Origin of the sequence: Plectonema radiosum NIES-515 (assembly GCF_025753815.1) — a bacterium.
Lineage (GTDB): Bacteria > Cyanobacteriota > Cyanobacteriia > Cyanobacteriales > Nostocaceae > Hassallia > Hassallia radiosum_A.
This window is the reverse complement of the sequence record NZ_JAOWRF010000033.1, coordinates 1-49872: the sequence shown is the minus strand read 5'-3', so window position 1 is coordinate 49872 and position 49872 is coordinate 1. Positions and strand designations below refer to the sequence as shown.

The following is a 49872-nucleotide window of genomic DNA, read 5'->3' as shown; positions in this document are numbered from 1 at the left end:
TAGGGGTTAGGGGTTAGGGGTTTGGAGTTAGGAGTTAGGGGTTAGGGGTTAGGGGTTAGCGCTCTTTTATTACTCTCGCCAGATTAAATTTGAAACCCTATTTTCAGGTTAGTCCGCGTAGGCGGACTTTGTTTGTGTAGCCGCGATTTTAATCGTCGGGGCTTCATAATTATTATTCTCTCTCCAGAGTCATAAAAGAGGGTTAGGAGTTAGGGGTTAGGAGTTAGGAGTTAGGAGTTAGGAGTTAGGAGTTTGGAGTTAGGAGTTAGGGGTTTGGAGTTAGGGGTTTGGAGTTTGGAGTTAGAGGGTTATTTTTTCAGCAATAACCACTGTCCACTAACAACTAACCACTATCGACTAACCACTAACCAAATCCTCTACAGCACTGGCTTGATTTGGCAATGCGGCTGTTAAAACTTCGCTGCCTTCTGTTGTAACTAAAATATCATCTTCAATGCGGATTCCGCGTACATCGGCAAATTGAGAGAAACGCTCCCAATTGACGATGTTATGATACTTTGAGCGCAGGTTAGCATCATTTAAAATCGCAGGGACTTGATAAAAGCCAGGTTCGATTGTAACTAACATTCCGGGACGGAGGGGACGATTTAAACGTAGGTAGCTTAAACCAAAGCGATCGCTTCTTTCTCTTTCCTCTTCATACCCTGCCAAATCCCCCAAGTCTTCCATATCATGCACATCCAAACCCAGCAAATGACCGATTCCGTGGGGGAAAAACAGTGCGTGAGCATCCATTTCTACTAAGTCTTGCGGATTTCCTTTGAAAATGCCTAAATTTACCAAACCTGACGCAATGACGCTGCAAGCTAGTAAATGAATATCTTTATACTCTACACCAGGACGGATTTTGGCAATGCACGCATCATGAGCTGCCAATACGACATCATAAATATCTCTCTGGGTAGATGAAAATTTTCCAGATACAGCCCAAGTGCGAGTGACATCAGCAGCCCAACCCATTTCAGTTTCCGCACCGACATCAGCAAGTAGTAAATCACCAGGTTGCAAAGAATGGTGATAGCGATCGCTATGCAAAACTTCGCCATGAACGGTGACAATACTGTTGTAGGAAGTAGTCATGTTATGTGCCACGATCGCTGCTTCCATCGCTGCCCGGACTTCTGCTTCTATTTTGGCGCTAGTTGTAGCACGCATACCAGCTTTATGCGCTTCGATGGTGACAGCAGCCGCTTTTCTTAACTCGCTTAATGCTGCTTCGTCGTGGGTGAGACGTACTGTAACAATTGCTTTGGCTAACTCTAAGTCAATTCCGGCTGGCTGAATTTGCGGTAATACTAATCTACCCAAGAGTTGCGACTGCTGAGTCCAAGTGGCAGCATCTTGCACGGCAATTGTTGCCGCACCTTCTACTGATAATTCTAATTCCACCATTGGTTTAGCAACATCCGCGCCAATTTTTTCGGCGATTTCTTCTCTAATTGGCGTTTCTCCATGCCATAAAGCGCTACTCGGTTTAGGATCGTCCATGAATAGTTCTAACTTTCCAGCTTCTAAGCGAATTACCGCGTTTGGTAAGGGAAGTCCCGCAAAATAGAGGAAATGACTGCTAGCGCGAAAAGGAAAGACATTTGCTGGAAAGTTACGCGGACTGTTGTTTCCTGACCAGAGAATTACCGGAAAATCAATTAGGCTGGCTAGTTTTTGTCTTCGCTGCCGTAGAGTATCCACAAGGGAGTTAGAAGTGTTTTGTATCAGCATTGGGCATTGGGCAATGGGCAATGGGCATGGGGCATGGGGCATTGGGCATTAGACATCGACCGAATTTAATGATGCGTTATCTGAACCCCAACAGACGTAGCACAGAATAGTCTCTACACTCATTTTCACTCCTATGTCTATTGGGCAATGGGCACGCTCGCAATGAGCATTGGTAATAATTCTTTTCCTAACGCTCTTTTATTACTCTCGTCAGATTAAATTTAAAACCCTATTTTCAGGTTAGTCCAAGGTAGGCGGACGAGCGTTTGTGTAGCCGCGATTTTAATCGTCGGGGCTTCTAATCCCCAGTCCCTACTTTTTGTCGTCGTCTTTGTCGTCTTTTTGGTCGTCTTTTTGGTCGTCTTTTTGGTCGTCTTTGTCGTCTTTTTGGTCGTCTTTGTCGTCTTTGTCGTCTTTTTGGTCGTTGTTAGACCGGATAGGCTTTTGGTTAGTCTGATTATTGTACTGAGTATTTTGTTGATTTTGTTGCTGGGTTTCAGTCTGTGGCTTTGGTTCGTCGTTACCGCAGCTGACTAACCCCGCAGAAGTTAGCGCGGTTGTTATGGCAACAAGGATGTTGGCGATCGCTTTTCTCCTCAAGCTTCCGTTTTTATTTAACATTGGCTCAAACTGTTGGAGTTAGAATTACTAACTCTACAGTACTGCGTAATGTTCTTGTTGTTATCTAACTATCGACAAGGATCTCAACGAGTGAATTTGTCACAATAGTTAAACAAACTTATTTCTCAGGTAAAAAATGTCTGTTAAAAATCAAGCTAAATTGGACAATACGCCAACTGGCGATTGGTCGATTGAACAATTGCCAGGATTAGGTCAGGAAGAACTAGTCCAACTCCAAAACTGCGGGATATTTACCACAAAAGCGCTCTTTCAACAAGGAAATAGTTTGCAATCTAAGGTGGCGTTGGCAAATAAATTACAAGTTCATCTTCAGTATGTAAATAAATGGGTAGCTTTGGCGGATTTGGCTCGCATTCCCAGTGTGGGGACGCAATATTGCGGATTATTGCTTCATGCAGGTATAGGTTCGGTGGCACAGTTGGCAGAAACTCCCACGCACAGATTGCATCAACAAGTTTTGCGCTTCCAGGTAGCAACCATGCAGCGACGAGATTTATGTCCGGCGATCGAATTAGTGCAACAATGGCGTCAGCAAGCAAAAACAGTTAGGGGTTATAAATTATGATTAACTTTTGCGTGATTGATTATACTGCAAATGTTTGTTAGGCAAAGTTCAAATTACACTCATATTAAATCCGTTCATTAATAGGCAAACATTTAATCTGCTCAATTAAGCGAGAGTAACGCTGCCAAATCGGCGTTATCCTCTTTGGATCATTTATATCTAACCTATAGATTTTGCAATATAAAATAAACCAACCAAGATACTTCAAATTTTGTTTTTCATGACTATTTAAAACATTAAATTTATTAATAATCTCAGGATGATTAGGAATTTTGTTGTTATCTTTAGAATCTAATCCTTGATGACTCTTTTGAAACTGTTCCTCAACTTTGCGCTTGTAGTCTTCGCCTTCACACTTTATTTTTTGAATTAGCTCTCCATATAAACTCATTATTTTTTTAAACTGTTCTGCAAGGTCGCACTTGTACTCTTTGTCTTTAAGCTTTATTTTTTGAATTAGCTCTCCATATAAAATACTTATGTCATGTTTTTGAGAAGGAGAAGTATCAGGTGAGTAATAGTAATATAAGTTTAAGAAATTGACAATATAAAATAAATTCCAATTTTGTTCATCATCTAATCGAGACATTAAAGATGTTATGGTTTCTTCTGTTAATAATGAGGAAACCACATCTCCTACAAAATTTACTATATTTACTATCGATTTACTTACCTCAACAAATACAATTGTGGATTCTTCTCCGGTTGATGTGGAGCTTGCACCGGGGATGGGAATCCGAGAATTATGAACAATATCACTATTATCCCCACTATCAGCATTATGATTATGCGCCAAGGAGTTGAAATTGGTTGATGGGGTATTTGAGTCTGTTCTGCTGGTAGTGTCTCCACTGGTGGCAACGTTTTCGTTTTTTTTTCCTGTAATTCAACTACTTTTGCAGGTTCTTCTACATTAGTTGCAAAACCTCTCCAGACTCCAGCTTTGTGCAGAATAGTTCTTTTTTCTAAATTTTCTGTCACAACAATTAAAACGCCATCGTTTTTTGTTTCTCCATCCCAATTCACCCATTGTTTAGGTAGGGCATAATTTTGGAGTTCTTCTGCCAATTTATCTAAACTTTCAGACGATTTATGTTCTATTTGATATTCTTGATATGATTCTATATCACTAAAATGATGACTATCAACTGGTTGAATATGCCCAATATATTCGTTAATTTCTTTTAGATTGACTCTAAATTCTTCTAGTCCATAGAATTCTACTGATTTCTCAATCATTTCACTTAATGAAAAATCTTTCTGTAAAATATTCTGGATTGCGCTATAAGCAATCTTTCGTAAGACTACTTCGTTTTCTTCTATATCATCAGCTATCCAAACCATAGAATTGAAAACTTTTCGTCCCAGCCTAATAGAGCGTTGGGGTGATTCAATTCCTGTAATTTCTAATAGAAGCTTTTCGCCATTCTTATCTCTAAATATAAGTAGAGAGGGCTTAACTTCATCAATTAAATCGTTAACAATAGTTATTTGACCATTTTCTTCTCCTATAACTTGATGTTTGATCAAACTAGGAACTTCTACAAGCTGACGTTCTTCACTCTCGATCCGACGCCAGTGAATACCTGTCTTGCCTAGTGCGGAAGTTTTAACATAGATTTCAAAGTTACTCATAACTCAACCATCCTTGTTGCTCGCTAGAAAATAGACTGGGGAACATTGAACCATTTATGCCCTTGAACAACCGCAAACCCATCATTATTTTTACAGCCGATCGCAAATTTATATAAGGCATTATTGAATGCATTAATTTCTTCTTGAGTTGCTTGAACTTTGAGCGAAGTTGTTTCAACATTTGATTGGGTTTCTTGAAAATCAACTTGTTTTTGGTCAAATTGCTCTTTCGCTGTATAGTACCGTGATTCTCTATCATCAAAGATATTGAATATAGCTCTAGCTAACCACCATGTATTATTACGTTCATTTAAGAGTTTTTGTTTTTCATCAAATTCTCTTTTTGCATTGTCTAGCTTACTTTTATCCTTACCAAGCTCACTTGTAAGTGCTTTTAAATTCTCTTGTTCTTTTTTAAGAATTTCTTTTTTGTTTTCTAAGAAAACATTAATGAGAAACAATAAGATATATCGCAGAGGTTGATCGCCATCTTTCGGTTCGTAGGGAGCATTAATAGGAGTTTTATGGTAGTAAAACTTTGTATACCCATCGTTATCAGTCTTGGCATAACTAAAAACTACATTTCCAATAGTTTGGACTGGAGCTATTACTACAGCTACCTTATCAATTAAAGAATCTGATTTAAAAAAATTGAGTAATTCACCATATCCGATTCTGACATGGTATAGTAAGCTTTCTGCATCTCTAGGTGTTTTAGTATAGGTTTCGCACTTGACAGGAGCTAAAATCACTAATCTAGGCGATTTTACATTAGTATAAGCATCTTTTAATAGTTGGGTAATGCGCTGAGAACTATTTTTTTCTTCATGCCATGTGCCGATTTCTGCATTATTTACTTTTCCCGTCTTTTTTTGCATGAGTGCAGTAGCATCAATAGGAATTACTACAGCATCACATTCATTTAGCTGTCTTTTAACATATTGTCTTTGTTCATCTGACGCATTTGGATTAAAGTATTCACCAGAGGGATCGGTGAACCTCAATTTCATAAACTTTTTTCCACTACTACCAAGCTCAAAGCTGAAACCTTGGTCACTCCAAGGGTTGTCTTTAGGCTGCGTAGGAGTAACTTTATTTTCTAATTTTGCATCTATATTTTTCAAGACAGACTTACATTCTTCTATGGCGCGTAATGTATTGTTATCATCTACCCAAGTATCAAGATTAGCTCTATCGAAGGTTTTGCGAAATTCTTCGTGCATGGCTGCTAAAAGACTGGTTTTACCCATTCCTCTGAGAGCAACCATAATGATTTTTAATTCTTCATTTCCATCTGTCATAATTTTTCCTCACTACTATTGAGCTAAATTAAAAGATTCAAGTTGATTAACTAGAGTAACTTGATTAACTGAGTCCAGCCATTCTTTTCTCATCTCTCTATCCCTTTCTTTTTTTCCAAAAATGTCTGACCATATCTTTCCCCGAAGTCCTCGGAGAAAATTTTTCCATTCTTTTTGAATGTCTTTTTGACGAATGATGTTATCAATAAATTCCTCTACCATTGCATGAACCGCTTCATTAGGTTCACACAGCAATTCTTCTATGGCTGGTTTAATCGTATTAATCGCTTTATCATAATCGATTTCCAGAGCCGTTAAAATATCTTCAGCAGTTGTATCTTTAGAAACAGTAAGTGTTTTATCTTGTTGTTCCGAAATTCCTCCTGATTGACCCGTCATAGCACTAATATTAGTAAGTCCGTCTAGGTGTTGACGAATACGTGGAAGAATTAATCCACGATATGATAATTGAAAGCCTGCTATGATTTTAAATCCGGCTTTTAGCTTTGTAAAACGTTCTGGTATGAGTTCAGAGATTTCAGTAAAAAACTCCGAACCTTCGGTATTGCTTATGATGCTTAAACGTCCTTTTTCTTTTAAAACATTAACAACCTGATTTTTTGCTAATTCCACTGTCCGCTTGAGATTTTCATCTAAAGATAAGAAACGATGAGAGATAAATACCCTCAGTTCATCTTGATAATCAGGATAAGTTCGGAATGCACTACTAATCATAATTCGATCATTAATCTCTTGTAGAGCATTTTCTGAAGATAAAATACCTTTATCTTGTTCACAATTTTCAATAGCAGCAATGACACCACTATGTAACTCTTCATTGGGAGTTTGACGCAGATACCAAAGCTGTGTTCTCAGTCCTTGAAGTCCTAATGCAACGTCTTTCCACCAGCCACTATCATTATCTCCGAATAAATCGCTAAAGAGTTCTTCAGTTTCTTGAGAATCGTCTTCTACATTTTGATTGAAGATGGTTTTGGCTTTGTTTAATTCCGCATTGACGATTTTATTAATTTCTTTTAAACGTTCTTGACAAGCAGAAGTGTATTGTTGATCGAGAACGATCATATTATTAGTTAAATAATCCAAAACTTGATCTAAAAGTTTAGTTGCTTCTGTGTCATTACCACAGTTAGCAATCAAAGATTTTTCTACCTTAATATGTTTTTCTTCTACTGTATCCAATAAATCTTGGCAATTTTTCAAATTATCGCCATTATTTGATTCGGCATTAGTTCTATTAAGTACCACAAATGACCATAAGTTAACTGGCAAATCAGCTAAAGCTGAACGAGCCGTATCGTATAATTTAACATCTACATCTGCCCAATAATCCCCGGCAGATTTAGGCATTCTCACAAATAAAACAAAATCAATATCTTTTCCTAATGCTTGAATTAACCTTTCTTCATCTCCAAGTCCGGTATCTCCTAAACCTGGCATATCTACTAAAGCAATTTTCCCAATATCAACATTCGGGAATGTGCAGGTAATTTTTACTTCCTTAACCGCTAAATAGTTAAATAAAATTCGTTGACCATCAAGAGTATCTTGAGAAACATATTCTCGAATCTGATGTTTCTGAATAATTAGAGGGGAAGTTTCTTTGAAGAGATGACGATATTGATCTAGGTGAGTATGATATCGCTTTAAATGTTCATACATTGCCCCTGGTGCTGCATAACCAGGGATATCTTGAGGTAATTGTGGTAAAGGTTTATTGGCAAATTCTTCTAAAGTGATAGGTTTTATGCCTAAACGAAGTTTTTCATAGTAAAGAGTAATCACTTCATCTAAAAACGATCGCTCCGTATGAAACCACACCTCTCCATAAGTATCGACATTGGGGTTATGGTGAATTGTACTCCGAACCCCTGTACAATGTTGGCGATCGCCATCAGGGATTTCGGCTGCACTTAATCTGGTTAAACTTTGCAGGAGACGGCTTTTTCCTTGTCTAGCACGTCCCACTACACCTATATTGAGAGTATCGCGAGAAAAACGGTTTTTTAGCTTAGTTAAGGTTTCTAACTCAGAGGCAATAGTCAACTGAATGTTAGAAAAACTAATCTCTTCAAGTCTCCCAATAACATTCGGATCATCAACTTGTTTTAAAAGGTGATTGCGGTACTCCTCCACTTGATGCAGGGCTGTGGAAAGAGTTTTCAAGTTCCCCTGTACCACTTGAATCCTCTGAGCAAGGGGTTTACGCTTCTCAAGAATGTTAGTAATGAGTGTAGTTCTATCCATCGGATAACCTGCTCAAGTTGTTTGTCTCCAAGTCTACTCTAAAACCATAATTTTTTGTCTTTCCTCATCAACTCCTAACTCCTCACTTCTAACTCCTCACTCTTTGACCAACACACCATTAAGGAATATATCAGCGAGTCCTTCTGCCATTTCTTTCATTTCTTCCGGAGAGGCATCAGGTTCCATCAAGGTATTATTGGAAAAGCCTGCGATCGCAAACATTCCTAAAAAAACTTTGGCAACTAATTTAGCATTAGTTTGGCGATAGATGCCTTTATCCATCGCGGTTTGAAAGAAAGCTTCGGCAACAGAACTCATTTTATCAATGACTTCTAATTGAATGCGATCGCGCAAATCTGGGTGAAACTGCGCTTCCATAAAACAAACTCGCATCAAATCGACATTTTTGTGCATATTCCACATCCGCCGGCGCATCACTTGCGCTACAGCCTTATAACTGCCCATTTCACTCAATTCTGTCAGCAAATCTGTCAAAATCTCCACCCAGCCGTTAGTCGCTACCTCAACCAAAATCGCCTTTTTATTCGGGAAATGACGAAACAAAGTACCTTCAGCTACACCAGCTGCCTGCGCTAAGTCGCGGGTAGTCGTACCGTCAAATCCCTGAGATGCAAACAACCGCAAAGCCGCACTTAAAATCCGGGTACGGGTTTGTGCCTCAGCAGGCGGAGAAGAATTAAAAACTCGCATAATAATAGTTACGGTAATGTTTCCAAAACAGGATTTGTAGCATTATTGTCTAACGTGAAGTATAAAAATCACAGAAACCTTAATACAAGATTAACGCCCTGTTTGATTCAGGCATTGGGCATGGGGTAATTTTGTTGAGAGGTAAGGGAAAAAGGCTAAGAAAGAACAAATATTTTCCCCCCGCTCCCTTGTCCTCCTTGTCCTCCTTGTCCCCCTTGTCCTCCTTGTCCCCCTTGTCCCCCTTCCCAGTCCAAGCGTCCCTTTATTCTCCCTATGAAGCAGCTTAGTTACTTCTCACCAATTGTAGATTTGAGATTTTTTTCAGGCTCAAGCTTGAGAATACCGATTCTTACTCTAGTTGTAACCCTTATTTTGCCAATCTTTTTTTGTTGGGGGTTGTTACCAGAAATTGCTTTAGCCAAAACGCAAACTCCACCACCTCCAACTTCGATTCAACCTTATTTAGATCGAGTAATTAAACAATTAACGGAGTTTCGTCTTGATAATGGCATGAAGTTCATTGTCTTGGAACGCCATCAAGCCCCTGTAGTTTCTTTTCTTACTTACGCTGATGTCGGTGGCGTGGATGAGCCAAATGGAAAAACAGGCGTGGCGCACTTTCTAGAGCATTTGGCATTTAAGGGGACAACGTTTGTTGGTACAAAAGACTACAAGGCTGAGAAACCTTTATTAGACCGTTTGGATCAGTTATCTAGCCAAATTAAAACAGCGAAAGCTACTGGTAAACAAGATGAAGTTGCTAAGTTATCTGCCGAGTTTAAAAATGTTGAAGCACAAGCAGCCAAATTAGTCAAGCAAAACGAGTTGGGGCGAATTGTCGAACAGTCGGGAGGTGTTGGTTTAAATGCAAATACTTCCACAGAAGCGACTCGTTATTTTTACAGCTTTCCTTCTAACAAGTTGGAATTGTGGATGTCTTTGGAGTCTGACAGATTTCTCGATCCTGTATTTCGCGAGTTTTATAAAGAAAAAGATGTAATTTTAGAGGAGCGACGCCTGCGGGTGGAAAACTCTCCCATCGGGTTGATGGTGGAGAAATTTAACGATGCGGCTTTTAAAGTGCATCCTTACAGGCGTCCGGTGATTGGTTATGACGAGGATATCCGCAACCTAACACGGGAAGATGTGCGGAAGTTTTTCGATACGTACTATGTACCGAGCAATTTAACGATCGCTGTTGTTGGAGATGTTAAGCCAAATCAAGTCAAACAACTAGCACAAACTTACTTTGGACGCTTTAAGGCTAAACCGAAACCACGAACCCAAGTACCGGTGGAACCTCCTCAAAAGCAAACGCGGGAAGTTACTTTAGAACTACCTTCGCAACCTTGGTATTTAGAAGGTTATCACCGTCCGGCAATTACTCATCCAGATAATGCAGTTTATGACATTATTGGCAGTTTGTTGAGTAGTGGGCGCACGTCGCGCTTGTATAAGTCTTTGGTAGAACAACAACGTTTGGCGCTGAGTGCTCAAGGTTCCAGCGGATTTCCGGGAGAGAAGTATCCGAATTTGATGTTCTTCTATGCTCTGACGGCTCCTGGTCGCAATGTTGATGAGGTTGCGATCGCTTTAAGAAAGGAAATTGACGCTTTGAAAACTCAGCCTGTTTCCCCTTCTGAGTTGGAGAGAGTCAAGACGCAAGCGCGAGCGGGTTTGTTGCGATCGCTTGATTCTAATATGGGTATGGCGCAACAATTGTTGGAATATGAGGTGAAAACTGGTTCTTGGCGCAATTTGTTTAAGCAGTTGGATCAAATTGCGGCTGTGACTCCTGGGGATATTCAACGGGTGGCAAGGGAAAGTTTTACACCGGAGAATCGCACTGTTGGTAAGTTGTTGTCGAAGAAGGGGTAATTAATAGCCTGCGTAGGCAGGCTTTGTACGTGTAGCCCCAGGCTTCTAGCCTGAGGGAGAAACGAACCGCCAAGGCGCAAAGGGCGCGAAGGAAGAAGATTATGGGTAAGGTTAGGGGTAAGAGGAAGAGGGTAATGGGGAAAAGGCTTTTGTATTCGTTGATGCTTGGTTTTACTCTGTTGCTTGTGGGAATGTTTGATTTTGCTGTGGCAGCGACGGGAGCGAAGCCTTATACTGAGTTGCGGTTTGCACCTTTACCTGAGGTGAAGTTGCCGAAGTACGATCGCTTTGTGCTGCAAAATGGGATGGTTGTATATTTGATAGAGGATCGCGATCTGCCGTTGGTGAGTGGTAGTGCTTTGGTGCGTACTGGCGATCGCTTTGAGCCGAGTGATAAGGTCGGTTTGGCTGACTTGACTGGGGAGGTGATGCGAACTGGAGGAACTCGCAAGCATACTCCGGATCAGCTAAATCAAATGTTGGAACAACGAGCGGCTTCGGTGGAAACTAGTATTGGTGAGACTTCGGCTGGTGCTGGTTTTGAGTCGCTTACTGAAGATTTAGAAATGGTGTTTGGGCTGTTTGCTGAGGTGCTGCGAGAGCCGGTTTTTGCTGCTGATAAGCTGGATCTGTCAAAGACGCAGGAAAGAGGTAGTATTGCTCGACGCAATGATGCTCCTGATGATATTGCTAGTCGGGAATTTAGTAAGTTGATTTATGGTAAGGATAGCCCTTATGCCAGAACGACTGAGTATGCAACGATAGATAAGATTTCGCGTGAGGATTTGAGTCAGTTTTATCAGCAATATTTTTACCCAAATAATATGATTTTGGGGATTATCGGGGATTTTGATTCTAAGAAGATGCGCGAACTTGTTCAAGCTAAGTTTGGTGATTGGAAGGCTAACCCAAATTTGCCTAAACTTCAGTTACCTGTGGTGAAGCAAGCTAAATTAGGTGGGGTGTATTTTGTCAATCAGCCACAACTGACTCAGAGTAGCATTCTCATCGGGCATTTGGGCGGACAGTTCAATAGTCCCGATTATCCGGCGTTGGGTGTGTTGAATGAAGTGTTAAATGGATTTGGTGGACGCTTGTTTAATGAAGTGCGATCGCGTCAAGGTTTAGCTTATTCTGTATACGGTTCTTGGAGTCCCCGCTTTGATTATCCTGGGTTATTCGTTGCTGGGGGACAAACGCGATCAAATGCGACTGTACAGTTTGTCAAAGCTATGCAAACCGAAATCAAGCGCACCCAAACTGAAAAAGTCACTCCCAAGGAATTGGCTTTTGCTTCATCGTCTACACTCAATTCGTTTGTTTTCAATTTTCAAGACCCGAAACAAACTTTATCACGTTTGATGCGCTACGAATATTACGGCTATCCGGCTGATTTTCTGTTTCGCTATCAAAAAGCTGTAGCTGCAACTACAGCTGCGGATGTGCAACGAGTAGCGCAGAAATATCTCAAGCCAGAAAATATGGTGACACTGGTAGTGGGGAATCAAACTGCTATTAACCCTCCACTTACCCAGTTAGCAGCACAGGTGACAGCGATCGATGTGACAATTCCCGGTTCACCACAACCACAAGCGCAGAATTAATTACAGCGTCATATCCGACAAATTGTAGAGACGTAGCACTGCTACGTCTGTTATTAATTTTACAGTGCCTTCACAGTAAATTATTGTGAAGTTCATGGAAAAAATCAATCAGTTTATATAAATTTTACACAATTATATCAAAACTTCCTCTAGTATATTTACGTAAGTATTTTTGTTGAAATGCGTTACTGTTTTTGGGTGCAAAGACGTTTAAATCATTTATCAACAACAAATTTACTTGATAAATTTCCGAAAACTAATTATTGTCACGTAGCACTGCTACGTCTTGTAGGGGTTCTGGATCAAACATATTTAAATTCCGTCGATGGATGATTGAAGGGTGATTCATAGAGAATTTTCCCAGCTAATGCTGCTTGGGAAAATTTGAGCTTTGAGTGCGTAACTACGACGCGCATTGTAACCAACGTCAAAAGTAATCAGAATAAACTTGTATGAAAAAGTACATAATTTTTTGTAAGCGCGTGTTGTTATTAGCTACGCCGGCGATCGCAAGTTCAATGTTAGCAATTTCACCCAGTAAAGCTGCTACCTTTGCTTCTTCTCAAGGACAATTCAACTTTACACAATTTAGTCAAAGCCCTACACTAACTTCAAGTAGCATTGACATAGAAAACCTTGTTATTGGTATCGATAAGGCTACGGCAACGGCATTTGCTGACCCTAAGGCAGCTTTTATCGTTTCTCCACCAACAGCATCAAATTCATCTTTCAGCATAGCGTTGGGTGAAGGTAGAGATTACTTAGCATTAGCAAATAGTCAAGCTACAGTTCTAGGTAACTTCGCTATTGATGCAAATACAAATTTTTCTTTTGACTTTTTAGGTGATTTAGAGTTAAAAACATCTATAGACAATCCACCAGCCGAAAATGCTAGAGCTTTTGGAGATATATTTTTCGCTTTATTCGACACTAATAATAACAGTCTTTTAGACTTTTTTAGCATCACCGGTAATTTAACGACCGAAGGCAATGACGATTTTATTGGTGTTGAAAATAGTGACAATGTTAGCTTCATAAATCGAGGCAGTAATTTTAATTTTGGCGGGAAAGAAGAATTTATCACATCTTCTTTTGCAGGTTCTTTGCAACGTTATTTTCCTAACCAAACAAATTTAACTTTAATCGAAGTCAAGCGAAATCAAGCTAGAGTTTCCGTACCTGAACCTTCAAATAATATAGCTGCTATCTTAGTTGCTGGTGTTATTGGTGTGGCATTGAAACGTAAAAAAAACTAGCTGATGGAGAAATTAAAAATTAAACTTGCGGGGAAAATGCGTTTTGATGTTTTTGATCGTCTTTTTGCTCAAATAACTGCAAGAAGTCTTTTGTATGGGAGTTAGTTAACAATACCTCAGCGATCGCTTGAGAAATCGGAAAGCCAGGACAATGTTCCATCCAGAAAAATTCACCCACAGGATTAATCTCAAGGAATATATGCCGACCGTCAGGTGTTAAAATGATATCAATTGCTCCATAATTTAAACCAAAGTGAGCCATTAGCTCAAGCAGCTTGTTCTGTATATCCTGGGGTAAATCGTAAGGTTGCCAAGCATTGAGTAAGGCAATTCCTTCTCGGCGCCAGTCGTAACGAGATCGTTGCAAACTTTGGGAATCAACCGCTGCGGTAAATACACGTTTACCAACAATCGTTGTCCGTAACTCCAGTGCTTTGGGTACTTTCTCTTGAAATGTCATCGGACACAAATGCAATCCATCCAGATTGTCTAAATCTGCATCTGTAACCGGATTGGTGAATACTACATGCTCTTGTGCTTCGCGATCGTAGATAGCAAAGGAAGAAAGCATTTTTGCAATCATACCCTGCTCGCACTCTTGGTAAAATTGCTTAACTGCTTGGGGATTATTTGTAATCAGCGTGCGTGGTGTATCTAAACCTAGCATTCGTGCTACTTGTAATTGTAGCTGTTTATTATCGGCAAGACGGATATTTGGCAATCGGTCTAAGTGGAATCCCGGTATACTGGCAATCATACCCTGAATGGTGACACGAGACTCCTGCACCGAGGCAAGTCTTAGTTGCGAGTCCATTGTGGTCGGAATTCTTGCAGCGATCGCAATTCGTCGATACCAAACTGCTGATATTTCGCTCAAGTCTAATTTTTTGTCTTCATCAATTAGAATTAGTTGCTGTTTTTCTTTACCGTAGTAAATATTTAGTTGTAGTTGAGTGGGAAATCTGTCTGTATCAAAACGAAAAGCCTTTCCTCCTTGCGCTGCGATCGCTTGCATTACTAGAGGAATGCTCTCGTTATCTTGGCTATGGGTAATTATTAAAACTGTCATCTGAAGTAAACCCCATCAATATTTGAAATTAAATACTTCAGGGAAGCAAAGCCGAAGCGATCGCTTCCGAAATCGGGTAGTCCAAATCTCGCTCTAACATTCCCCATTCCCCTACAGGATTAACTTCTAAAAAGACGTATTCTTCTGCTGGTGTGACGATAAAATCAAAGGCTCCAAAAAGTAGCCCAAACCTTGCCATAAAATCTTTGATCGCAAGTTTGATTCCAATTGGCAATTCATAAGGTTGCCATACACAAGCTTCGTTTTTCGCACAACGCCAATCAAGAGTAGATGTATTATAAACAGATGCATCTAGCGCTCCTACAAAGAAATTACCATTAACAAACACCACCCGCAATTCCCATTGTTTGGGTATTTCTTCTTGAAAAACCATCGGACAATACCGCAGTGTTTCCCCATCAAGCAAGTCTTCTTCTTTAACAGCACTGGTGTAAAAAAAGAAAGGGGAGCCTTTCATACTCATGGAAATAGGAGTTAACAGTTTAGTCACCATTTTACCCTTCACCTCAGAGAAAAACTCCCCCACAGATTCAGCATTGTTGGTGACAAGAGTCTGAGGGATAATAAGACCAACCTCAGACGCTACTCGCAGTTGGTGTAGCTTGTTTTCGGCAACAGCAATTTGCTGTAAATTATCTACCCAACGCGCTTTTCGCAAACTGTCCCAAAAACCATTTAAAGTTGCCAATGACTCCCTAGCACAAGCTGCTTGGAATTGAGGAAGCAATTCTGTATTCATCTGGGGAGCAAAAATCCGACGCATCCAAACTGCTACTACCTGATCGCTATCGATAGAATGTAGATGAGAAGATGCTCGATCGTATTCGAGTCTGTGACTGCTTTTATTGCCCAGTTGCTGTTTCAGTTTCACTTGCAGCGGAAATTTATCAGTGTCCAAGCGAAACGGTTGTGCGCCCCGTTTTGATACAGCTTGTGCTACTCTATCTATTGTGAAAAAATCACCACTGTGGGTAATTAATAAAACAACATCACGCGATAGATGCATAAAAACATTTATTTTTGTAGTGAGCGCTTCAGCGCTCTCAAAATTGAGAACGTTGAGAACTTCAGATTTGACTACAAATCAAAGCTTTAATCTATGGGAAAAGCGTGATCGTCTCCATCTGATGGATACTTTTGTGTCACAGCATATTCATCAGCATCTGATGGGTACTTTCTGGTGACAACTCCTCCACCCCAATCTTCTTTATCGCTGGGGAATTTATTAGTAACAACTCCTCCACCCCAATCTTCTTTATCCCTGGGGAATTTATTAGTGACAACCCCTCCACCATGACCACCTTCTTCGTTGTCGGAGGGGAATTTTAGCGTCACAAATGTAGTACCACCTTGAACTGCTTCCATTTCTTCTTCAGACAAATCTTCGCAGAATTGCCCTTCTAAGTAACGGGCAAAGAATGGTACTGCTTGAGAATTTAAATCTGAGCGATCGTTGTCAGACATGTGGATTGCTCCTTCAAGTAAATTAAATTCAAAAGGTTTTGAACAAAATTAGGTATTGTCGGGTGCATTATCGACATTCATGACGACACCATTTTCAAGGCTTTGGTGCCGTACTCAAAACACCTAACATAACAGACCCTATTGGGTTTGGAAAATCCACACCCGAATAAGCCGAACGTATATTTTTACGCAATCAAACCGCATTGCTATATCTAGCGGTTAGGTAAATCAATCGCGATGACAAAACCACGGGCAATAGCAGTAGCTTGAAAATGACGATTTATAGTTTTTCCTAACACAATATCGCCATCACCTGCGACTGTAACGTTAACTGTAAGATTATCACCATTTGCCACTGCTAATCCTCGACCAAATGCTATAGAAACACCGCTCGGCAAGAGTTTACCTCTAGCATCTGTAAAAATGAAAGTGCTGCTTGGATAGCCTGAAGCTGATGCGGTAGCATCTACAAGCACTCCAGCAGAACCTGAAATCAACTCCTCTTGTAGAACATTGTCTAAATACGACAAATCAGTAATCTGCATCTACTTTTTTGAGCTATTAGGTATTGAATTGGTAATGGATATTTAAGTCAAGTAGAAGAGGAAATGTATGAGGCAAAACTTTTTACAGAGTTTTGACCAACTATCACACCAGATTGATATTTCCCATCTTTACTTGAGGTTAAATATCCTGATTCACCAGTGATTTGATTCTGTAATTTGTCAACTACAATATCTGTCGTGGAATAAAGTGGTTGGCGATCGTATTCTACAAGCAGCGAAGGAGAAAACGATCTCGTTATTAACGAGCGTAAATTTTCATTTTTTATGTTTCCCGCCAAAATATATGCACCACCTTGGACTTCGATTTCTTTCTCTACTACTTCACAAAAGCTCAGGTCTGATATCTGTAATACACTCATGAAGAAACCTCCTTATTTTAGATAGATGACAATTTAAAAATGATTGATATGAGAGGATTTCACAGCACTCCATCCCATAATTTACGACCTCGATTAACTACTTTGCGGAAAAGCAAAGGTGAGTATAAAAATTGCTCTTGTATATTATTCTATCAAAGAAAAATCATTTTGTAAATGCCCTAATGATCTGGCTAGTTTTAATTTGCGTATTCTCACATTTTGCACTAATTTTAATTAGATAAAGAGCCGTTAAAATTGGTGTAAAATTTGAGAATACTTACCCTTATGGTGTCGTTGTTGAATTCAAAGAAAGCGAATTAGACCTATTAGAACTTCTAGGATTAAAACTAGAGTTACTATAACTCAAGGATACAGCAGTATTGTTTCCAGTCCTTGCATAGGCTTCGGCTCTTGCATTAGCTAAACTGATACTCGCTGAGGCACTTGTTTGGGTTTGAATATCGATGCCAGTAATCTGACCGGCAGCAAGTGCCACCGCACCAGCACTAGCATAACCAGGTCCGGTTATTGCAATCGTGCCAGTAAGAGCGACAACATCATCACCTCCGACAACAGTATTTTCCTTAACCGGCTCTAGATAATTTAAGTCCTTGATGATTAAGCGTTTATTCATAACTACGTCAGTAGAATTCGAGGAATAAAGCGAGTATTGCACGAATAAAATAATCCAACATTTCACTGGGGATTAAATGCTTAGTCTTTTTGCTTTTGTCTTACTGTACTAGGGATATGTTATTGTTTATCCGGGAAGTAAATCATTAAAACTCCAGGTTAAAATGCAAACTGTTATTATTTACTATTCATTACTAGAAGAAATCGAAAAAAATCCAGATTGCGAACATTTTTGGGAGTTTTTATCTGACGAAACGTTCATGGAAATGCTTTGACTAATCTCACTTTGACCATCACCAGATGTCTTGACAAAGCTTTTTATTTCAGCAATCACTCTGCCCTCAGGTGATACTATCCGTTTAACTACAAATTCTTCCCGTTCCATAATCGTACTACCTGTGATTATTAATTAAGTCGGAAAAAACAGACTAATGAAAAAGTTACAAACAAAACTGATTGTTATTAACTGCTATTGATTGTTATAATTTGTCCTGAGCTAATTTACGCCTGCTGGTGTTGGGGATTTAACTCTAAGGCTGTTTGATAGCAAGCGATCGCTTCTTTAAATTCACCAAGTTGTTGCAACACTACCCCTAAGTTATAGCGATCTACCAAATCGGGCTGGATGACCATCACCTGTCTATAATCAGCTACAGCCATATAAAGATACCTTGCGCTCTTGCGGGTAAAACGACGAACCGCAATCTGCACATATTCTTCTTTACTCGCAGCGATCGTCTCTTCGATGCTCATCATTTTCAGCATAGCCATTGTATGCCTTCTGTGCATCAAGTCTCCTAGAAATGTGACGACCGGAATATTATGTGCGATCGCTTCTAGGGTTGTGTTGCCTCCAGACCAAGCGATACTATCCAAGAAAACATCTGCGATCGCTGCTGTTCCCGCAAAAACTGTAGATTCCATTTGCGGCAGAAATATGCAGTAATCTTGATAATTAAGCTCAAATTCTTCTTCAAAAGCCCGACTTAAGCGTTGACGAAAGACTTCAGTTACCTGTCCGCTAATATGATGTTCAATAAATACAAAATATGGCTTAGATGCAGATACCACGCTTTTATATCAATTAAGGACTTGAAGAAACATAAGCTAAAGAAGAAGCATAAGCAAAAGTGCTGCCACCAGATGATATTGAAGCAATATGAACTGAACTATTAGCGAGGGAACCATTAGATCCACTAATTGCTAGATTTCTCAAAAAAGTATTGATGCTGGTTGCATCACCAAAGGCACTTGCTGAAAATGCAGAAATTGCGACAGCCTTACCACCATTTAAATGCATGGTGGATGTTTCCGAAACCAACTCTAAGTAATCGAGATCGCAAATATGCATAACTTCTCTATCTTCTAATTTTAAAATCTAAAAAAATAGGTAATGGCAAGACTCTTTAAATAAGATTTGATTGCCATTACCTTTGTCAAAAGCAGTAAATCGCACTTCAAAGAATTACTCTGTTATGAGCAATTCTTTGAGGTTAGGTAAAGCTAGGTTTTATTAGTTTGCGGCAGCAACGAAGACTCCATTTTGACCGGAGTATTGTCCCGCAACTGCTAGCTGATTTAGCGCACCTTGAGTGTTGCTGTTGTAACCTTGAGCTTCGTTGTCCAAGGCAAAGGTAGATGAATTACCTGTTACACTCGATCTGACATTGATGTTTGCATTTTTGTTGAAGACATCGTTGATGTTGGTGTTGGAATTAAAGACAGTGTTGGTGTTTACATTCGCGCTGACGTTTTTGTAGAAGTTATAGCCAGGGTTATAATAATAAGAACCACCGATAACTTCGGTTTCTTGACTTACAGCTTCCAAGTAATTCAAATCTGAAATAATCATGGGTTTCTCCTGGGAATTAAATGTTAGGTTCTGGGATTTTTTGCGGCGAACAACTTATTTCTATTGTTTGCATATTGAGCAAATAACTTCTTTCTGCTGCTCATATTTATAATATAACTTATTTTCTGTCAAAGTCAATACTTTTTTTAGTGTTTTTTGAGAATTTTAAATTATTAAATAACGACAAATTCAATTTAAAATTAGCAACAACAAAATAGGCATTGATAGTTATTTTTTAATGCCTATACGAAAATTATTGATTATTTCTTAGTTCTTTTAAAGCTTATAAGCCTTGAATGACAATGCTTTTAAAGAACCAAAATAAAAAATGATTATATTTATCAATGTACATAAGTATTTGCGGAAAAAATACTTATGTACATAAAATTTGTAATGAAGAACTCGACATTAATAAGTATTTTGAACATTTTAGCTAGTTACTATTAAGTAACAGACTAAATTAAGCCGGCTTGAATAATTCATGCTGTAGTTGCAAATTAGTATCTGAGTCGAGTTGCGTAACGATTTCTAAACTTTCAAGCTGTTGCTTGAGCCAAGCCGAAAACAATTCTGTAATAATTTTCTGGCGTAACTGCTCATCTAATTGCGGTTGAATTATTTCTTCAATCCAAATTAGATACACTCCTTTTTGGGTGGTAATCGGTTTGAGAATTTCCGGTGCAGTTGCAGCAAATACAGCCGCTGCAATTTCTGGACGAAAATCTTTACGATGTCTAAGTCCTTGATATCCACCAGCACGACGAAGTTCTGGTTCTTGAATATATAAACGAGCAATTTCTTGAAAAGTAGCTTCGCCTTCTTCAAGGGCATAAAATAGTTCTAAAGCCAAGTCTCTATCATCAAAAATGATTTCATAAGTGATAGCGGCGATATATTCAAGTTTACGTTCATAAAAAACCCTTTCTACTTGAGTCGAAAAAAGATGATTAGCTAACTTTTGGGAAAGAACCTTGTCGCGAACTAATTCTTCAAACTCATTCAAAGATAGATGATGTTTTCTCAGCCAATTCCAAGTATCTTTAGCTTTGACGAGTTTGTGTTCTAGCCGGAGTTTTTCGCTTTCTTTTTGTATTTCCTCCTCCTCTACTTGAATGCCAGCTTCTTGGGCTGCTTCGGTAATAATTGTTTTAAATGCTATAGCTTCTAGAAAATCATGAATCTGACAGGATAGTTGAAGGCTGCGAATGATGTCTGAATTAGAGATGGTTAGATGTTGAGGCATAATATAATTTCTCCACTTCTTATTAAAAACTAACTTTGAAGCCGAGTCTAGGTCACTTAGGTTCTAACAATGGTTCTATGCAGATGCAGATGCAGATGTAGTTGATAATTCCCGATCAATTTTTTCTGCTAGTTTGTAAGCCATTGAGGTGGGATTTCGGTAGTTACTGGCAGTTTTTCTAAATCCCCATCGTCTGGCTTCAACTTCGGAAACTCCAAACTCTGCGGCTAGTTTGTGGTAAGACCAGCCATATTTTCTCATTAGCTCAATTGGATGCATATAATAACCTTCCTCCTGGTATAGCTATATCTAGATTTCAGGTAAATTCCCGGCACTGGTAAATCTCAGACAGATTTGATATCAATACAGTTCACTTCAGAAATTGGTGGTAAAAAATGGCATGTATGTAGATACGTAGCAATCCTACGTCTCTACGTTTTTTTTCAGTCACAGCAAACAATAAGGGGACTAAATTGATTTTTCCACAGTGCCGTCAAACACTTAGACTTGATACCCGTAAATTGGAAGTATCAACTACATCTCCAAACCGCCTTTTTGGAGCTTCTTAAACGGATCTAAAACGAAGTCAATCACCCGTCGTTGACGAATAATTACTTCAGCATTTGCAGTCTGTCCCGCGCTTAATGGAATACGTTTTTTACCATTTTGGATATACTGTTGGTCTATGGTGATTTCTAAATCAAAGTTTTCTGCATTTCCTTGGGGTGTTTGACTAACTTTAGAGTCGGGAGAAATCCAAGTAAGTTTTCCTTGGACGATGCCATATTCCTGGAAAGGATAGGCATCAAACTTGATTTTGACTGGCATTCCCACCTTCAAGAAACCACTATCTTGACTGGGTATCTGAGCCTTGAGTGCAAAGTTAGTATTTTTGGGTGCAATTTGAGCAATCCTTTGTCCTGGTTGGACGACTGCTCCTGGCTTGGTGGTGGGAAATTCAAAAATCACACCATCAATAGGCGATCGCACGATTCGTTGCTGCATTTGCAGTTCTAATGATGTAACTTGGCTTCCAGCTTGGGCAATTTGCGATTTTAACGTCCCAATTTGTGTATCTAAATCTTTGACTTGTTGCTGATTTCTCAACATAGCCAGTTTACCAGTTTGCAATAGGCTTTGATGGCTATTTTGTTCTTCTTGCAATCGCAGATTTGCTTGCTTAATATCCGACCCCAACTGACTCATTGTGGACTGATAGCGATTTTGTTCTTCAGTTAAACGTAATTCAGCTTGTTTGATGTCAGATTTAGCTTTTTCATAAAGTCGTTTGCTTTCTTGTTCTTCTTTTTTGAGTTGGTCAACTTGGTTTGTCGAAACGGCACCATCGTTAACAAGCTGGCTAAAACGTTCCACTTGTCTTGAATCTATAATCAAACGATTTTGAGCTGATTTCTCGTCATTCTGAGTGGTGCTAATTTGCTGCTGTGCTTGACTGAGTAATGCTTGTTTTTCTAGCTTTTGGAGATTATAAATACTTTGTTTCGCATCCAGATTTTGCTTTGCCTGGTTGACTTGAGATATTTTTTCTAAGCCTTGCGATCGGTTTTGTTGCTCCTGAACACCAAGGGTTAATTCTAATTGTTTTTTGATGACATCGAGTTGCCCTACTTGATTTCGCAAGCCTTGTAATTTTTCTTTGGCTTGTTGCATTTCAGTTTCCAAAATATCAGATTCAAGTTCCAGCAGAACCTGCCCTGCTTTCACGGTGTCACCTTCTTTTACCCTGACAGCTTTGACGCTTCCACCTATAGATGTGTCTAACTTTTGGGTTGCACCTTTTGGTTCTATACGTCCTCTGGCACTTCCTGTTTCATCTACCTTTGAAAGCGTTGCCCAAGGTAACAAGACAAATGCAAAGCCTACCAACACATACAACACACCACGAGTCCAAACTCTGGGTAAGGCATCCAGCAGTTCTTCGGTGCCGTAGTACAAGTCTTGAGCGTTATCTGATGTTTGGGCAGATTCTTTGGAGTGCGTATAACTTTTATACTCATCCCCCTCCTCTTGGGGGAGTGGGGATGAAGAATTAACAGATGCATATGGCATAGTTCTATTTCCCAGAATATATGGGAGAGTTAACCCTAAAATCCTTGGTAGAGACGTTCCGACGGAACGTCTTTACGTGGTAGAGACGTTCGGTTGGAACGTCTTTACTTGGTAGAGACGTTCGGTTGGAACGTCTTTACGTTGTAAGTAATTCACGGAGCATGATATAACACCAAGCGTATTACCTAGACTCAACCTGCTTGAGCTAGTTGTTGTTGATTTAAGTAGTAATAATGACCTTTTTTGGTAATTAATTCGTCGTGAGTGCCGCTTTCTACTAATACGCCCCGATCTAAAACTAAAATCAAATCAGCATTGCGGACAGTAGAAAGGCGATGGGCAATAATTAGACTTGTGCGTCCTTTGAGAATTGTTTTCAGGTTGTTCTGAATAATGCGTTCTGATTCAGAGTCTAGGTGACTGGTGGCTTCATCAAAAAGTAATAAACGCGGATTTCCCAACAAAGCGCGAGCGATCGCTAGGCGTTGGCGTTGTCCGCCAGAAAGCATACCACCAGCTTCACCTATTTGGGATTGATAACCCATTGGCAGGTTCTGAATAAATTCATCAGCTCCTGCAAATCGTGCTGCTTGAATAATTTCTTCTAATGAAGCTTCTGGGTGAGCGATGGAGATGTTTTCACGAATGGTACTACCAAAGAGAAAGGTATCTTGATCGACTACACCAACTTGAGAACGAAGCGATCGCAATGAGATGGTAGCAATATCATGACCGTCAATCAATACTTTGCCATCTGTCGTAGGGTATAAACCTAAAATCAACTTACTTAAGGTTGTTTTTCCTGAACCACTGCGTCCGACAACTGCCACCATTTGATTGGGCTGAATTTCAAAAGTCAGATTTTCCAGCACGTTCGTTTCACTTTCTGGGTGATAGCGGAAGGTGACATTCTGAAAGCGGATATTACCCTCAAGTCTACCCAGTGACTTACGGGGTTTATTATGTAAGTCTTCTTCTGGTTCTGCTTCTAAAACATCATTAATCCGTTCGGTGGAAATAACGATTTCCTGCAATTCATTCCACAGTCCAGACAACCGTTGAAAAGGACTCAAGACGTTACCCACCAACATATTGAAAGCAACTAATTGCCCAACAGTCAGCTCACCTTGAATCACCTGCCATGCACCAAACCACATCAATCCTGTATTCACAAAGGTTTGGATCGTACCACTGAGAATTTGCAAGCGGATGCCGATTATCTGGGCATTAAAGCTTTTTTTGATCAAATTATGCAGCAGTTCTTCCCAATGCCACCGCACCGTCTGTTCAATAGCTAATGAGCGAACTGTGCGAATACCGGTCAGCGATTCTATGAGATAGCTATTTTCTTCGGCACCAGCGTTAAAAATCTCTCTGGAAATGCGGCGTAAAATACTTGTGCTACTCAGGGCTAAGATAAAAAATGGCGGCACAGTAAACAACACTAATAATGCCATCCGCCAGCTATAACTGAACATCAGAGCTAGATAGACAACCAATGTCATCATATCCAGGATGATTGAGAGTGTCTGCCCAGTTAGAAAACGCTGAATTTTCTGGTTTTCTTGAATGCGAGAGACGATATCTCCGACATAACGCGACTCGAAATAAGAGAGGGGCAAGCGCAGGGTATGTTTGATAAAGCCTACCAACAAAGAAAGGCTAACGCGGTTTGCGGTGTGATCGAGCAGATATTGCCGCACTCCGTTCATGGCGATACTGAATAAGCCAAAAACGATCATTCCCACCCCAACGGCGTTTAAGGTGGCAACGCTGCGTTGCACAAGCACTCTGTCTAGCAACAACTGGGTGAATATCGGCGTTACTAGTCCAAATAGCTGCATCAGCACGCTTGCCAAAAAGACTTCTATCAGTACCCGGTAGTGGGGTTTGACTAACTCAAAAAACTTCCAAAAGCCTGTACTTTCGGCTTTGGCATCTTTGAGTAGAGATGTGGGTTGCAATAACAATGCATAACCAGTCCAGCCTGTGTTAAATTCGCTTTTGGTTAAGGTGCGTTGTCCAAGGGCAGGATCGCCGACTATCACTCGCTTTTTGGTGATTTCATAGACGACGATGAAGTGCTTGCCTTCCCAGTGAGCGATCGCGGGCAGAGATTGTTCTGCTAATTTATCTAGACTGGCTTTGACGGGACGGGTAGCAAAACCCAGGCTTTCGGCTGCCGCTGCTAGGGCACGTAAAGATGCCCCACTGCGGTTGACGTTGGTCATATCCCGCAAGCGATTGACACTAAAGTGCTTGCCCCAATAGTTACCAATCATCACCAAGCAGGCAGAGCCGCAATCCGAAGCGCTTTGTTGAGCATAATATGGATAGCGCTTGGTGAGGTGTCCCCACCAATGCCCGATTTGCACTTTGGGGGTAGGAAAGAAAGGACGCTGTTTTTTTGGCTTTTCTTTTGACTTGGGATCGCGCTGGGGAAAGGGAATGATTTTTGCTGATGTATCAAAATATTCTTTTGAATTTGACCTGCTTTTTCGCTGCTCCCGTTCAACGGGGGCAGACTTGAGAGGGGTGGAATTGATAAAAAACCCTAATTCCGGACAGTGTTGCAGTGCAGCAGAGACATCAGAATTTTTGAGAATATAGGCGATCGCTTTTTCTTTGGTGTGCCAATTATTGGTGTCAAATTCACATATATTACCAGGTGTCAAACAGCGTCCGTCAGTATGTTGCAATTGACCGCGATGCAACAGCAATATCTGGCAATCTTGAGATACTGTTGCTGGTATCGGTCCAATTTCTAGGTAATGCCGTGAAAAATAAGATAAGGCTTTGAGCATCCCTTCAACAAGAGAAGTATGTCCCGCAAGTTGAGAATTTTGCCGACATAACAGCATTAAATCCCAAATTTCGGCGCGTTCTCTTAGGCGATCGCTTATACTTGGATGTTGGCGAAGAACCAATTGCAGCGCTTCAGAGGAGATATAGCCAAGCTTTAAATTAACAGAAGCTCTCGCAGCGTAACTTGTTAACTCTTCTTCGGGAAACAGAGTTACCTCACCAAATGATTCCCCAACATTTATAGTAGTAATTAAGTTATCAGCACTATCTAAAAGTCTGCATTTACCCCCCAGGATAATATAAATCCCTGGTTTTGCTTCTTCTGCTTGCCAAAATTGCTTAGATAAAGGTGGTTCAACAATTTCAATTCCTGCCAAACACCTATCAAGTTCACTGTCGCAAAGCGTCTCACCCAAAATTTTGGTGAGTTGTTGACTTAACTGTTGCTGTGAAAACACAGTTTCCCCCTGCAAATTTCAGATAATAGTCAAGGGTTTTTAACATTTGACTACATATTAATAGAAACTAAGTTAGGAGTTAAATTGCCAGTTGCAGATATTAATTCCCACATGCTTAGTTTGGTGAATTTTTTCAAAGCCGAATCATTGCAAGTGAAGTGGATGCGATCGCGTACTCACAGTCCGCAGGTATCGCTCGTTCCAGATATTGATTAGGTATGGACGCGCGATCGCATACTCGTGTACCGCAGGTATCGCTCATTCCATCCGACAGCAATCCAATCCCCCACTATTTTTGGTAAATAACCTAATACTTGACACATTTGGCGATATTTAGCCCTATCTGCCAACAATATAGTTTTTCTCCGAAGACTATATTTTGGCTGCAAATTATCGCCGAAATTATTAATTTGAACATGACACTCAAAAGGCTTTAAAAACTTGCTTTTTTCCAAGTCGTAGTTCTCAATAGCCTTGTCTTTCAAGGAATTTTGTGACATAATTTACTCCAGTTGTCGTCAATGTCAAACGTGGGCAAGTTCGTCTACAGCAGCTGTTTCTCCAAGCCTGCAAGCTAAAGTTTTACAGCTGCTTGCATTAATTAGTCCTAAAAGGCTAATTATGTTACTTGATGTGCAACTAACACCGGGTTTCCCCCCTGTGCTTTGCTAGTCTAGGGGGGTTATTACCGGGTTGTATAATTTTGTGCGTCAATATCCAGGCTTAATTAGATTCTCTGGAAATATAGCCACGCTTAAAAATTTGTAGTCAGATGACATTATGTTTTGATTTCCTTCCCTAAACAAAATTTTAACTGAAAACTTTGCTAGATAAGCCAAGGAGTTTATATATCTTTTTACATCGACAAAATCATTAAATGCATAGATAGACATAAGTTTTCGCTCTAGTCTACCTTGTCATTAATTTTCTTTTTCAATGCTGCCGACAAAAGTTTGCCAAATTAAGACTGTCAAACGAATTTTCAGCCAGCAGTAGTAAGCAACCTTGACAAAACATGCATAAACCATAACTGTTGAGTCTTTGATAAACAACAGTACCTGACACAGCACCTCAACCAGTGAATTAGTTACTAGTTAAACCTAGAATTTGTGAGGCTTTTATAAGTTACATGAATACGTAAGTTTTATTCTATTAATTCCATACCTCACTTCCTCAACGTCGGTTAAGCCTAGAGAGATTTTTTCTGTTTCTGTATCCTTTATGGGTGTTGAAAAATCAATTTATGCACTTTGGGGATAAAAACGAGAAAAAGCTCAGAAATTTATTCCAACCGTAACTTGATGTTCAGCAAATGCTAAAGGCTGTAAAGCTAGCTGAAGTTGATTCACACATTTGTTAAAAATGGTTAAGAAAAAACTGTTCAACTGTTCTAGCCATTATTCCTTTTTTGCTAGCCTACCATTACCTCTTTTACAATCAGCAGATTCTTATAAATCTGAAATGATCTAAAAGTCAATTTCAGCTGCAAAGCGATAGATTCTTATACTATGCACTCACACACTTATTCTTAATTAATATATTTCGGTATATTTAGTCAAGATATTCTGATAATAAAATCAAATCTTTACCACAACTTTATAATTTATTTACTAGTTGTACTTGAAATCACTATTTAATTTCAAGTTAATTTAAATTTTATTACCTCTTTTGTTTGATAAACATCGTTATCAGGTAGAATGCAAAACCTAAAATGTGTTGATGTCAAACTTAATTTTTTCTCGGCAAGATTTCATCGTTAAATACTATAAATACATTGCAGAGGCTTTTTTGCATCTATCTAAAGTAGTAAAAATATAGATATTTTAATAAATTATATGTATAGAATTTAAGAATTTATGAGAAGTATGAAAAAATTATAGTCTGACTCATGAGATTTGAACTACCTTGCCTTGGCTAAACAAACGAACAAACAAACTTCATAAAGAGAAATAAGGTTTAATGGGACTTTTGACAAGCCAAAGCGATCGCTTTCTCTCGACCTAAGTAGTTAAGTTTCTAATTGGGCTAAATTAAGTATATAATCTAACTCCGCATTTAGCCACTGCTCAAACATATTATTAAGAATTTCTTGATATCTTTCAGGTGATAATTCAGGAGGAATCAACTCTTCAACCATTAAAAGATGATAACCTCGGTCGGTTTTCAGCGGTCCAATCAACCGCTTAGGTATTGTTGTAAATAGAATAGTAGCTATGTCTACCTCTATGGAACAACGATAGACTTTTCCTTCGTAACCGCACTTTTTTCGGCGCTTATGATCAATATCATAAAGGTGAGCCGCATCATAAAAACTGATTTCACCTTCTTCAATTTGATAATAAAGTTCTTGAGCCAGTTTTTCAGAATCAAGAATGATTTGATAAAAGACAACTTGCTCAAAATTAAGGTTATTTTGGATAAAGAAACTTTCTACTTCTTGAGCAAAGAGCGTCTGAGCTAATTTTTGTGACAGTAGATGATTGCGGATTCCGACTTCCCAATCATCCAAACTAATCAATTCATCTGTTAACCATGACAAAGTATCTGTAGCTTTTTCCAAACGCTTTTCACGACGTTGACGATTTACTTCTGCCTCAATTTCCTCTGTTGTTACAATAATCCCTCTTTCTTGTGCAGCCTGACATATCACCTTTTGAAACAACATTTTTTGACAGACTTGTTTGAAACTAATTTCGCTTTTGAGGAAGTTGACAATCTCCTTTGGTTCAATAACTAATTTTGAAAGGTCATTCATGATTTTTTAATAACTATCATAGCCTTGGGTAAAGCGAATAGGGCATATAAATTATGAGCGAGGAGGGGAAAAGTTTAGGCAGTGCGGGGAGCGGGGTTTCCCCTTTTTCCTTTTTCTCATTATCCCTCTTCCTTCATCCATGCCCTATTCTCAATTACCAAAGCTATAAGTTGATGACACACTGTTAATTTAAATTAGATAATTTTTCGGAAAATTCGGGAGCCATTTCTGGTCTTAATTCAGATTTAATGGATTGATGCTCATTAATCTGTGTTCCCAACCCCTGATCTAGACCCCGACCACGAATTTCTGTTTGATGTTTGCCAACCACTTCTAAATAAGCTAGGTCTTTAATTTTGCTTAAGCAACTGGGTGAAAGATTACCTTCAGACCTTTTTTCGGAAGATGATTTGACGATTTGTAAATTTTCGTTGTGCTGTTGATTTGACCTGAGCTGCTGGGTGTTTTCTTTAAGCAACCGATTATAGGTGCGGTAGGGAATGTAATGTAAAGGATTGTACCCAGCCAAGCGTAGCATCAAAACACAAGCCCAGGAATACTTTCCCGCAAGAATGGCTTCAACTACCTGGTCTAATTGCTCAGGATTAATTACCTTATTTAATTTGTGACTAATGTTAGTAATATCTTGATTCATGGTTTTAGGTGTGTTGGATGAAGTAAACCAGCTTAACTTTGGGTTTGATTTTTGGTGGGAAAATGGAAAGAGTGCTTTGATCAACAGCGCTTTGTGGGCAGCTGCTTGATTAGCTCATTGGGGATGGATTGGTAGATAATTGCGTGCAGTGGTCTGACTTGTTACAAACTCTTGCCTTCAACATCAAGTTTGATTTGCACCTTGATTTTTTTTGTTGACAAAATCTGCTGATTGCTGAAGCATTCCTAAGCAATAAAATTAGGCTTGCATCCTGGGTCATTATTAAGAGCGATCGCCTAAATGTTTGTGCCACTTACCAAAGTGACCTCTCACAGATGCGCCATTTTACAGTTTCCTGGTAGTCAAACAAACGCTCAAGATGGTTAGTGGTAATTGCGGTTGTTTTATCTTTTGCTAATACCACCTGGCAGAAAAGCACCTGCTGAACATCTGTGATGGCAATTTTAACTACTTGCCCGTATTCGTTAATTTCTGAACTGCTTGGTTGACTTGAGGTTTCGACTGTATTTACTAAGATGATTTTTTCCATAAGCTGACCATTGATGGGAAACTCGATTGTTTGTAATCAAGTTTGTTTACTGCTCCTGCCGCAATGTTGTCTGACTTGCTTTGGTGTAAAGGCAAAGAAATAAGTCCAAGAGTCAAAGTTACAGTTTGAAAGCTGTTGCTTGACTGTAAGTGAAAGGTAAATTTTTACCTTTCGTCATGACAGATGACTGGCAGGAAAAAGTTTGGATGTGGCTTTTGGTAGATACAGCTTTGTCAAAAATGAAAATTGTGCCAACTCCTAATTTAATTCCTTTTCCCTGATATGGATATGTATTACAATTTACACTTTTCTTAGGAGGGCTTAAGAAAAAACCGATGAATCTCAGACTGGCGAAGATAAAATATTTATCTTCTATCGTTAAGAGTAACATTTGTATTTATACTATTTTTTGCTGTTAATGTCATCTGCCATTTTGGCATTTTTATAAGTCAAATTTACAGTTCATCTTGGAATATTTACTTAAGTATTGTGCAACTTTATATTTTGTCCTTTATTACTATTTGATAGGGGGTTATACCCCTCATTTAATACTTAGTTGAGACTTTTTCTTGGTTGTCTTTATTGTCAAGTCTCCTATTAAATAAAATTCTTAATAAGACATAAATACTGTTAGATTTTTGGCATTTTTTAAACCAATATTATTGATGGTTATAAATAATATTGATTGGAGAAAAATTCCGATTATTTTTGCGGAATTTTTGTCATAACACTCTGGTACCAAAGACTTTGGCGGTTATAACATCATTGCAAATTCAGCATAGAAAACTTGTAAATTTTGCATAAAACTCATAAAATAAATATAAATAATAAGTTTTAACATATGAATAGATATGCAAGAATTATTTAGCAAGAAAAACAATTATAAATACGATAAAATACCCATAACAAAATTTCCAAAAAAGACAAAGCAAATTAAACGAGTAAATCGTTACGTTGTTTAGTAAGTTATATAAACTTAAGTAGTGAATATCACTAAAGTATTCTCAATAAAAATATTTTTTAATTCCGAAAAAAAATAACCGCTGCCAGTTACATTACAAATGCACTTGCTGTTGAGATAGGTGGTAATAAATACCGTTAATTGCCATTAGTTCTTGATGAGTGCCCTGTTCAACAAGGATACCTCTGTCTAAGACAAGTATGCAGTCAGCATTGCGAACCACCGCGAGATGATGGGCAATCAGGAAAGTGGTGCGATTCAAGCGGGCTAAATTTTGTTGAAACCGACGTTGTGATGCATCTAGAGAACTTGTGGCTTCATCTAAAATGAAAATTGGGGGATTTCTGACAAGTGCACGAGCGATCGCTATTTTTTTTTGCTGTTCACTCAATAGCATCAACCCTTGTCCTCCCACTTGGGTGTTGTAACCGTCGTGCAGCGTTTCGATAAAGGTGTGTGCTTCGGCTAACTTGGCAGCAGCGATCGCCTGATCGAGAGTCAACTGTGAGTCAAACAGGGTAATGTTTTCCCAAATCGTCCCTGAAAACAGAAAACATTCTTGTTGCACCACACCTAGCTGACTTCGCAACGATTGCAGAGAAATATCTGCTATATCACGTCCATCAATCAAAATCCGTCCCGTGCTTGGAGGATATAAACCAGCCAGTAAATTTACTAAAGTGCTTTTACCCGCACCGCTAGCACCAACAATGCCAATCGTCTGTCCAGGTTTCACCTGAAAAGAAATATTTTGCAAAATGTGCGGTTCACCTTGCTTGTAACCAAAAGACACATTCTCAAAAATTACCTCTCCCTGAATCGGTGGCAGCACCGATAGCGGTTTTTGAAGATTTTCTTCAGCGGCACAACCAAAGACATCATTCACCTTTTCGATGGAAATCAGCACCCCTTGGAACTCATCCCACACTTTCACTAAAGCCAAAACTGGTTTGAGGACATTAGCGTATGCGATGTTAAAAGCGACAAACTGACCAATCGTCATTTGCTCGCTCATTACCAGAGTCGCTCCACACCACAACACGGCTGTAGTACCGAGGTGATTAAGCAAATTGCTAATTACTTGCAAGTTGTTGGCTAGTTTCTGCCCCTGAAAACGCACTTTTAACATATCCAGAAAGCGCTCTTGCCAACGGGAACTGATTAAGCTTTCGGCTGCTGCGCTCTTGACGGTGGTAATACCTGCGATCGCTTCAACTAAAGATGAGTTTTGCGCTGCCGCTGAGTTGCCGATTTCTTGCGACACTCGATTAAGCAACGGATTTGCCGCTAAATTCAAAATTGCGATCGCTAAAATAAACAGCGAAACCACCAATGTCAGCGACAAGTTGTAAAAAGCCATCAATCCGATATAGACAAAAGCAAAAAGTGCATTTATAATTGCACTCAAAGCATGACGGGTGAGAAACTGTTGGATTTTACGGTTTTCCTGAACACCGCTGATTATGTCTTCGACTTGGCGAGAAGCGAAAAATTGCGACGGCAAATTTAGCGCATGGCGAATAAAATTGCCAATTAATCTCAAGTCGATTTGGTTCGCAAAGTAGTCTAGAAGGTGTTGATAGAATGCGGAAAACGCTATACGCAAGATGCCAAAAAAAAGAAAGCTGCCAACAAGCACATTTAATGTGACGCTGCTTTTTAATGGCATCATGTCGAGAAACAACTGAGCAAATAAAGGAGTTACCAGCCCAAAAATCCCTAAGAACAATGAAGTGAGAATGATTTTCTTTAAAAGGTGGCGGTAATCCCAAAATAACTGTAAATAGCGCGTATGTGAAATTTTTTCGCTTTCAATCCCTTGGAAGCGTTCTGTGGGGTGTAAAAGCACAGCATATTCTGTCCAGCCAGCCAAAAATTCTTGGCGCGAAAGCGATCGCTTACCGATGGCAGGGTCGGAAATGATGATGCGATCGCCTTTAACTTCCCAAACAACTACGTAGTGAATTTGTTGCCAGTGGGCGATCCAAGGGTTAGTTTGCCATTCCAACTTACTTAAAGAAGCCCGCACAATTAGCGTATCATATCCCAAAGTTTCTGCTGCTGCCGCTAAATCGGAAACAGACGCACCGTTTTGGTCTATTTGTGCTAAATTACGCAAAGTGCTCAAACTGAAGCGTTTACCCCAGTATTGGCTAACCATCGCCAAACACGCTGCACCACAATCTGAAGAACTGTACTGTTGAATAAACCGATAGCGACCCCATAACGAAGCGATCGACCAAGGTGGGTTTACTTGGGGAAAGTCAATTTCCGGTGTCTCTAACTCTAAGTTGCTAGAAGGCACCAACAGGGGAAATGTCTTTGCTTGAGAGTGTTCTTCTTCGATTTCCGGTTGGTTTGTTGTGTCAGTTTGAAGAACTTGCCGCTGGTTGGCTAATTGAGGAGCCGTCGTCGTAGAAGCCAATTCCCAATTTTCTTCAGGCAGGTGATATACTAGTAAGTCAGTTTCGGCAACCCAAGTTGGTAGCGTCATCGCATATCCCCAGCTTTGTCCGACAACAGGTGACTGAGTGTCTGATAAAGTGTGAAGAAGTCCACTTGCAAGCCAAAAGCGACCAAGATCAGGTGGAATTGCTTCTAGTAAAGATGAGCCAGCATTTATCTTGATTTGTTTGAAGTTGGGTAAGATTTTTTGGAGTTGTTGGCTGGTTTGATAGCGAAATTCTGTATGGGTTTTGAAGAAAATCAGCGTTTGTCGCTCATAAGTTGTTTGCTGTAAATAATCTTTAAGATTGGGTATTTCACTGAACCACGGTTTTAAGTCATTTAGAGTAATGCAAGCAATCAAACCCGCACTTGATGCGATCGCTCGATATTGTAAAGATTTATGAATAAAGAAATCGTCTGCGCCAAAAATTTGCTCTGATCCAAGCAACTGAGTTGATACTTCTCGTCTCAAAGTTGCGTCAAAGCCTAGCAGTCGCACTTTTCCACTGCAAACTAAGTAAACAACATTACGGCTTTCTTCATCTCCAAAGATACCGTAGCTACTCAAATCGTCACCTAGTTGAAACTCCAGAATTTTCCAAAAAGAGCTAAAGTCCAATGCTAGGTTTGTATTAACAGCAACTAACCTCAACAATCCGAGGATAGCACGGGGAGTGGGATGCTGATTGCTTGTATGCTTCAGCTCTCCCTGAACTCTTAACGACAAAAAGGAGTTCATGGTTTAATCTTAAATGTTTTAGTAAATTTTTAACTTTGGCGGAGCGTGCTATTATAGCACCAAAAAAACTGACAATTACTTAAGCTATTGGCTTTAGCTTTATTCCAATAGCCTCTGAAAAACGCAATTCATTGTGTTTTTAATTACTAATTGCTTTCCTCTCATTTTTCAGCGACTTTTAGTTAAATAACTGTATCAAATAAAACATTTTTTTTGTAACCTCAATTACTGAATTTATCAGTGTACTAATTGTGCCTAGTGTTAAGAGAAAATTTCGCCTATCCCCGTTAATAACCCTTCCATACTTTATCAAAATTTCACTTATTCTTTAACCGTAGTTTAATAAAATAACCATCAAGCAAATAACTGTTATAACTTTTCCTCTTTTAGTTTAAACATAGATCGCAAATAAATGTAATTGAAAGATATTCATTTGTGTTCCATTCATTTTTACAGACATTATGACTTCACAAAATAATTTTGGTAAAAGCACCTTTTATCAAAATTATTGTGCATTGTGAACATAATTAGTGTGAAATTGGTTATATTTTTGGCTCAATCTAGTAATATTTGCATTTTTGAAACTAGTAATCTTGAGTCTTTCCTTTGCTAAAACTTAACCACTACTCATCTTTTCTATTACTTCTTGAAATAACCGGAAAGTGTAACCATAGATGTAAAAATATTTTTGATAAAAACTTACCGCAAATTTTGACAAAAGCTAAAATCTGCTTCTAGAGGTATGTGCTTTTAATTAGGTTGACCTAGTAGACATAGGTAGGTGTGGAAATTAATTATGCGTTATCTGAAACCCTTGTAGAGAAGTTACATGTAACCTCTCTACATTCTTTTATTCAGAAATCACTACAAATTAAACATGCACAGATTATTCACCAATAACTAAGTAAATAGCCCAAATTGCCATTGCACGGAGATAGGTACTGGCACGAAATGTACCAGATGCGGTGATTGCTTCTGGTGTGCGGAATTGCAGACCATTGTCATAAATCTGGCTGACCACAGCTTGGGTCAAGCTAAATGCTTCATTTTTCATTTTCATTTGTACCAGAAAAGCTGCCAGCCCAAAGTTTATTCCTGTCCAAACTTCTAGAGGATGAGTAGCTTGAGGATTTTCTGGTGAACCGTCAAGACGAAGACCGTTAGCAGCACCAAACTTGCCATTATGGAATTTGAGAAAGCAGGTATTATAAACTGTTTGTAAGGCAGAAAAAGCGCGATCGCTTGAAACAATATCAGGTAAACTTAACAAACGAGCATAAAATTGACCGCACAATTGATCTGCCATCACCACATCAGAACCGCTTTCACTATCAAGTCGGTAGTATTGACCATTCCAAAGTTTTTCTTCGTAGATAGAGCGAGATTGTTTCAACCAACTTTCGTAGACAGATTTTTGATCTGCGAATTGTTTAGAATCTTGCTTGTCTGTCGGGTATCTGATTAAAATATCACTGATTGCGATCGCCGCTTCTAAAGCTGCCAACCACAATCCACCACAATAAGCACTTATACCTAACAACCGCCAATCATCAAAAGTTTGGTCAGGGGCACCAGAATTTTCTGGAATACCATCGCCATCTCGATCAAAATCTTTGACATAATCAAGAGTCTGCACGATCGCATTCCAGCAATCAGTTAAGAATTCTATATCATGAGAACCCGTAAACAAATAGTCGCGGTATACTTGCAAAACAAAGTCACAGCCTAAATCCTTCCACAAATTGCAGTCTTGATAGCTAGTATAATTTGTTTTTTCCCAAACATGTTCATTCGGTGCACCTAAATCGTGAGGTGTTGCCCCTGCGACTTTCCTGACTGCTATCGGACTGTTTGTTTTTGTAGTCAAGTAGTAGCCAATGATACGCTCAGTTTCATCACTTTGAGGAATAGCCCGTGCAAAGGCACGAATTACCGCTTTTTCCAGTTCCGGAAACAGCATCAACAAAGCAAAGGAACCATACAACCGCACATCGAGACTTTCATACCAGCGGTAATCTAAGCACTCTAAGACTGCAAATTGACCGATAGGATCGAGTAATGATGCTGCACTCCAGAGAGTACCACCGCTGGTGAGGTTGTAAAGCTCATTAAACAAAGCCATTTTAAACCAGTTTGGCAAATCTTGGCGGTTGAGAATTGGTTGTTGCCAAGTTTGAATTTGCGATCGCCAACTTTGATATTGTTGAAGAGCAACACAAGCGATCGCCCAAGCATTCTTGCCAGAGCGACCAAAAAAATCTGTATATCTGCGGTAATAGTTGATTCCAGACGCAAATTCTGTCACCGGAAAATCCCAACTCAGAACAAAGGGAATTTCTAGAGTTTCCCCCGGTTGCAGAGTAAAACGAATCGCAAGGGCAACTCCTATTTGTTCCCCCACCGCTGCCGATGTATCATCAAGATAATTCGTCAAAGAACCATCTTCCGCGAAGCTTTGCCACACATCCTCACCAGTCCCAACTGGGTTCCAGCGGCTATGATAGAATAACTCAACTTGGGAATGTTTTTCGGTAGCAATGCACCATTGCCCTTCACCTTCTTTTACAGGTTCATTAATACCAACTTTACCCAACTCAAACCCGATATATTGACTATTTTCCACTAATCGGTTATAATTACCTTCACTTTCGCCCAAACGCGGCTGATACTCGTAAACCGGACTGCCATCATCGCGCACCCGCACTTCAGGAGATTTGATAGCATTAGTAAACCAGCCTACCATATTTTGCCAGGTGAGCATAATGCTCAGAGTAATAGGTGCTTCACTTGGGTTATGAGCAGTCCACACAAACATTCCGAGTGGATAGCTAGTTTCTTGATAATTATTTGCCCACACAGGGGAAAACTGCTCGCAAGTTAACTGTGCTTGAAACACATTTTCATACACAAACCAGCTACGTGGATATAAAGCGTGATAATTCCCCGTAGTGACGCGATTCATCGCGTCCCCTTCAGGATACCACTTCCACCCAGCCAAACTCTCATCCTCAGGGAGTTGCGTACACAAAGCGTAAGCTTGAGAAGAACTTCCATCTGACTCAAATACACTAAATTGACAAGCGGGGATAGTTTGAAAAGTATGTTCCCCCCCGTCAATATGCCAAAGGTTAAAATCTCCCCGTGAAGAACGACCGATACAACCAGCACCGAAACCTCCTAGAGGCATTCCATGCCAAGGACCATCATCAATATTACTGGGATAACGAACAGTATAAGGTTTGTCCCACCCTTTACCAATGGGACGGCTCCAAGTGCAAGAAGGAATTTCTGGGGAAGATTGATTTGTCATCGCCTGATGTTACAACATGCAGTCACGATTATGAACACTAGCGCATCGGTGTAACTTTTCTCAAGTCATTTCTAAAAGACGTATTAGACACAAAGGAAGTGGAAATTAATTATGCGTGACCCAAAACCCATGTAGAGACGTTGCATGTGCTACGTCTGTTCCACAATTTTAAAGCCGTAGTGAGAACCCAAGCCCAGATTCCGCAGGTGCGATCGCAAATGGTGTATTTTTGAAAATGACGTAAATGCTGCATAATGGTTAGCATGACAGCTTCATCATTAGATACAAGGGTACAGGATGCGGGATAGTCGCAGGCATATGTGATGAGATGAATCTAGTAGAACAAATCAACCATTACAAACAAACATGTCTATTTCTGAAATTACTCAAAAACTTTTAGCAGCAAAAGAAGATAAGGGATTAACTTTTGCAGAATTAGCACTCAAGTTGCAACGTAACGAAGTATGGATTGCCTCTGTAATTTACCGTCAAGCGAGTGCTTCACCTGAAGAAGCAAAGTTGCTAGTTGAGGCATTAGGGCTTGGTGCGGACTATGCGTCATATTTAACTAAATACCCGATAAAAGGTAGTGATTCTATTGTTCCAACTGACCCTTTTGTTTATCGGTTCTATGAAATTATGCAGGTGTACGGACTTCCACTCAAAGATATAGTTCAAGAAAAGTTTGGTGATGGAATTATGAGTGCTATCGATTTTACTTTGGATGTAAGCAAGGAAGAAGACCCAAAAGGCGATCGCGTGAAAATTGTTATGTCAGGTAAGTTCCTCCCTTACAAAAAATGGTAATTATCACTACATTAAAACCGCTCTTCAACCATAATGGTTTTTGTACATCGAGTGGTATTTTTAGGTCTATAGCTTGCAATTAGATTGCCAAAATGTATGAACCGTTGCAGTTGTTGAATTGAGCAGATTTCTCCTCAATTCAACAAGGAAGGAAAGACGTGAACCCTAGCTTTGATTGCGATCGCTCAACTGTTCATTGTCTCAATAGTCATTGTCAGCCACACAAATTCCCTTACATTTAATACCGTTCGCAGCTGTGCGCTGACAATGAGAACATAGAACTTTTTCGTTTTCTGTTTCTTGATTTCGCTTTATATTAGTGCAAGCGGGCAACTTGTCTTTTTCGGTCTGGAGTTTTACAGTCATAAGGGCAGAGGCATTCGTGACAGGTTAAGACGACAAAACTGTTTGTCAATTCGCAATTCCCCTTAATGTTAAACTAGGTACTCGAAACTAACTAGTAGACATCGACCTAAATTAATTATGCGTTGCCCTGTGAGAAAGTTGTGGGAGCCAACAAATTGAACCCTGCTTTAAGCCCAGAGCGGAGTAACCTGGATGGCACAGGTCATGAGTTTTATGTAGATAATCAGGCTGGGTTTAGTCCACAACAGCAAACAGACTTGATTAATTTCTTATTAGCACTTGATGACGATCCTGGCAACTTTTAACTTCTAGGGCAAAGTTCAGTGTCGCTTTTTTGCGATCGCACCTGCGGAATGTGGGCTGAAGTCCTCATATTATCAACAGAGGACTGAAGTCCTCACTACGCAGGCATAATTTTAATAAATCGTTAAATCTAACATAAACTAGGCAAAATTGGGTAACAAGAGTGCGTTACCATCCTAATAATGTAAACCAAATTACAAAAGCTTATGGAGCCATCTCTTTCAACCGAGGTGATTCTGACGCATCCGCGCCAATCCCTCGGCAACGTACAATTTGATTGGACACCACAACCCGGAAACTATCTCGATTTGGAAGGTAAAACCTACGCAGTTTTAGAGCGACGCCACAGATATCAGCTTAAGGCAGGACGTTACTGTTTACAAAATATAGCTCTTTACGTACAATCCGCCAAACGACCATCAGAGAAAAGTTTGGTAAACGGACGTTGGGTAGTCGGAGATGCCACCTGCCACTATAATGCTAATTCAGAGATTATTCGCTGTGCAGTTAACCCAGAAGGACCCTGTGATTCTTGCCGTTTCTATGAATAGTTAGGAGTCGCAAAGTTGTAGAGACGTTCCGGCGGAACGTCTGTACTAAAGTCAAGAATCAGCAATTCCCTTGTCTCCCACTGAAGAGCACTCCTAACTCCCACCGGCAAACGCTTCTCCTACAGCTAGTCGGGTACCATTAACAAAATCCCATCCTGATTGAGGACGTTTGCCGGCTAGCTGAACTTCTCGTAGCAATAATAAACCATCGCCGGTTTGAGCGATCGCTCCTATTCCCTTGACAATGCTGACCACAACTCCTGGATTACTTGATATGGTTGATAAATCAGGCAATTTATGCTCTATTTCTTGTAATTCTGGTGGTAACTCACTCCAAAAAGCAGAACCAAGGGGAGCGGTGGCAGTGATTTTTAGCGGTTGGTTGCGAAAGGTCGCAGTGCAGTTGGGATAAAAGCCTCTAATTTGATTGTGTAATGCAAAAGCGCTTTTTGACCAATCCAATGCATAATCCGGTTTTTTAATTAAAGGTGCATAAGTAGCTTGTGAATCGTCTTGAGCAATTGGTTCAATTTCCCCCCGTTCTAGCTGAGATAGCGTTTCCACAAGCTTATCTGCACCGATTAGAGATAGCCTAATTGCCAAATCTTGAGCATTATCCAGTAATTTAATCGGTGTAGTCGCTTTCAGCAGCATGGCTCCCGTATCCATCCCCGCATCCATTAACATTGTCGCGATGCCGGTTTCTTTCTCACCGTTATACAAACACCACTGAATCGGAGCTGCACCCCGATATTTCGGCAAAATCGAGCCATGTACATTAATACAACCCAATTTGGGCATATCCAAGATTTCTTGAGATAAAATCTGCCCATAGGCAACTACGACAAATACATCTGCCTGTAATTGTTTAAGTTTAGTTAAGGTTTCAGTGTCTTTTTTTATCCGCTGGGGTTGCCATATTGGTAGGTTAATAGCAGTGGTGGCAGCTTTTATCGGTGATGGTATCAGTTTGTTACCCCGTTCCCGACGTTTATCTGGCTGGGTAACTACTGCCAAAACTTCAAATTCTGGATGATTCAGCAATTTTTCTAGGGTAGGTACGGCAAATTGGGGAGTACCAAAAAATACGACTTTCATAAGGAAATGGTGAATTGGGCAATGGGAATTGGGCAATGGGCATTACCGATTACCGATTACCAATTACCGATTACCCATTCCCTAATAATTTTGCAGTTTCACAATCACACTAACTAAAAAATTGCTCATTTAGCTGTAAAATGATTTGGTGGTTGTAAAAGACAGCATCGCTAACCAGGGTTATAATGAATCATCTGGCAGATAAGCCAGTATAAAACGCATCTGCTTTTGTCAAGTTTAATTCCCTTGCGATGTCTAAGAACAAAACGTTCTGAGTTTACACACTCAATATCGTTCCTAATAGTTCCCAAAGACTTCGGGTTTCGTTGTAGTTAATATCAATTAAGTAGTAGTTTGCTTTTGCAAGCATTGCAACTTAAATTGGAATGTCTATCTTTTGGTAGATGCAGGTAGTGCTTCTGGCGATCAAAGGAAGCGTATTTTTAAGCCCCCCACCAAAATTTTCGCTTTGGTGGTCTGGAATTGGTGTGGGTTTGAGCAAGCGACCATATTACTACATAAGTGCCCTCTGCGTAAGTGCATAAGTGCCTTCTTCACAGTATGATAGGTTGTGCGTTTACCAAGTTTTTCAGTCAGGTCATACTTTTGCAGTTATGGGGGTCTGGTGTGTGGCACGAAATAAAAATAAGCTGCCTATAATAGGTTAGCTTTGATTAAAGCCACAAGAAACAAACACGTTCTGTGAGCGCAGGTTGCCAGTAAAAGTAGTAAGTAAAATTGATGCGTTCAACACCCGAATAGCGCGATCGCGTTTATTATGGTGTCGTTAGGTTTTAGCAGCGGCGAATTTCTGTATATCAGTAGTTCGTGTGTGCTTAGTGTCAGTACATTGCTAGCATATTCCAAGTAAAAACTCAGTACTTCTTCAAGGTATAGGGCATGTTATCTGGTTTATGTAAAACTGTGCAAAATTTGAATAAAATATCTGGTTCAATCAATTGGTTTGTTGTTATACATATAGTGTAGTTTGTCCCATTACTGTCTCAGCAGGTGCTCCTCACACAGCAACCGTCCTCTAGAGAGTTAAAACATGCTTAAAACCCTTTTGCTGTCAGGATGGTTCCGCGTAAAACCATTCACCAAGTATGTTGTGGTTATGCTTTTTATCGCACCTTTAGTGGCTGGATCGGGTCACTCTAGTTCAGCGAAACAATCACAGGTAGCTCAAATCACTCCTGTGTCAGGAGACTCTGACTCAGAATCAGTGGAAATGGCTGCTGTTGACCCGCAACTGTCACCTATATCAGATAAAACGCAGCTTTTGACAGCAGAAAATAATTCTCTGTCAAATCAAGAACTGACTGTTGACCCATTGGCAGCAGTTGAGCTGGCACCATTAATCAAGGAAGAAGCATCTACTCCCGATCCCTTGGCAGCAGTTGAACTCGCACCATTGACGAGTGAATCAGCCAGTCAAAGTAATTTAGTAGAAAGATTGAAAGCTGGTAAACTTAAGTCTTGGACAAGCGAAGATAGTGTTATCGCAATAGATAAGCCTGCTGATGAATTATTAGATGCAGCGACAATCTCGCCGGCAACAACGCGATCGCAACCAAATACAACAAACATAAATGTTGATCCCAAGCCTGATGAGTCTCAAACAGCACAAACAGATCCCATAGGAAGTCCTTATCCTATTCCTTGGCAATGGATACAGTCTACTCAAGAGGCTATGAGTTCCAAGGGTGGTGGAGTGCGCTATTACCGCAGTGTACCTATAGTTTCTCCGGATGGTAAGTATACTGTTTATAGCCGCATACAATTAGAAGTCAAACCCCAAATGCACAATAGCCGGGTTAGCAGTGTTCTGTTTATTGAAGATAGGCAAACCAAGAATTTACGGGTAGTGTCTTCAACTTCTTATAATAGAGATGCGCTATTGAATGTTAAGGTATCATCACCAGATGCTAACGGTGAAGGGACTATTGGCGTTTTAGTTCCTGTCAGCTGGTCTCAAAAAGGCGATCGCTTTTTAGCACGTAGATTTGAAGCAGTATTTAATACGTCTGATGCTTCCGATAGCGCGGTGATTTGGGATCGACAAAAAAATAACACTAATACCGTTGCTCCTGGTAATCTAGAAAATGCTGGTAGTAACGAACAAGAGCACGATAAAATTTCTGTGTTGTTAGGTTGGAGCAAAACTCAGCCTGATAATGTTATGTTCCGTACTGGTGAATTAGGAGATGAAAACTGGCCTTTAGTAACAGTTTCTAGCGATGGTAAAACTGACGCCGCAACTGATATAGATCAGCCTACTACTTATGGTGAACAAGTCACACAAGTTTGGGCAGATCCACAAGTGGCTTATCGATAGTTTATACAAAATCTTTTTATTATTCTCCCGTTGTAGCGTTGGGCTATGACGGGAATTTTTTGGACATTAGAAATTAGTTATTTGTCTAATTACTATGTCAAATAGACATCTCCAAAAATGAACTATGCGTTGCCCAAACCCCAAGAGACGCGATCGTCCGAAGTCTCTACATTGTTTTTTGGAGATGTATAATAATGACAGGTTTATTACATATGATGATTAGACTATTCTGTGCTACGTCTCTTGGGGTTCGGATTTTTTTATTAATGTCAATTAAACGGACATGATATCAAAGGTAAAGTTATTCTAACTGTGTTTGGGAGAGCAAGATGGAAGAATATCTCAAAGCAAGTGAAGTGATTGATTGGCAACATCCGACAATTTTAGAACTTGCGAAAAAGATTGGATTTAAATATCAAACATCGGAAGCGATCGCACTCGCTTGTTTTGAGTGGGTAAGGGATAAAATTTATCATAGCTACGACTATCAAATGAACCCTCTAACCTGTCGAGCTTCAGATGTACTCAAATATAAAACAGGTTATTGCTTTGCCAAGAGTCATTTGCTAGCAGCACTACTAAGAGCTAATAACATTCCCGCAGGATTTTGCTATCAGAGATTGAGCATTAACGATAATGGTGAACCTTATAGCTTACATGGCTTCAATGCAGTTTACTTACCCGAAATAGGTTGGTATCGTGTTGATGCAAGAGGAAATCGTCATAATGTTAATGCTCAATTTGTCCCCCCAAAAGAACAATTAGCTTATAAAATTCAATTTCCACAAGAAGCAGACTTTGAGAATATTTTCTCTGAACCATTGTCGCTAGTTGTGGAAGCAATACTTGCTTATAGTCAATGGAATGATATACTTCTTAATCTTCCAGATGTTTCTTTGGAATCGTTAGAAAAGTATAATCTTGTTTTGAGAACTGATGTTAATTAACAATTGTAGAGACGTAAGGAGTGGAACGTCTCTACGACGGTTTCGATGTTTTTAGTCAAAATACCGAAAAAGTCTCTAGAGATAGACAATTAAGGCGGTGTCCTCACTCCCTCATTCACAATAATGTTAATATTGGTACGCAACTCGCACTTCAATAGGAGTAACTAGTTGTGCAGCCAGATTTATTAGGTTTAGAAATTACCAAAGGGGAACTCAGACGTTTGACTGGATTTGATCCAGATGATGTCTTTCGACCCTCTATTATCAAAGATAAAGAAAAACGATGGGGATTTTTCTTCAATGAAATGCTTGTGGCTTTAGCGCTGACCCCGATAATTGTCGGGTTTATTTATGCGTTTATCATTTTACCGATAATTGGTTCTTCGATTTTAATCGGAATCAGCTTACTAACTATTGTACCAATTGCCGTACTTTTTGGGCGTTGGTTATGGCGAAGAAAAACCTGTCCCCAAGCACTGACAATACTTTTAGATGAAGCTGATAAATATCATGGAGTTATTCAAGCAATAGATATTAACGATCAACTGACAACATTTGGGAATGAAGGTACTATCAATGATAGAGACAATGTGATCGCGGCTTTGCAACTGATTAGAGAAGATTTAGTTCGTGCTCTGAAAACAGAGCGAATTTTGCGAGATAATAAAAAATTACTCGCAAATAACCAAGAGTTATTTGTCAATAATTTAGCGAATCTGCAAGCTTTACAAGTTAGTAGTCAAGCAAGCGAATACGCTCAACTTCTCAATGAATCATTGCAGATTGCCGTTGAGGTACAAGCCGAGATCAGAAAGTTACATTCTTCTAGTTGATTTTCATGAGCAAAAAACCAAAAATAATTGTTTTGGATGATGACCCTACAGGTTCTCAAACTGTCCACAGCTGCTTGCTGTTGATGCGCTGGGATGTGGAAACTTTACGCACTGGTTTACAGGATGATTCCCCAATTTTCTTTGTGCTGACTAATACAAGGTCACTACCTCCAGAATCAGCCGCATCTGTGACTAAAGAAGTATGTCATAACCTGAAATTAGCCTTAAAAGAAGAAGAAGTTAACGATTTTCTGATTGTAAGTCGTTCTGATTCGACTTTGCGCGGACATTACCCCATTGAAACTGACGTTATTGCCGCTGAACTCGGTCCATTTGATGCTCATTTTATCGTACCCGCATTTTTTGTTGGCGAAGCCTCTCGTTCGCAGAGCGTCTCCGACAGGAGAAGAGAAGGAGGACGCATCACCCGTGATAGTATACATTACTTAATTATCGACGGTGTACCCACCCCAGTTCATGAAACTGAATTTGCTCGTGATTCAGTTTTTGGCTACCATTACAGTTACTTACCTAAGTATGTAGAAGAAAAAACTCAAGGACGTATTCAAGCTGATGCGGTAGAAAGATTTTTACTGTCCGATATTCGTGCTGGTAGTCTGGAAAGGCTAATGAAACTGAGCGGTAATCAGTGCGCTGTCGTTGATGGTGAAACTCAAGCTGATTTAAATCGCTTTGCTGAAGACGTGTTGAGTGCAGCGAGTCAAGGAAAACGCTTTTTATTTCGCAGTGCTGCGAGTATTTTAACTGCTTTGGCGGCATTACCGGAGCAAGCGATCGCTCCCGAAAATATGGGTTCTTATGTACGCTCAGGTAAACCGGGTGCAGTTATTGTCGGTTCTCATGTCAAAAAGACCACTCAGCAGTTAGAAAAATTATTAGAAGCTGAGGGTACCCTGGGAATCGAAGTCAATGTACAAAGATTGCTTGATGAGCCAAATCAATCTGCTACACTGCTAACCGAGATGATTGAAAGTACCCACGCAGCACACAACGCAGGAAAAACACCAGTAGTTTATACTAGTCGTCAAGAACTTTCTTTCAAAGATGTAAAAACACGGTTAGACTTTGGAGAAAAGGTTTCCGGCTTGTTAATGGATATTGTCCGGGGTTTACCATCAGATATCGGATTCTTAATCAGTAAGGGTGGTATTACCTCAAACGATGTCTTAAGTAATGGTCTAGCTTTGACAAAAGCGCGTTTACTCGGTCAAATTTTAGCTGGTTGTTCAATGGTGATTACTCCATCGGATCATCCCCAGTTCCCTAATTTGCCAGTGGTGCTGTTTCCTGGTAATGTCGGTGATGCTGATGCTTTGGCTACTGTATATCGAAGATTAACTAAAAATGCTGGGTGAGGATCTTGTTGCCTACAACTAATCTAATATTAAACTTCTTGCACTTATTTACCGAAAGAATAAAGAGCAGGGGCAAAAGAGATCGCAAAAAGCTTTTACCCCTGCCCAGAAGAGTCTAAAAGTGAATGAATGCACTCTTACAAATTGGGTTCACAAAGAAGTATGAAAATCCCTATCCCCTAGTTCCTAGTCCCTTGTCCTTTGTCTTTTGGCTGGTATTGCATGACTAGTGATTATGCTATTTCCGATTTAAATTTAAATTCTGCCGATAATAACCCAGAGTCAATCTCTAACTTTTCTGATGTAGAAGTAAATTCTACCCCAGGTGATACAGAGTCAAATTCTGTCCTTCCCGATCAAGAAGTAGATTCTGTCCTGGTTTATTTAAAGTCGAATTCTGAACCTACCGATTCCGAGACAAATTCGGCTTTAGAGGATGATGTAAAATCAAATGCCGACGCTGTTGTGGAATTCACTGAATTACCGTTGTTAGAGGGCACGGTAGATAATAATATCCAGGTTAAGTGGAAAAGTGAGTCAGGAAGGCTGTTGTTAATTTTACCAACAGAATCCCAAGTGCCTCCCTCGGAAGTCAGTTGGTCGGAAATTTGGCAACAAATGAAACTGCGGTTAAAAGGTGGCGATCGCTTTCGTTTACCTAACACCCCAGTGCATCTAGTGGCACGCGATCGCTTGTTGGATACCAGACAACTCCAAGAACTCGCCGAATCTTTAAATGAAGTCGAACTTCAGTTAAAATCAGTTTCTACCAGCCGTCGGCAAACAGCGATCGCTGCCGTATCATCTGGCTATTCTGTAGAACAAGTACAACCTGAATCTACTCTGAATTTAGGCTCGACAACAGTCGTACAACCCCTAGCAGATGCCCTTTATCTGCAAATGACCGTGCGTTCTGGACAATTAATTCGTCACCCAGGTAGTGTAATTATCTTGGGAGATTTAAATCCAGGTGGTATTGTAGTCGCAGATGGAGATATTCTAGTTTGGGGTCGTCTACGTGGAATTGCTCACGCAGGTGCCAGTGGCAATCGCGAATGTTTAATTATGGCTGTACAAATGGAGCCTACCCAATTGCGGATTGCCGATGCTCTCGCTAGGGCACCCGAAAAATCCCCGATGCAATTTTTCCCAGAAGTGGCACATATCACCGCTGAAGGAATTCGCATCTCGAAAGCAAGTGATTTTTCCCGCTCCCAATTAAGTAGGATTAATCAAGAGCCATAAATTTCTTTCAAAGTATATTTTTCTGATTCTTAATTGAGCGCGTTTCGATCATGACTCGCATTATTGTTACAACCTCCGGTAAAGGAGGTGTGGGTAAAACCACTGTTTCCGCAAATTTGGGTATGACTTTAGCCAAAATGGGGCGTCAAGTAGCCTTGGTTGATGCAGATTTTGGTTTGAGAAATTTAGATTTGTTGCTAGGGTTAGAAAATCGCATCGTTTATACAGCGGTGGAAGTTCTAGCCAGAGAGTGTCGTTTAGAACAAGCTTTAGTTAAAGATAAGCGGCAGCCAAATCTGGTACTTTTGCCAGCGGCACAAAACCGCAGTAAAGATGCCGTCACTCCCGACCAAATGAAGTTACTAGTGAATGCACTAGCGCAGAAGTATCAGTATGTATTAATTGATAGTCCTGCGGGAATTGAAATGGGGTTTAAAAATGCCATCGCTCCAGCCAAAGAAGCCTTAATTGTCACCACTCCAGAAATTGCTTCCGTCCGCGATGCCGATCGCGTAGTCGGGTTACTAGAAGCACAAGGCATCAAGCGGATTCATTTAATAATTAACCGCATCAGACCCGCAATGGTTCGGGCAAATGATATGATGTCAGTTCAAGATGTTCAGGAACTTTTGGCAATTCCCTTGATTGGCGTAATACCCGACGACGAGCGCGTGATTGTTTCAACCAATCGCGGGGAACCTTTGGTATTAAGCGAAACTCCCTCTTTAGCTGCCACAGCCTTTGACAACATTGCTCGGAGATTGGAAGGGGAAACAGTTGAATTTCTTGAGTTGGACTCACCCCAAGACAATATTTTCACTCGTTTGAGAAGATTGCTTTGGACAAAGATTGTTTAATTTCCAGTCTTCGCACACCTAGCCGCAATGATTCTTGAATTTCTCGAAAGACTTTTTTCTCGCACTTCTGACACCAGTCGCACTCAAGTGAAACGTCGCTTGCAACTGGTGATTGCTCACGATCGCGCTGATTTAGATCCTCAGACGTTGGAAAAAATGCGGCAAGAAATCTTAGCAATAGTTTGTCGCTACGTAGAAGTTGAAATGGATGGTTTGGAGTTTTCTTTAGAAAGCAACGAACGAACCACAGCCTTAATAGCCAATTTGCCTATCCGCAGAATAAAAGAAACTGTACCGAAGAGTGATGATACAGATACGACTAAATAATTTTACTGATAATAATTTAAACAATTAGTAATAGATACAAGAAGTAGAAATTAATTGTGCGTTGTCTACAATCGTTGTAGAGACGCGAAATTTGGCGTCTCTACATTTGGCGTCTCTACAATGTTTTTCCAAGATGTCTAATGATTAATCTGACAAAACTTGCGATCGCATTAAGTAAAAATAAGAAAATTAGCGATTTGTAGGAAAAGTGAAAGCGATCGCTTGTATTCTAAATCAGGATTGTTGCTTTCATAGCTGGTATCGAGGCTTTTGCATCGGTTGAGAATGCTTATAAATTGCAGATAATAAATCAAAAAACCATCATTTTTGCATTTATTGAGCGATTGTATTCTCAAGATATACTAGTTGTAAGAGAAGCGCGATCGCTTTTTTCTTATACAGTTCAGGTCGAACTTACCTACCCTTATGCTTAATAAAAATCGAAATCCCCTAATTAGCAAAAATTGGATCAAAAAGTTGACTTGCTTTGTCGGGATTGCTGGTGTTACTACCCTGATCAGTTTTCCTGTCTTAGCTAAATTCTATTCACGTTACGCCCTTTTTCAACCTTCTGCTTACAGCAGCGTTCCTTATCGCAATTCCAATAAAGACATTGCTCAGACGCTAATACAAGATAGTAAATTTGCCAATCTTGTAGGTGAATTAAAGCAAGCTGGTCTTCTGGATACTCTCAAGCAAGGTGAGTATACAATTTTTGCCCCAACGGATAAAGCCTTTAACGCTTTACCGAAAGATGTCTTCAAGCGATATAGTCAGTCGGAAAACCGAACGAAAGTGTTGCAATATCATTTGGTTGCCGGTCAAATCACTAAAGAAAACGTCGATAGTGGTGCAGTCAAGACTATTGAAGGTCAGCCTGTCAAAATTGTTGTTGACGATTCTTCAGGTACAGTCAAGTTAAATGATGCGATCGGTAAATATCCTTCTACCGTCGCTAAGAACGGTGTGATCATTGAAGTTGACAAAGTACTTCTACCATCGGAATTTTAAGTTGAGTTTTGTGCAGCCAAAAAGTAAGTATCGCCAATTTTAAAAATGTATAGAAGTAGTGTGGGATAGGCAAAATACCTATCCCTTTTTAAATATTACGTTGCTGACTTGAAATATAAATTTTAAATTTTTACCTCAATAAGCAGAAGGCTCACACCATAACTGTACTCAGTTTGGTGTTGAGATGAATGCGAGTGAGGCAGGAGAGGATGCGTTGAATGTCTTTCTGCGTAGCAGGAACAATGATGGCGCATC

General features: G+C 39.9%; 46 protein-coding genes. 17 read left to right on the top strand and 29 right to left on the bottom strand.

The features are described 5' to 3' along the window. Nucleotides 1–357: 357 nt before the first annotated feature. Nucleotides 358–1740, bottom strand: coding sequence for an aminopeptidase P family protein (locus OGM63_RS02075; RefSeq protein ID WP_263743839.1), 1383 nt, complete (start codon nucleotides 1738–1740; stop codon nucleotides 358–360). Between the two features lie 312 nt (nucleotides 1741–2052). Then, complete coding sequence (locus OGM63_RS02070) at nucleotides 2053–2361, bottom strand: hypothetical protein (RefSeq protein ID WP_263743838.1); 309 nt, start codon at nucleotides 2359–2361, stop codon at nucleotides 2053–2055. 136 nt (nucleotides 2362–2497) lie between these two features. On the opposite strand from OGM63_RS02070, the gene OGM63_RS02065 reads away from it, so the two are divergent. After that, nucleotides 2498–2947 carry a DUF4332 domain-containing protein gene (locus tag OGM63_RS02065; protein ID WP_263743837.1) on the top strand — a complete coding sequence of 150 codons (450 nt, stop codon included), beginning with the start codon at nucleotides 2498–2500 and terminating at the stop codon, nucleotides 2945–2947. A gap of 64 nt (nucleotides 2948–3011) precedes the next feature. Here the strand turns inward: OGM63_RS02065 and OGM63_RS02060 are convergent, their stop codons facing one another. The 5 genes from OGM63_RS02060 to OGM63_RS02040 all read right to left on the bottom strand — a co-directional run bounded on the left by OGM63_RS02060 (nucleotide 3012) and on the right by OGM63_RS02040 (nucleotide 8862). Then, nucleotides 3012–3578, bottom strand: coding sequence for a hypothetical protein (locus OGM63_RS02060; RefSeq protein WP_263743836.1), 567 nt, complete (start codon nucleotides 3576–3578; stop codon nucleotides 3012–3014). A gap of 38 nt (nucleotides 3579–3616) precedes the next feature. After that, entirely contained in the window at nucleotides 3617–4582 is a 966-nt protein-coding gene (locus OGM63_RS02055) for a hypothetical protein (RefSeq protein WP_263743835.1), read from the bottom strand. A gap of 23 nt (nucleotides 4583–4605) precedes the next feature. Further along, entirely contained in the window at nucleotides 4606–5883 is a 1278-nt protein-coding gene (locus OGM63_RS02050) for a TRAFAC clade GTPase domain-containing protein (protein WP_263743834.1), read from the bottom strand. Between the two features lie 15 nt (nucleotides 5884–5898). After that, nucleotides 5899–8151 carry a GTPase family protein gene (locus OGM63_RS02045; RefSeq protein ID WP_263743833.1) on the bottom strand — a complete coding sequence of 751 codons (2253 nt, stop codon included), beginning with the start codon at nucleotides 8149–8151 and terminating at the stop codon, nucleotides 5899–5901. Between the two features lie 96 nt (nucleotides 8152–8247). Next, complete coding sequence (locus tag OGM63_RS02040) at nucleotides 8248–8862, bottom strand: TetR/AcrR family transcriptional regulator (protein WP_263743832.1); 615 nt, start codon at nucleotides 8860–8862, stop codon at nucleotides 8248–8250. Nucleotides 8863–9135: 273 nt separating this feature from the next. Here OGM63_RS02040 and OGM63_RS02035 point away from each other — a divergent pair, with 273 nt between their 5' ends. The 3 genes from OGM63_RS02035 (at nucleotide 9136) to OGM63_RS02025 (ending at nucleotide 13600) form a co-directional block, all read left to right on the top strand. Next, nucleotides 9136–10740, top strand: coding sequence for a M16 family metallopeptidase (locus tag OGM63_RS02035; RefSeq protein ID WP_263743831.1), 1605 nt, complete (start codon nucleotides 9136–9138; stop codon nucleotides 10738–10740). 134 nt (nucleotides 10741–10874) lie between these two features. Further along, on the top strand, nucleotides 10875–12344 hold the full coding sequence (locus OGM63_RS02030; protein WP_375340443.1) for a M16 family metallopeptidase: 1470 nt from the start codon (nucleotides 10875–10877) through the stop codon (nucleotides 12342–12344). 452 nt (nucleotides 12345–12796) lie between these two features. Continuing rightward, nucleotides 12797–13600 (top strand): hypothetical protein, encoded by an 804-nt coding sequence (locus tag OGM63_RS02025; RefSeq protein ID WP_263743830.1) that lies wholly within the window; start codon nucleotides 12797–12799, stop codon nucleotides 13598–13600. A 19-nt stretch (nucleotides 13601–13619) separates the two neighbouring features. Here the strand turns inward: OGM63_RS02025 and OGM63_RS02020 are convergent, their stop codons facing one another. From OGM63_RS02020 to OGM63_RS01955, 14 genes are all read right to left on the bottom strand, one after another. Further along, nucleotides 13620–14669, bottom strand: a complete 1050-nt coding sequence (locus tag OGM63_RS02020) for an MvdD family ATP-grasp ribosomal peptide maturase (RefSeq protein ID WP_263743829.1) — start codon at nucleotides 14667–14669, stop codon at nucleotides 13620–13622. 37 nt (nucleotides 14670–14706) lie between these two features. After that, the gene (locus tag OGM63_RS02015; RefSeq protein WP_263743828.1) at nucleotides 14707–15696 is read right to left on the bottom strand and encodes an MvdC family ATP-grasp ribosomal peptide maturase; all 990 of its coding nucleotides are present in this window, start codon (nucleotides 15694–15696) and stop codon (nucleotides 14707–14709) included. Between the two features lie 86 nt (nucleotides 15697–15782). Then, nucleotides 15783–16154: a microviridin/marinostatin family tricyclic proteinase inhibitor gene (locus tag OGM63_RS02010; RefSeq protein WP_263743826.1), complete on the bottom strand. Its 372-nt coding sequence runs from the start codon at nucleotides 16152–16154 to the stop codon at nucleotides 15783–15785. Nucleotides 16155–16366: 212 nt separating this feature from the next. After that, the gene (locus OGM63_RS02005; RefSeq protein ID WP_263743825.1) at nucleotides 16367–16699 is read right to left on the bottom strand and encodes a hypothetical protein; all 333 of its coding nucleotides are present in this window, start codon (nucleotides 16697–16699) and stop codon (nucleotides 16367–16369) included. Nucleotides 16700–16746: 47 nt separating this feature from the next. Next, nucleotides 16747–17079: a hypothetical protein gene (locus OGM63_RS02000; protein WP_263743824.1), complete on the bottom strand. Its 333-nt coding sequence runs from the start codon at nucleotides 17077–17079 to the stop codon at nucleotides 16747–16749. Nucleotides 17080–17362: 283 nt separating this feature from the next. Continuing rightward, nucleotides 17363–17713, bottom strand: a complete 351-nt coding sequence (locus OGM63_RS01995; RefSeq protein WP_263743823.1) for a TonB-dependent receptor — start codon at nucleotides 17711–17713, stop codon at nucleotides 17363–17365. A 183-nt stretch (nucleotides 17714–17896) separates the two neighbouring features. Beyond that, a complete protein-coding gene (locus OGM63_RS01990) occupies nucleotides 17897–18097 on the bottom strand; it encodes a hypothetical protein (protein ID WP_263743822.1) in 201 nt (66 codons plus the stop codon). A 116-nt stretch (nucleotides 18098–18213) separates the two neighbouring features. After that, nucleotides 18214–18783, bottom strand: a complete 570-nt coding sequence (locus OGM63_RS01985) for a tetratricopeptide repeat protein (RefSeq protein ID WP_263743821.1) — start codon at nucleotides 18781–18783, stop codon at nucleotides 18214–18216. 13 nt (nucleotides 18784–18796) lie between these two features. Beyond that, nucleotides 18797–19063, bottom strand: coding sequence for a hypothetical protein (locus OGM63_RS01980; RefSeq protein WP_263743820.1), 267 nt, complete (start codon nucleotides 19061–19063; stop codon nucleotides 18797–18799). Nucleotides 19064–19225: 162 nt separating this feature from the next. After that, entirely contained in the window at nucleotides 19226–19564 is a 339-nt protein-coding gene (locus OGM63_RS01975) for a hypothetical protein (RefSeq protein ID WP_263743819.1), read from the bottom strand. 460 nt (nucleotides 19565–20024) lie between these two features. Further along, nucleotides 20025–20807 carry a peptidylprolyl isomerase gene (locus OGM63_RS01970; RefSeq protein WP_263743818.1) on the bottom strand — a complete coding sequence of 261 codons (783 nt, stop codon included), beginning with the start codon at nucleotides 20805–20807 and terminating at the stop codon, nucleotides 20025–20027. Nucleotides 20808–20882: 75 nt separating this feature from the next. Then, nucleotides 20883–21086 carry a hypothetical protein gene (locus OGM63_RS01965; protein ID WP_263743817.1) on the bottom strand — a complete coding sequence of 68 codons (204 nt, stop codon included), beginning with the start codon at nucleotides 21084–21086 and terminating at the stop codon, nucleotides 20883–20885. 255 nt (nucleotides 21087–21341) lie between these two features. After that, complete coding sequence (locus OGM63_RS01960) at nucleotides 21342–22877, bottom strand: beta-barrel domain-containing protein (RefSeq protein WP_263743816.1); 1536 nt, start codon at nucleotides 22875–22877, stop codon at nucleotides 21342–21344. Nucleotides 22878–23068: 191 nt separating this feature from the next. Beyond that, nucleotides 23069–26140, bottom strand: a complete 3072-nt coding sequence (locus OGM63_RS01955; RefSeq protein ID WP_263743815.1) for an ABC transporter transmembrane domain-containing protein — start codon at nucleotides 26138–26140, stop codon at nucleotides 23069–23071. An 84-nt stretch (nucleotides 26141–26224) separates the two neighbouring features. Between OGM63_RS01955 and OGM63_RS01950 the strand changes: the two genes are divergently transcribed. Then, nucleotides 26225–26356, top strand: a complete 132-nt coding sequence (locus OGM63_RS01950; protein WP_263743814.1) for a hypothetical protein — start codon at nucleotides 26225–26227, stop codon at nucleotides 26354–26356. On the opposite strand, the gene OGM63_RS01945 is transcribed toward OGM63_RS01950, so the two are convergent. The 4 genes from OGM63_RS01945 to OGM63_RS01930 all read right to left on the bottom strand — a co-directional run bounded on the left by OGM63_RS01945 (nucleotide 26353) and on the right by OGM63_RS01930 (nucleotide 30100). After that, nucleotides 26353–26640, bottom strand: a complete 288-nt coding sequence (locus OGM63_RS01945; RefSeq protein WP_263743813.1) for a hypothetical protein — start codon at nucleotides 26638–26640, stop codon at nucleotides 26353–26355. The two genes, OGM63_RS01950 and OGM63_RS01945, sit on opposite strands and share 4 nt — an antisense overlap. Before the next feature lie 1508 nt (nucleotides 26641–28148). Next, nucleotides 28149–28895 (bottom strand): peptidylprolyl isomerase, encoded by a 747-nt coding sequence (locus tag OGM63_RS01940; RefSeq protein ID WP_263743812.1) that lies wholly within the window; start codon nucleotides 28893–28895, stop codon nucleotides 28149–28151. 184 nt (nucleotides 28896–29079) lie between these two features. Next, a complete protein-coding gene (locus OGM63_RS01935; protein ID WP_263743811.1) occupies nucleotides 29080–29550 on the bottom strand; it encodes a HetP family heterocyst commitment protein in 471 nt (156 codons plus the stop codon). 313 nt (nucleotides 29551–29863) lie between these two features. Then, a complete protein-coding gene (locus tag OGM63_RS01930; RefSeq protein ID WP_263743810.1) occupies nucleotides 29864–30100 on the bottom strand; it encodes a hypothetical protein in 237 nt (78 codons plus the stop codon). A gap of 149 nt (nucleotides 30101–30249) precedes the next feature. On the opposite strand from OGM63_RS01930, the gene OGM63_RS01925 reads away from it, so the two are divergent. After that, nucleotides 30250–30381, top strand: coding sequence for a hypothetical protein (locus OGM63_RS01925; RefSeq protein ID WP_263743809.1), 132 nt, complete (start codon nucleotides 30250–30252; stop codon nucleotides 30379–30381). A gap of 774 nt (nucleotides 30382–31155) precedes the next feature. Here OGM63_RS01925 and OGM63_RS01920 read toward each other — a convergent pair. Together OGM63_RS01920 and OGM63_RS01915 are read right to left on the bottom strand one after the other, a co-directional pair. After that, nucleotides 31156–34248: a peptidase domain-containing ABC transporter gene (locus OGM63_RS01920; RefSeq protein ID WP_263743808.1), complete on the bottom strand. Its 3093-nt coding sequence runs from the start codon at nucleotides 34246–34248 to the stop codon at nucleotides 31156–31158. Between the two features lie 886 nt (nucleotides 34249–35134). Then, entirely contained in the window at nucleotides 35135–37558 is a 2424-nt protein-coding gene (locus OGM63_RS01915) for a GH116 family glycosyl hydrolase (protein ID WP_263743807.1), read from the bottom strand. Nucleotides 37559–37924: 366 nt separating this feature from the next. Here OGM63_RS01915 and cynS point away from each other — a divergent pair, with 366 nt between their 5' ends. Further along, complete coding sequence (gene cynS / locus OGM63_RS01910) at nucleotides 37925–38365, top strand: cyanase (protein WP_263743806.1); 441 nt, start codon at nucleotides 37925–37927, stop codon at nucleotides 38363–38365. Between the two features lie 201 nt (nucleotides 38366–38566). Here cynS and OGM63_RS30080 read toward each other — a convergent pair whose 3' ends face one another. After that, complete coding sequence (locus OGM63_RS30080; protein WP_511041079.1) at nucleotides 38567–38731, bottom strand: DUF8639 family protein; 165 nt, start codon at nucleotides 38729–38731, stop codon at nucleotides 38567–38569. 140 nt (nucleotides 38732–38871) lie between these two features. Here OGM63_RS30080 and OGM63_RS01905 point away from each other — a divergent pair, with 140 nt between their 5' ends. Next, nucleotides 38872–39036 (top strand): hypothetical protein, encoded by a 165-nt coding sequence (locus tag OGM63_RS01905; protein WP_263743805.1) that lies wholly within the window; start codon nucleotides 38872–38874, stop codon nucleotides 39034–39036. A 204-nt stretch (nucleotides 39037–39240) separates the two neighbouring features. Continuing rightward, nucleotides 39241–39585 carry a DUF6464 family protein gene (locus OGM63_RS01900; protein ID WP_263743804.1) on the top strand — a complete coding sequence of 115 codons (345 nt, stop codon included), beginning with the start codon at nucleotides 39241–39243 and terminating at the stop codon, nucleotides 39583–39585. Nucleotides 39586–39678: 93 nt separating this feature from the next. Here the strand turns inward: OGM63_RS01900 and fmt are convergent, their stop codons facing one another. Next, entirely contained in the window at nucleotides 39679–40683 is a 1005-nt protein-coding gene (gene fmt / locus OGM63_RS01895) for a methionyl-tRNA formyltransferase (RefSeq protein ID WP_263743803.1), read from the bottom strand. Between the two features lie 1051 nt (nucleotides 40684–41734). Between fmt and OGM63_RS01890 the strand changes: the two genes are divergently transcribed. The 8 genes from OGM63_RS01890 (at nucleotide 41735) to OGM63_RS01855 (ending at nucleotide 49617) form a co-directional block, all read left to right on the top strand. After that, nucleotides 41735–43021 carry a hypothetical protein gene (locus tag OGM63_RS01890; RefSeq protein WP_263743802.1) on the top strand — a complete coding sequence of 429 codons (1287 nt, stop codon included), beginning with the start codon at nucleotides 41735–41737 and terminating at the stop codon, nucleotides 43019–43021. 329 nt (nucleotides 43022–43350) lie between these two features. Then, nucleotides 43351–43968, top strand: coding sequence for a transglutaminase-like domain-containing protein (locus OGM63_RS01885; RefSeq protein WP_263743801.1), 618 nt, complete (start codon nucleotides 43351–43353; stop codon nucleotides 43966–43968). Between the two features lie 170 nt (nucleotides 43969–44138). Continuing rightward, nucleotides 44139–44801 carry a hypothetical protein gene (locus OGM63_RS01880; RefSeq protein WP_263743800.1) on the top strand — a complete coding sequence of 221 codons (663 nt, stop codon included), beginning with the start codon at nucleotides 44139–44141 and terminating at the stop codon, nucleotides 44799–44801. Between the two features lie 5 nt (nucleotides 44802–44806). Next, the gene (locus OGM63_RS01875; protein ID WP_263743799.1) at nucleotides 44807–46177 is read left to right on the top strand and encodes a four-carbon acid sugar kinase family protein; all 1371 of its coding nucleotides are present in this window, start codon (nucleotides 44807–44809) and stop codon (nucleotides 46175–46177) included. A gap of 222 nt (nucleotides 46178–46399) precedes the next feature. Further along, nucleotides 46400–47422 (top strand): septum site-determining protein MinC, encoded by a 1023-nt coding sequence (gene minC, locus OGM63_RS01870; protein WP_318528386.1) that lies wholly within the window; start codon nucleotides 46400–46402, stop codon nucleotides 47420–47422. Nucleotides 47423–47472: 50 nt separating this feature from the next. Then, nucleotides 47473–48279 (top strand): septum site-determining protein MinD, encoded by an 807-nt coding sequence (minD, locus tag OGM63_RS01865; RefSeq protein ID WP_263743798.1) that lies wholly within the window; start codon nucleotides 47473–47475, stop codon nucleotides 48277–48279. A gap of 27 nt (nucleotides 48280–48306) precedes the next feature. After that, nucleotides 48307–48606: a cell division topological specificity factor MinE gene (minE, locus tag OGM63_RS01860; RefSeq protein WP_263743797.1), complete on the top strand. Its 300-nt coding sequence runs from the start codon at nucleotides 48307–48309 to the stop codon at nucleotides 48604–48606. Nucleotides 48607–49032: 426 nt separating this feature from the next. Next, a complete protein-coding gene (locus tag OGM63_RS01855) occupies nucleotides 49033–49617 on the top strand; it encodes a fasciclin domain-containing protein (RefSeq protein ID WP_263743796.1) in 585 nt (194 codons plus the stop codon). The last annotated feature ends 255 nt before the right edge of the window (nucleotides 49618–49872 follow it).

Coding starts and splice junctions, on each gene's coding strand:
- OGM63_RS01885 (WP_263743801.1), top strand. CDS start 43,351: ATGGAAGAATATCTCAAAGCAAGTGAAGTGATTGATTGGCAACATCCG.
- OGM63_RS01935 (WP_263743811.1), bottom strand. CDS start 29,550: ATGAATCAAGATATTACTAACATTAGTCACAAATTAAATAAGGTAATT.
- OGM63_RS02015 (WP_263743828.1), bottom strand. CDS start 15,696: ATGCATCTATCGCGTGATGTTGTTTTATTAATTACCCACAGTGGTGAT.
- OGM63_RS01890 (WP_263743802.1), top strand. CDS start 41,735: ATGCTTAAAACCCTTTTGCTGTCAGGATGGTTCCGCGTAAAACCATTC.
- OGM63_RS01995 (WP_263743823.1), bottom strand. CDS start 17,713: ATGAATAAACGCTTAATCATCAAGGACTTAAATTATCTAGAGCCGGTT.
- OGM63_RS02075 (WP_263743839.1), bottom strand. CDS start 1,740: ATGCTGATACAAAACACTTCTAACTCCCTTGTGGATACTCTACGGCAG.
- OGM63_RS01940 (WP_263743812.1), bottom strand. CDS start 28,895: ATGAATGACCTTTCAAAATTAGTTATTGAACCAAAGGAGATTGTCAAC.
- OGM63_RS01960 (WP_263743816.1), bottom strand. CDS start 22,877: ATGCCATATGCATCTGTTAATTCTTCATCCCCACTCCCCCAAGAGGAG.
- OGM63_RS01975 (WP_263743819.1), bottom strand. CDS start 19,564: ATGATTATTTCAGATTTGAATTACTTGGAAGCTGTAAGTCAAGAAACC.
- OGM63_RS01930 (WP_263743810.1), bottom strand. CDS start 30,100: ATGGAAAAAATCATCTTAGTAAATACAGTCGAAACCTCAAGTCAACCA.
- OGM63_RS02030 (WP_375340443.1), top strand. CDS start 10,875: ATGGGGAAAAGGCTTTTGTATTCGTTGATGCTTGGTTTTACTCTGTTG.
- OGM63_RS01970 (WP_263743818.1), bottom strand. CDS start 20,807: ATGCCTCAACATCTAACCATCTCTAATTCAGACATCATTCGCAGCCTT.
- OGM63_RS02065 (WP_263743837.1), top strand. CDS start 2,498: ATGTCTGTTAAAAATCAAGCTAAATTGGACAATACGCCAACTGGCGAT.
- minC (WP_318528386.1), top strand. CDS start 46,400: ATGACTAGTGATTATGCTATTTCCGATTTAAATTTAAATTCTGCCGAT.
- OGM63_RS02045 (WP_263743833.1), bottom strand. CDS start 8,151: ATGGATAGAACTACACTCATTACTAACATTCTTGAGAAGCGTAAACCC.
- OGM63_RS01980 (WP_263743820.1), bottom strand. CDS start 19,063: ATGCATATTTGCGATCTCGATTACTTAGAGTTGGTTTCGGAAACATCC.
- minD (WP_263743798.1), top strand. CDS start 47,473: ATGACTCGCATTATTGTTACAACCTCCGGTAAAGGAGGTGTGGGTAAA.
- OGM63_RS02025 (WP_263743830.1), top strand. CDS start 12,797: ATGAAAAAGTACATAATTTTTTGTAAGCGCGTGTTGTTATTAGCTACG.
- OGM63_RS02035 (WP_263743831.1), top strand. CDS start 9,136: ATGAAGCAGCTTAGTTACTTCTCACCAATTGTAGATTTGAGATTTTTT.
- OGM63_RS01945 (WP_263743813.1), bottom strand. CDS start 26,640: ATGTCACAAAATTCCTTGAAAGACAAGGCTATTGAGAACTACGACTTG.
- OGM63_RS01855 (WP_263743796.1), top strand. CDS start 49,033: ATGCTTAATAAAAATCGAAATCCCCTAATTAGCAAAAATTGGATCAAA.
- minE (WP_263743797.1), top strand. CDS start 48,307: ATGATTCTTGAATTTCTCGAAAGACTTTTTTCTCGCACTTCTGACACC.
- OGM63_RS01990 (WP_263743822.1), bottom strand. CDS start 18,097: ATGGAACGGGAAGAATTTGTAGTTAAACGGATAGTATCACCTGAGGGC.
- OGM63_RS01965 (WP_263743817.1), bottom strand. CDS start 21,086: ATGCATCCAATTGAGCTAATGAGAAAATATGGCTGGTCTTACCACAAA.
- OGM63_RS02010 (WP_263743826.1), bottom strand. CDS start 16,154: ATGTCTGACAACGATCGCTCAGATTTAAATTCTCAAGCAGTACCATTC.
- OGM63_RS01915 (WP_263743807.1), bottom strand. CDS start 37,558: ATGACAAATCAATCTTCCCCAGAAATTCCTTCTTGCACTTGGAGCCGT.
- OGM63_RS02005 (WP_263743825.1), bottom strand. CDS start 16,699: ATGCAGATTACTGATTTGTCGTATTTAGACAATGTTCTACAAGAGGAG.
- OGM63_RS30080 (WP_511041079.1), bottom strand. CDS start 38,731: ATGACTGTAAAACTCCAGACCGAAAAAGACAAGTTGCCCGCTTGCACT.
- OGM63_RS01875 (WP_263743799.1), top strand. CDS start 44,807: ATGAGCAAAAAACCAAAAATAATTGTTTTGGATGATGACCCTACAGGT.
- fmt (WP_263743803.1), bottom strand. CDS start 40,683: ATGAAAGTCGTATTTTTTGGTACTCCCCAATTTGCCGTACCTACCCTA.
- OGM63_RS02020 (WP_263743829.1), bottom strand. CDS start 14,669: ATGACAGTTTTAATAATTACCCATAGCCAAGATAACGAGAGCATTCCT.
- OGM63_RS02040 (WP_263743832.1), bottom strand. CDS start 8,862: ATGCGAGTTTTTAATTCTTCTCCGCCTGCTGAGGCACAAACCCGTACC.
- OGM63_RS02050 (WP_263743834.1), bottom strand. CDS start 5,883: ATGACAGATGGAAATGAAGAATTAAAAATCATTATGGTTGCTCTCAGA.
- OGM63_RS02070 (WP_263743838.1), bottom strand. CDS start 2,361: ATGTTAAATAAAAACGGAAGCTTGAGGAGAAAAGCGATCGCCAACATC.
- OGM63_RS02055 (WP_263743835.1), bottom strand. CDS start 4,582: ATGAGTAACTTTGAAATCTATGTTAAAACTTCCGCACTAGGCAAGACA.
- cynS (WP_263743806.1), top strand. CDS start 37,925: ATGTCTATTTCTGAAATTACTCAAAAACTTTTAGCAGCAAAAGAAGAT.
- OGM63_RS02000 (WP_263743824.1), bottom strand. CDS start 17,079: ATGAGTGTATTACAGATATCAGACCTGAGCTTTTGTGAAGTAGTAGAG.
- OGM63_RS01920 (WP_263743808.1), bottom strand. CDS start 34,248: ATGAACTCCTTTTTGTCGTTAAGAGTTCAGGGAGAGCTGAAGCATACA.
- OGM63_RS01900 (WP_263743804.1), top strand. CDS start 39,241: ATGGAGCCATCTCTTTCAACCGAGGTGATTCTGACGCATCCGCGCCAA.